Annotated in this window: 44 protein-coding genes and 1 tRNA gene (1 of these 45 cut by a window edge); 31 read left to right on the forward strand and 14 right to left on the reverse strand. The window is 57.0% G+C overall.

What is annotated here, in order from left to right; all coding sequences use genetic code 11:
• Positions 1-126: the final stretch of a helix-turn-helix domain-containing protein gene (locus JI62_RS02905; RefSeq protein WP_088698735.1), read on the forward strand. It extends 129 nt beyond the left edge of the window; the window shows 126 of its 255 coding nt (coding positions 130-255); the start codon falls outside the window, past its left edge; it ends in the stop codon at positions 124-126.
• Positions 127-304: 178 nt separating this feature from the next.
• Here JI62_RS02905 and JI62_RS02910 read toward each other — a convergent pair.
• Positions 305-381, reverse strand: a tRNA-Met gene (locus JI62_RS02910).
• Positions 382-652: 271 nt separating this feature from the next.
• Here JI62_RS02910 and phbB point away from each other — a divergent pair.
• The gene (phbB, locus tag JI62_RS02915; protein ID WP_088698736.1) at positions 653-1,399 is read left to right on the forward strand and encodes an acetoacetyl-CoA reductase; all 747 of its coding nucleotides are present in this window, start codon (positions 653-655) and stop codon (positions 1,397-1,399) included.
• 63 nt (positions 1,400-1,462) lie between these two features.
• Here the strand turns inward: phbB and JI62_RS02920 are convergent, their stop codons facing one another.
• Entirely contained in the window at positions 1,463-4,279 is a 2,817-nt protein-coding gene (locus JI62_RS02920; protein WP_088698737.1) for a DUF349 domain-containing protein, read from the reverse strand.
• A 226-nt stretch (positions 4,280-4,505) separates the two neighbouring features.
• Here JI62_RS02920 and minC point away from each other — a divergent pair, with 226 nt between their 5' ends.
• From minC to sbcB, 4 genes are all read left to right on the forward strand, one after another.
• Complete coding sequence (gene minC / locus JI62_RS02925) at positions 4,506-5,252, forward strand: septum site-determining protein MinC (protein ID WP_088698738.1); 747 nt, start codon at positions 4,506-4,508, stop codon at positions 5,250-5,252.
• 157 nt (positions 5,253-5,409) lie between these two features.
• Complete coding sequence (gene minD / locus JI62_RS02930; protein ID WP_088698739.1) at positions 5,410-6,228, forward strand: septum site-determining protein MinD; 819 nt, start codon at positions 5,410-5,412, stop codon at positions 6,226-6,228.
• The gene (gene minE, locus JI62_RS02935; RefSeq protein WP_007111776.1) at positions 6,225-6,476 is read left to right on the forward strand and encodes a cell division topological specificity factor MinE; all 252 of its coding nucleotides are present in this window, start codon (positions 6,225-6,227) and stop codon (positions 6,474-6,476) included. The genes minD and minE overlap by 4 nt, the downstream gene beginning before the upstream one ends.
• Positions 6,477-6,569: 93 nt before the next feature.
• On the forward strand, positions 6,570-8,063 hold the full coding sequence (gene sbcB, locus JI62_RS02940) for an exodeoxyribonuclease I (protein ID WP_088698740.1): 1,494 nt from the start codon (positions 6,570-6,572) through the stop codon (positions 8,061-8,063).
• A 22-nt stretch (positions 8,064-8,085) separates the two neighbouring features.
• Here sbcB and JI62_RS02945 read toward each other — a convergent pair whose 3' ends face one another.
• Both JI62_RS02945 and JI62_RS02950 read right to left on the reverse strand, forming a co-directional pair.
• Positions 8,086-10,944 carry an insulinase family protein gene (locus tag JI62_RS02945; protein WP_088698741.1) on the reverse strand — a complete coding sequence of 953 codons (2,859 nt, stop codon included), beginning with the start codon at positions 10,942-10,944 and terminating at the stop codon, positions 8,086-8,088.
• Positions 10,944-11,630: an SOS response-associated peptidase gene (locus tag JI62_RS02950; RefSeq protein ID WP_088698742.1), complete on the reverse strand. Its 687-nt coding sequence runs from the start codon at positions 11,628-11,630 to the stop codon at positions 10,944-10,946. The genes JI62_RS02945 and JI62_RS02950 overlap by 1 nt, the downstream gene beginning before the upstream one ends.
• A 191-nt stretch (positions 11,631-11,821) precedes the next feature.
• On the opposite strand from JI62_RS02950, the gene JI62_RS02955 reads away from it, so the two are divergent.
• Complete coding sequence (locus tag JI62_RS02955) at positions 11,822-12,436, forward strand: TetR/AcrR family transcriptional regulator (RefSeq protein WP_088698743.1); 615 nt, start codon at positions 11,822-11,824, stop codon at positions 12,434-12,436.
• Positions 12,433-13,098, forward strand: coding sequence for a 1-acyl-sn-glycerol-3-phosphate acyltransferase (locus JI62_RS02960; protein WP_088698744.1), 666 nt, complete (start codon positions 12,433-12,435; stop codon positions 13,096-13,098). Before JI62_RS02955 ends, JI62_RS02960 begins: the two co-directional genes overlap by 4 nt.
• Before the next feature lie 8 nt (positions 13,099-13,106).
• Here the strand turns inward: JI62_RS02960 and JI62_RS02965 are convergent, their stop codons facing one another.
• Both JI62_RS02965 and JI62_RS02970 read right to left on the reverse strand, forming a co-directional pair.
• The gene (locus tag JI62_RS02965) at positions 13,107-14,381 is read right to left on the reverse strand and encodes an HlyC/CorC family transporter (RefSeq protein WP_088698745.1); all 1,275 of its coding nucleotides are present in this window, start codon (positions 14,379-14,381) and stop codon (positions 13,107-13,109) included.
• 105 nt (positions 14,382-14,486) lie between these two features.
• Positions 14,487-15,284: a cytochrome C assembly family protein gene (locus JI62_RS02970; protein WP_088698746.1), complete on the reverse strand. Its 798-nt coding sequence runs from the start codon at positions 15,282-15,284 to the stop codon at positions 14,487-14,489.
• Positions 15,285-15,675: 391 nt separating this feature from the next.
• On the opposite strand from JI62_RS02970, the gene ffh reads away from it, so the two are divergent.
• The 11 genes from ffh (at position 15,676) to JI62_RS03025 (ending at position 26,680) form a co-directional block, all read left to right on the forward strand.
• Positions 15,676-17,088 (forward strand): signal recognition particle protein, encoded by a 1,413-nt coding sequence (ffh, locus tag JI62_RS02975; protein WP_088698747.1) that lies wholly within the window; start codon positions 15,676-15,678, stop codon positions 17,086-17,088.
• A 258-nt stretch (positions 17,089-17,346) separates the two neighbouring features.
• Complete coding sequence (gene rpsP, locus JI62_RS02980; protein WP_007111767.1) at positions 17,347-17,595, forward strand: 30S ribosomal protein S16; 249 nt, start codon at positions 17,347-17,349, stop codon at positions 17,593-17,595.
• A gap of 75 nt (positions 17,596-17,670) precedes the next feature.
• Positions 17,671-18,216: a ribosome maturation factor RimM gene (gene rimM, locus JI62_RS02985; protein ID WP_088698748.1), complete on the forward strand. Its 546-nt coding sequence runs from the start codon at positions 17,671-17,673 to the stop codon at positions 18,214-18,216.
• 101 nt (positions 18,217-18,317) lie between these two features.
• On the forward strand, positions 18,318-19,079 hold the full coding sequence (gene trmD / locus JI62_RS02990; RefSeq protein WP_088698773.1) for a tRNA (guanosine(37)-N1)-methyltransferase TrmD: 762 nt from the start codon (positions 18,318-18,320) through the stop codon (positions 19,077-19,079).
• Positions 19,080-19,239: 160 nt separating this feature from the next.
• Positions 19,240-19,596: a 50S ribosomal protein L19 gene (gene rplS, locus JI62_RS02995; RefSeq protein ID WP_088698749.1), complete on the forward strand. Its 357-nt coding sequence runs from the start codon at positions 19,240-19,242 to the stop codon at positions 19,594-19,596.
• A gap of 123 nt (positions 19,597-19,719) precedes the next feature.
• Positions 19,720-20,601, forward strand: a complete 882-nt coding sequence (gene xerD / locus JI62_RS03000) for a site-specific tyrosine recombinase XerD (RefSeq protein ID WP_088698750.1) — start codon at positions 19,720-19,722, stop codon at positions 20,599-20,601.
• Positions 20,576-21,379: a DsbC family protein gene (locus JI62_RS03005; RefSeq protein WP_088698751.1), complete on the forward strand. Its 804-nt coding sequence runs from the start codon at positions 20,576-20,578 to the stop codon at positions 21,377-21,379. Before xerD ends, JI62_RS03005 begins: the two co-directional genes overlap by 26 nt.
• A gap of 110 nt (positions 21,380-21,489) precedes the next feature.
• Entirely contained in the window at positions 21,490-22,806 is a 1,317-nt protein-coding gene (locus JI62_RS03010) for a homoserine dehydrogenase (RefSeq protein WP_088698752.1), read from the forward strand.
• A 6-nt stretch (positions 22,807-22,812) separates the two neighbouring features.
• Positions 22,813-24,201, forward strand: a complete 1,389-nt coding sequence (gene thrC / locus JI62_RS03015) for a threonine synthase (RefSeq protein WP_088698753.1) — start codon at positions 22,813-22,815, stop codon at positions 24,199-24,201.
• 7 nt (positions 24,202-24,208) lie between these two features.
• A complete protein-coding gene (locus tag JI62_RS03020; RefSeq protein ID WP_088698754.1) occupies positions 24,209-26,020 on the forward strand; it encodes a single-stranded-DNA-specific exonuclease RecJ in 1,812 nt (603 codons plus the stop codon).
• A gap of 30 nt (positions 26,021-26,050) precedes the next feature.
• A complete protein-coding gene (locus tag JI62_RS03025; protein ID WP_088698755.1) occupies positions 26,051-26,680 on the forward strand; it encodes a YitT family protein in 630 nt (209 codons plus the stop codon).
• A 74-nt stretch (positions 26,681-26,754) separates the two neighbouring features.
• On the opposite strand, the gene JI62_RS03030 is transcribed toward JI62_RS03025, so the two are convergent.
• Together JI62_RS03030 and JI62_RS03035 are read right to left on the reverse strand one after the other, a co-directional pair.
• Positions 26,755-29,262 carry a heavy metal translocating P-type ATPase gene (locus JI62_RS03030; protein WP_088698774.1) on the reverse strand — a complete coding sequence of 836 codons (2,508 nt, stop codon included), beginning with the start codon at positions 29,260-29,262 and terminating at the stop codon, positions 26,755-26,757.
• Between the two features lie 71 nt (positions 29,263-29,333).
• On the reverse strand, positions 29,334-29,762 hold the full coding sequence (locus tag JI62_RS03035; protein WP_088698756.1) for a MerR family transcriptional regulator: 429 nt from the start codon (positions 29,760-29,762) through the stop codon (positions 29,334-29,336).
• A gap of 264 nt (positions 29,763-30,026) precedes the next feature.
• Between JI62_RS03035 and JI62_RS03040 the strand changes: the two genes are divergently transcribed.
• Complete coding sequence (locus JI62_RS03040; RefSeq protein WP_088698757.1) at positions 30,027-31,358, forward strand: OmpP1/FadL family transporter; 1,332 nt, start codon at positions 30,027-30,029, stop codon at positions 31,356-31,358.
• Positions 31,359-31,454: 96 nt separating this feature from the next.
• Here the strand turns inward: JI62_RS03040 and JI62_RS03045 are convergent, their stop codons facing one another.
• From JI62_RS03045 to JI62_RS03060, 4 genes are all read right to left on the reverse strand, one after another.
• Positions 31,455-33,068 carry an ABC transporter ATP-binding protein gene (locus JI62_RS03045; RefSeq protein ID WP_088698758.1) on the reverse strand — a complete coding sequence of 538 codons (1,614 nt, stop codon included), beginning with the start codon at positions 33,066-33,068 and terminating at the stop codon, positions 31,455-31,457.
• A gap of 33 nt (positions 33,069-33,101) precedes the next feature.
• Positions 33,102-33,986, reverse strand: coding sequence for an ABC transporter permease subunit (locus JI62_RS03050; RefSeq protein ID WP_226250078.1), 885 nt, complete (start codon positions 33,984-33,986; stop codon positions 33,102-33,104).
• Positions 33,973-34,902: an oligopeptide ABC transporter permease OppB gene (oppB, locus tag JI62_RS03055; RefSeq protein WP_088698760.1), complete on the reverse strand. Its 930-nt coding sequence runs from the start codon at positions 34,900-34,902 to the stop codon at positions 33,973-33,975. The genes JI62_RS03050 and oppB overlap by 14 nt, the downstream gene beginning before the upstream one ends.
• 79 nt (positions 34,903-34,981) lie before the next feature.
• Positions 34,982-36,556 (reverse strand): peptide ABC transporter substrate-binding protein, encoded by a 1,575-nt coding sequence (locus JI62_RS03060; RefSeq protein WP_088698761.1) that lies wholly within the window; start codon positions 36,554-36,556, stop codon positions 34,982-34,984.
• 243 nt (positions 36,557-36,799) lie between these two features.
• On the opposite strand from JI62_RS03060, the gene prfB reads away from it, so the two are divergent.
• From prfB to rimI, 7 genes are all read left to right on the forward strand, one after another.
• Positions 36,800-37,898, forward strand: a protein-coding gene (gene prfB, locus JI62_RS03065; protein ID WP_138800386.1) for a peptide chain release factor 2 whose coding sequence is annotated in 2 segments (ribosomal slippage) — positions 36,800-36,874 and positions 36,876-37,898 — 1,098 coding nt in all. Because the reading frame shifts where the segments join, the coding sequence is not laid out codon by codon here.
• Positions 37,899-37,932: 34 nt separating this feature from the next.
• A complete protein-coding gene (gene lysS, locus JI62_RS03070; protein ID WP_039860384.1) occupies positions 37,933-39,444 on the forward strand; it encodes a lysine--tRNA ligase in 1,512 nt (503 codons plus the stop codon).
• Positions 39,445-39,528: 84 nt separating this feature from the next.
• Positions 39,529-39,915: a hypothetical protein gene (locus JI62_RS03075; protein WP_022520220.1), complete on the forward strand. Its 387-nt coding sequence runs from the start codon at positions 39,529-39,531 to the stop codon at positions 39,913-39,915.
• A gap of 178 nt (positions 39,916-40,093) precedes the next feature.
• Entirely contained in the window at positions 40,094-41,497 is a 1,404-nt protein-coding gene (locus tag JI62_RS03080; RefSeq protein ID WP_088698763.1) for an MFS transporter, read from the forward strand.
• A 43-nt stretch (positions 41,498-41,540) separates the two neighbouring features.
• A complete protein-coding gene (locus JI62_RS03085; protein ID WP_088698764.1) occupies positions 41,541-41,849 on the forward strand; it encodes a BolA family protein in 309 nt (102 codons plus the stop codon).
• Positions 41,846-42,742 carry a hypothetical protein gene (locus JI62_RS03090; protein ID WP_088698765.1) on the forward strand — a complete coding sequence of 299 codons (897 nt, stop codon included), beginning with the start codon at positions 41,846-41,848 and terminating at the stop codon, positions 42,740-42,742. The genes JI62_RS03085 and JI62_RS03090 overlap by 4 nt, the downstream gene beginning before the upstream one ends.
• Positions 42,732-43,175 carry a ribosomal protein S18-alanine N-acetyltransferase gene (gene rimI, locus JI62_RS03095; RefSeq protein WP_088698766.1) on the forward strand — a complete coding sequence of 148 codons (444 nt, stop codon included), beginning with the start codon at positions 42,732-42,734 and terminating at the stop codon, positions 43,173-43,175. Before JI62_RS03090 ends, rimI begins: the two co-directional genes overlap by 11 nt.
• Before the next feature lie 23 nt (positions 43,176-43,198).
• Here the strand turns inward: rimI and zapB are convergent, their stop codons facing one another.
• Complete coding sequence (gene zapB, locus JI62_RS03100; protein WP_088698767.1) at positions 43,199-43,393, reverse strand: cell division protein ZapB; 195 nt, start codon at positions 43,391-43,393, stop codon at positions 43,199-43,201.
• A 134-nt stretch (positions 43,394-43,527) separates the two neighbouring features.
• Positions 43,528-44,172, reverse strand: coding sequence for a 16S rRNA (guanine(966)-N(2))-methyltransferase RsmD (gene rsmD, locus JI62_RS03105; RefSeq protein ID WP_088698768.1), 645 nt, complete (start codon positions 44,170-44,172; stop codon positions 43,528-43,530).
• Between the two features lie 90 nt (positions 44,173-44,262).
• Here rsmD and ftsY point away from each other — a divergent pair, with 90 nt between their 5' ends.
• From ftsY to rpoH, 4 genes are all read left to right on the forward strand, one after another.
• Positions 44,263-45,498 (forward strand): signal recognition particle-docking protein FtsY, encoded by a 1,236-nt coding sequence (ftsY, locus tag JI62_RS03110; RefSeq protein ID WP_088698769.1) that lies wholly within the window; start codon positions 44,263-44,265, stop codon positions 45,496-45,498.
• Positions 45,495-46,163 carry a cell division ATP-binding protein FtsE gene (gene ftsE, locus JI62_RS03115; RefSeq protein ID WP_071695259.1) on the forward strand — a complete coding sequence of 223 codons (669 nt, stop codon included), beginning with the start codon at positions 45,495-45,497 and terminating at the stop codon, positions 46,161-46,163. The genes ftsY and ftsE overlap by 4 nt, the downstream gene beginning before the upstream one ends.
• Entirely contained in the window at positions 46,160-47,203 is a 1,044-nt protein-coding gene (gene ftsX / locus JI62_RS03120; RefSeq protein ID WP_088698770.1) for a permease-like cell division protein FtsX, read from the forward strand. The genes ftsE and ftsX overlap by 4 nt, the downstream gene beginning before the upstream one ends.
• A 196-nt stretch (positions 47,204-47,399) precedes the next feature.
• The gene (gene rpoH, locus JI62_RS03125) at positions 47,400-48,269 is read left to right on the forward strand and encodes an RNA polymerase sigma factor RpoH (RefSeq protein WP_088698771.1); all 870 of its coding nucleotides are present in this window, start codon (positions 47,400-47,402) and stop codon (positions 48,267-48,269) included.
• Positions 48,270-48,393: the final 124 nt, after the last annotated feature.

The raw sequence follows: 48,393 nt of genomic DNA on the forward strand, positions 1-48,393 counted from the left end.
GCAGGCCATAGCACAGTGACTGATAATCTCGACAAACTTTGCTACTACTTTGATTGTGAAATCGATCAGTTGGTGACCCATATCAAGGAAACAGAGGATGCTCCACTGCCATCTGATTCACGTTGAAGTAGTCGGGTAGACTCAGTTGCGTGTTAGGAGCCTGAAGGTCACCTTCATTTTGGAAGGCTAAGAGAAGAAATGAAGTTTAGGCACAGCGTGGGCACAATTTGGGCACAGAGGGATTTTCAACGATAGGCATAAAAAAAGGCAGACCAGTAAGTTCCTGATCTGCCTTTCAAAATATTGGTAGCGGGAACCGGATTTGAACCGATGACCTTCGGGTTATGAGCCCGACGAGCTACCAGACTGCTCCACCCCGCATCAACGTGTGGCGTATTCTACAGAAGTTTTAGATGAAGTCAATAGGGGGATTAACACGTTTGGCTTATAGCCGTTGATTATGACCTGCGGCAACATGGGGTAAGTGCAGCTATGCTTTATATAGTCATAATAAAAAGCTTACGTTGGTGCATTGTTCTAGCAAATTATGCACTAGGGTAATACAGGCGCAGTCGCGCTTATTCACAATGGCTTGCGACGTAACGTGCATGTTTTGAGATCCAAGCCATTTGTCATATCAGGGAGGTAGTCAATGGCCAATCAAGCCCCCGTCGCCTGGGTAACTGGTGGAACTGGTGGTATCGGTACGGCGATTTGTCGTTCGTTGGCAGATGCGGGATATCTGGTCGTGGCGGGTTATCGCAACCCCGACAAGGCCAAAACCTGGCTAGAAACGCAGCATGCCGACGGCTACAACAATATCGAATTGTCAGGTGTCGACCTTTCTGACCACAACGCCTGCCTGGAAGGTGCCCGCGAAATCCACGACAAGTATGGCCCGATTAGTGTGCTGGTGAACTGTGCGGGTATCACCCGTGACGGCACCATGAAAAAAATGTCCTACGAGCAGTGGTACGAAGTGCTCGACACCAACCTCAACAGCGTATTTAACACCTGCCGTAGCGTCATTGAGATGATGCTTGAGAGTGGCTATGGCCGGATTATCAATATTTCATCCATTAATGGCCGTAAAGGCCAGTTTGGTCAGGTCAACTACGCGGCGGCGAAAGCCGGCATGCATGGTTTGACCATGTCGTTGGCACAGGAAACAGCGACCAAAGGGATTACCGTCAATACCGTATCACCTGGCTATATCGCCACCGATATGATCATGAATATCCCAGAAAAAGTACGCGAGGCAATCCGGGAAACCATTCCAGTGAAGCGCTATGGCACGCCAGAGGAGATTGGCCGATTGGTCACCTTCTTAGCCGATAAGGAGTCAGGTTTTATCACCGGTGCAAACATCGACATCAACGGTGGTCAGTTCATGGGTTAGTGGTTAGCCCAAGAGGAGAGCGTAAACGGGAGGCCATAAGCCTCCCGTTTTCTTTTGCTAACGCTATGGCAGTGGTACTCGTGCCAGTCGGCTGAGCAGGTTATCCAACTCTTCTACTTCAGCCTCCCATAGCGTGGCTGGCATTGGCCCTAGCGCCAATAGTGCCACCAGGATGTCGATCACTTCTTGATCACGGCTGCGCTCTTGATTGAAGCCTTCATTCAAACGTTCTACCTGAATCGCCAGGCGCAGTGGCTCATCACTCTGCCGTACGCTACCCACGGCCAGCATCGAGAGGTGCACTCTTAGCCTCGCAAGGGAGTCGGCTATGCGGGCGTGCTCAGCGTCTGAGAGCGGTACTGCTACGCTATGGCGCTGTTGATTGCGTGCGTTATGTGACTGATTGAAAGCGCTAGGCAATGAAGTGTCGAGAACCGTTTGCGCGTCCACATCACTGGGAATCCCCTCGCTGAGATAGCGTTGGTCGGCGGCCAGGTGAGCGTTCACTAATGGCATAATCGCATGCCACTGTTGAACCGTGTCGGCGACCGCCAGACGGTTTAGGCGTTCTCGGCGTGCACGCACAATGCCACTCATCCGCCGCTGCATGCCTTCGCTGCGCCGATTGCGGGGCAGTGGCTCAAGCTGATTGGCCTGCTCGATAAAGCGCTCCAGTGTGGCCGACTCGCTCGCCTCAAGTGGCTGCCAACTATCCATTTCATCGATGAGCGTCTGCATCTCATCAAGCTGCTGTTGCTGGCGCGCTGCCTGCTCATTTTTATGTGCATCGCGTTGGGCAAAAAGTTGATCGCACTCGTGGCGAAAGGTTTTCCACAGCGTTTGCTCTTCGCCTTTGGGGGCCCGGCCTAGTGCCCGCCACTGCTGCTGCAGCTGTTTGGTGAGGTGGATGCGCTGGGCCAGCGGCTGGCTGTCGTCGCTACGCAGTGCGCTCACTTGGCTGATCAGTTCGCGTTTTTTTGAGGCGATCGTTTCAGCGCGCTGATCAATCAACGCCTGTAGCTGATGGCGAATAGTGCCAAAGCGCCGCCCAACGGCCTCTGAGCCCTCGCGAGGAACGGGGCTGTAGTGTCGCCACTGGTGGCGCGCTTTATCGCGAATTTGCCGGAGTACATCGGGGTCGGCATCTTCTGCTGGCTGAGCCAGCAGACTCTCTAGCTGGTCGCATAGCGCTTCCCGGGCTTTCAGGTTGTTCTCGCGCTCTTTACTGAGCTGATCCCGCCAAGGGGCAAGACGTTCATGGATACGATCCGAAGCGCTGCGGAAACGGGCAGACTGTTCGCGGTTGGCCGCTGCATCGCCCAGTGATTTCCACTCTTTGACCAACTGGCGATGGTGGCGGTCAAGCGCTTCTTCCGCCATGTAGAGATCGTTAGCCAATGCTTCGATGCTCGCGCATAGCTGCTCGCGCTTTGGCCCGGCGACAAAACCTCGCCAGTCGCGTAATTCCGCGAGCCGGGCGGCTAAGTGCTTTAAGCGTGTTTTGAGCGGTTGGGCGGCTGGGCTTTCCAGCGCTTCAATGCGCGGCTTTAGCCGCTGATGCAGACGGCTGGCGCTTTTAAAGGCGCCGCGCTCTAACAAGTGCTCAAAGGTGTCGAGTTCCGCGCCATGGGCCTCCAGGGTGGTGCTGTCCTCTGTCGGTTGCGAGGGGGCGGTGCTGTCAGCATTACACGCAGCCAGTGCGCGGCCGAGCAGCGCCGGGGGAGTTAAGGTGTCTGGCCACTGGCATTCGCTAATCAAGGTGGCCAGGGTCGCATGGTCACCACTGGCCAGAGCGGTTTCGATGGGTGCGCTTACCGCGCACCAGCGCTGCCATGCCTCTAAGCACTGGTCGTAGTGCTGAATCGCCAGCGTGTAGCGCTGACGCATAGCCTCGCTGGGCGGGTGGATATCGGAAAGCGCCTGCCAGCGTTGGCCGAGTAGCTGGCGCTGGGCGCGCAGGCTGTCGATATCCTGTACGGTCATGGCGGAAGCGTGGCGTAGGCCGTCGAGGGTCTCTTCGATGCCTTCAAGCAGCTGCTCACGGGTGTTTTCAGCTTCTTCGCGGCGCTCGTCGCTCTGCTGGCGAGCCTGCTCCTGGGTCTCGTGGTCGTGGAGCGTTTTGCGGCAATTGAGCACGGCTTGATGAAAGCGCTGCTCCTGTTCCACGCTGGGCGGCTGGGTCAGTTGCTCCCACTGCCGTTCAAGGTAGCGAAAACGGCCACCGTAAAGGGGCTCCCAGGGCGCGCGGGCATGCTGTTCTAGTTGATTCAAAAGCGTTTCGCGCTGCTGCTCTTCCGCTTCCAGCCACTGGGCGTCGCTGCGCAAGCGGTTGAGGCGTTCCCGTGCCAGACGAACCACCTGGCGGTCACGGCGTGCCTCTTTCAATAATCGCTTAAGCCCCTCCTCGTCCTCAATGCGCTCGGCGGCCTGGTGGCGAACGGCGGCCACACCGTTGTGGCAAGCTTGATGTATCAGGTCATTCTCATCACTCAGCTTGCTCAGGGCGATCAAGCGTAGATTAAGGTTGTCGCCCTGGAGGGCGACCGCACTCAATACCCGCGGCTCTTCAATCTGTTCAACCAGTGTCTGGCGCTGGTTCAGATCGGTATGGCCTTCACGCCCACTAAGCCGTTGGCAAACCGCATTGAACCAGGTTTCCTCCTGCTGATGGTGGGGGTATGCGTTTACCAGGCCTACGCAGTCATCCAGAGCCAGCAGCGCGGCAAGGCGAATCTGGCTATCGCTATCTTGAGTGAGCGACTGCAGCGCTTGACGCTGCTCCGCCTGCTCTGGGTTTAGTCGTTGGAGGGCCTGACGGCGCACCTCGGGGTCAGGGTGTTGCCACCGAGGTGCGAACAGGCGTCTTAACAGTCCGTGCATGGATCATCCTGCGAGTATGAAATGCGTAGCATGAAAAAAACGGCTCGGTGGTTGCAGTCACCGGCACAGTCGCTTAGCTTGGCCTTACTATGGTGTGATAAACGTCTATTTTCTAGGCCACACTGCTTCTAGATCACACTGTTTTTAGACTACAGTGTTTCTAGACGACGAAATGCGTGATAGTACGCTACCTTAATCTTATATGAACATGACGGGGAGTTCGGCCATGAGCCTTAACGTGGATAGTGCCGTAGTGGCCTTTACCTTCAAAGGCGGCATGCTGCCGATGACCGTCATGGAGCTAAGTAGTGCTGACCCAGAGCAAATCCGGCAGCAGTTGTCTGGTAAGTTTTCCCAGTCCCCTGCTTTCTTTCAGCATACACCGGTTGTGCTCAGCGTGGAAAAACTCGATGAACCACACTTAGCCCTTGAGCGCATTTGTGCCGTGTGCCGTGACCATAAGCTGTTGCCGGTCGCCGTGCGCGGTGGTACTGAGCCGGTTCGCCAATCGGCTTGGGCGCTGGGGTTGGGTTGGTTTCCGCCGGTAGCTGAAGGGCGAGCACGGGTGCTGGAAAGTGTCGGCAGCTCGCCGGTGCAAGAGGTCGCCCGTGAGGAGCCAGTGAGCGAGTCAGAAGCGCCAACGCTGGCCACGCGGCTCTATCGCGGTACTGTTCGCTCTGGCCAGCAAGTAAGCGCCTCTGATGGCGATTTAGTGGTTATCGGGGCGGTGAATGCCGGGGCGGAAGTGCTGGCTGCTGGCAGTATTCATGTCTACGGTGCACTGCGGGGCCGGGCACTGGCAGGCATTCATGGTAATACCCAGGCGGGCATTTATTGCCGCGAACTGGAGGCTGAGCTGCTTTCAGTGGCAGGCAACTACAAACGCTCTGAAGATATCGACGCTCAGCTTCTGGGGCAGCCCGCAGAAGTTCACTTTACAAAAGAACAGCTTGAAATTAAGCCATTGGGCTAAGGTATTAGTATGAGGCTGCGTTGGTGCTTCATGCCTAGCGACGCCGAAGACGCTATCCGTTACAGTATGGCATGTTGATGACATTGACGTTCCCGTTATGCGCAGAGCGCCAACTGACTCGCGCTCGCGACGAACGACTTCAAGAAGGAAGTGAATCTTGGCCAAGATAATTGTAGTGACCTCTGGTAAAGGAGGGGTCGGCAAAACCACCAGTGCGGCAGCCATCTCCACAGGACTTGCGCTGCGCGGTAAAAAAACGGTCGTCATCGATTTTGATGTGGGCCTGCGTAATCTCGACCTGATCATGGGTTGCGAACGGCGCGTGGTGTATGACTTAGTCAACGTGATTCAAGGCGAAGCAGGGCTTAATCAGGCGCTGATTCGCGACAAGCGCGTCGAGAATCTATTTATTTTGCCCGCTTCCCAAACTCGCGATAAAGATGCCCTGACCCAAGAGGGCGTTGCAGAGATTTTGGAGAAGTTGAAAGAAGATTTTGACTTCATTCTGTGTGATTCACCCGCCGGTATCGAACGCGGTGCGCAGTTGGCCATGTACTTCGCCGACGAGGCGATTGTGGTCACCAACCCTGAAGTATCGTCAGTGCGTGACTCTGACCGTATTTTGGGGCTACTAGCCTCGAAAACCCGGCGTGCAGAGCAGGGCGATGACCCTATTAAAGAGCACCTGCTGGTGACCCGCTATAATCCCGAACGGGTTACCTCCGGCGATATGCTGACGCTGGACGATATCCGCGAAATTTTGGCGATCAATTTACTGGGCTTGATTCCTGAGTCAGAGGCTGTGCTGCGTGCTTCCAACCAGGGCGTGCCCGTTACCCACGATATCTCCAGCGACGCGGGCCAAGCCTATAGCGATACGGTATCGCGCCTGCTCGGTGAAGACATGCCGCTGCGTTTCCATGAAATGCAACGCAAAGGCCTGCTAAGCCGTATGTTTGGGGGGGCGCGCCGATGAAATTACTGGAGTTCTTGAAGCGTGAGCGCAGGAAATCCGCCTCGGTCGCCAAAGAACGTTTGCAAATTATTGTCGCGCATCAGCGTAGTCAGCGCGGTCAGCCCGACTATATGCCGATGCTTGAGCGCGAACTGCTTGAGGTGATTCGTCGTTACGTCCATGTGGATGACGACGCCATTCAAATTTCTTTGGACAGCGAAGACAACTGCTCGGTGCTGGAGCTGAACGTGACGCTTCCCAAGAGCTGAGCCTTCGTCTACGTGCAAGAACTGAAGACGGGGCGAAAGGGGCGGCGGGTGTGCTAGGCTTGGGCTTTTAACTGCCCAGCGGAGTGATTGTTCATGGCGCCACCCAATGCTGCCCCTGCCAGTTTTCTATGGCATGACTATGAAACCTTCGGGGCGGATCCGCGTCGCGATCGGCCCGCTCAGTTCGCTGCCCTGCGCACTGATGCTGATATGAACGAGATCGGCGAGCCGATCGAACTCTACTGCAAGCCCGCCGATGATTACCTGCCTCATCCTGCTGCCTGTTTGATTACCGGCATTACACCGCAAAAAGCTCAACGCCATGGTCTGCCCGAAGCAGAATTCGCGGGCGAGATTCAACGCCATATGAGTGAGCCGGGCACCTGCGTGGTGGGTTACAATAGCCTGCGCTTTGATGACGAAGTCTCCCGCCATCTGTTTTACCGCAATTTGCTCGACCCCTATTCCCGTGAGTGGCAAAACGGCAATTCCCGCTGGGATTTGATCGATGTTGTGCGCGCTTTTTATGCGCTGCGTCCGGATGGCATTGAGTGGCCGCTGCGCGAAGACGGTGCACCCAGCTTCAAGCTAGAGCACTTAACCGCAGCAAATGGTATTGCCCATGAGGGAGCTCACGATGCGGTAGCCGATGTGCGCGCCACGATTGCCTTGGCGCGTTTACTTAAGGCGCGCAATGCCAAGCTGTTCGACTATCTACTCGGTCTGCGCGGTAAGCGCGCGGTGGCCAAGCAGCTTGACTTGCCCAACGCCAAGCCGCTGCTGCATATCTCCCGCCGTTATCCCGCCAGCCGGGGCTGTAGTGCGTTGGTGATGCCGCTGGCCGAACATCCGACAAACCCTAATGGGGTGATTGTTTACGATTTGAGCGTTGATCCCAGCGATATGTTGAGTATGTCGGCGGAGCAGATTCGTGAGCGGGTATTCGTCAGCCAGCAGGATTTGGCTGAAGGTGAAGCACGTATTCCGCTGAAGGTGATCCATATTAACCGTTGCCCGGTGGTGTTCCCCGCAACTGCTTTAAAAGACGTTGAGGGGCCGCAAAAGGGGGAGTATGGCATTATCGTTGCGCGCTTAGGCCTGGATGTGGCGGCTTGTCGGCAGCACTGGAAAACCCTGCGCGATGCCAGCGGTGTTGCCGCTAAGGTCGCCGAGGTGTTTAGCGCCGGTTACGACGACGCCCCGCAAGACCCTGATCTAATGCTCTATTCGGGCAGCTTCTTCTCCGCCGCTGACCGTCAACAGATGGAGCGGGTGCGGGAGATGGAACCGTGGGATCTGGTAGGACAGCGCTTTGCGTTCCAGGATCCGCGCCTGGAAGAGATGCTGTTTCGTTATCGCGCGCGCAGTTACCCCGACACGTTGGAAGGCGAGGAGCGCGAGCAGTGGGAGGCGTTTCGTTGGATGCGGATCAATGATCCGGCCCTGGCAGGCTTTACCCTCAAGGCGTTTGCGCGGGAAATCGCTCAATACAATCAGCAAACCCTTACTGACCGTGAGCGCCAGATTCTGGAAGAGCTGGTGATGTTCGTGGAAGCGATGATGCCGGCCCAGGCGTTTGATGCCTGAGCCGGTGGTTTAACAACGTTGCTTATTCACGCACTTTAGGCAGCGCTGAGCGTTCTTCCCGATAAGTGCTGACATCGCTGGGTTCGTCACCAGGGTTAAAGCGTATGTCCAGAGTGTGCTCGCGCAGCGATGGCCAGAGAGCTTTGATATCCTCAAGGCTAACGTTCAGCACTAGCTCAGCCAACTTATCACGGCGGTCAAAGCGAACGTCTTCAAGCGCCGTGGCCTGCCAGTAGCGGTTAGCCATGCCCGCTAGGCTGGTATCACGCTGGCGCAACTGATCGTGCACCGCTTGGCGATAAGGCGCTAAGTCAGCGTCGCTAAGCTGTTCAAGACGTTGGCTGGCCTTGTCAAGAAACGCATCCATTCGCTCAGCAATAGTGCTGCTCTCGACATCGGGGGATTGCACCATAAGGGCAATCCCTGGCGCTTCGAGCAGCGGCGAATAGCCAGCGTTCACGATGTAGCCGAGCTGCTGCTCGGTGCGCAGCTGTTGGTAGAACGGTGTCTCCAGCCACTGGGCGATCACCATGGCGGTGGCTTGCTCCGCTGGCGTCTGATCGCGACCCTGTAGATAACGCAGCACCAAAGACTCATCCCGTGAGCTGTGAGGATGCAGCACGCTGTGCTCCTCACTGGCCGCAAGTGGCGTTAAGTTCGCAATAGCATCGCGGGTTAGCCGTGGCTTGAGCTTGGCACGCATTAGCTGTGTCTGTTCACGGGCCAGGTCAGCATCCAGGTTGCCCACCGCCATGGCGTCGACGTACAGATCGGCTAGAAAGCGCTGGCGGAAATCTTCCAGGTGGCCGCGGTCAAAGCGCTCGCTGGCGGCAAGCAGCTCAGCGGTAGACCATTGTGGTGTGAGGAGGGCTTCGCCTAGGGTGCGGCTGGCTTGACCGGTGAGCGACGCCTGGGGCGCGTTGCGCCACTCTCGCTGCAGCTGGTAACGCACGCGCTCGAAAGCGCTGTCGGTAATTTCAGCGTGCGCTAATTGCTCAAGGGCTTGTTCAATCAGCGGGGTTTGGCCATCACGCCAGCCTGAGAACGATAGCGTCATGCCCCTGGCGTGGGGGTAAGCGCTAAACGATTGCCCAGCCAGCCACGCGGGGTAGAGGGATTCATTCAGGCTATCATTGAGCCAACTGGCGAGCAGCCGAGTGAGTACTGCTTCCTCAGCGGAGTAGCTGGCGGTGGGGCTTTGTAGGCTGACCCGCCACTCAACTTTGGGAGTGTTAAAGCGCTCATCCTGCATATGCCAGGCGGTAAACGATGGCGTATCGACCAGCAGGTTGGGGCGCTCATCCTGGCCCTCTAACAACGTTAAGTCACTGGCAATAAAGGGGTTGGGGCCAGGGAGAGCTAAACCGCCAAGCGCCTGACCCGGTTGATCAGGTGTTTGCTCTTTCCACTGGGCATTGAACCACGGTGAAACGGTGTCGCTTTCCACATCCGGCGCGGAGTAGAAGCGCAGCATGTTATCCGGTGTTAGCGCGTCAAGATAAGCCTGCTGGCGCTCTGCGTCGGGGCCATCCATACGGTAAGCCGCGTACTGCACATCCTCTACCGGATAGCGCGATAGGCTCATGGAGAGGCGCGTGGCTTCCTGCTGTGGGGCGCCGTGCTGCTGGAAGCGGAAGGCTTGCTCATTAAGGTCTGCCTGCTCCTGGTAACGCCATTCAGAGAGGCCGTCGTTACGCAGTTGCTCAATGGCGGCAAACAGGGTGGCTTCAATGTCGTCCAAGCGTTCGGCGCCTGCAGGCGTCAGGCTGATGGAGATAGTAAATAGCGCTTCGTTACCATCGCCGCGTCCTACTCCGGCGGAAAGCCCATCGGCCAGTCCCGCATCGCGCAGCACCGCTAACAGGCTGCCTTCGCCCTCATCGCCCAGTAGGTGGGCGATCACCTGGGTGGGTTTTGTGCGGTAGTCGTCGGTGGGGTCGGGCACCGGGAAGTAGAAATTCACCTGGCGGCGATCCTGCAGTGACTGACGCTCGATATAGCGGGGGAGCGTGTCTGAATCAACCAGCGGCGCGTCAATCGTCGGCACGCTTAAGTCGTTGTCGGGAATATCGGCAAAGCGTTCGGCTACCCACTCCTCAAGCGTCTCGAGCGGCTGAGGCGCTACAATGGCCAAGTTCATCACATTGGCATCGTAGTGCTGATGATAGAAGTCGATGACCCGCTCGCGTAGCGTCGCTTCACCTTCAGGCGGGCTGGCCAGTGTTTCCCGGCTACCCACGGCAAAACCGGTGGTGGGGTTGTCAGGGTTGAACAGTTGGTTAAGCACGTCATTTTCGCGCCGGGACTCATCACGAATACGCGCCATATACTCCGAGTGAACGATATTGCGCTCGCTCTCTAAGTGGTCGGCGTTAAACAGCGGTGAGAGGAAAAATTCGCTGAAACGGTCAAGGGCGCCCGGCAGCGCCGATGGCTCAATATCGAAGAAGTAGTTGGTATCCTGCTGCGCCGTAAAGGCGTTATGGGAACCCGCGTTATTGGAAATGTAACGTTGGTAGGCATCTGATTCTGGGTAGGGTTCGGTGCCTAAAAACAGCATATGCTCGAGGAAGTGCGCTAAGCCCTGGAGGTCGTCGGGATCTTGGGCGCTGCCGACACGCACATTCATCGAGGCCGCTGCCTTGTCAGCTTCCGGGTCGCTGACAAGCAACACATTGAGGCCATTTTCAAGGGTCAGCACGCGGTAGTCCCGACTGTCATAAGGGCTAATGATCGGGGTGGCGGTTTCGGCAATGACGTCGGCAACGGCGTCATCCCCTTCGGCGAAGGCAAGTGGCGTTATCGCGATGCTGGCGATAACGCCAATCACTGCGCACTGAGGAAAAAGACGCCAGCGGTTCAAGCAAGTGGATCGCAACATTACAGCTCCTGTGACACAGTCCAGCGCAGCATCGACCCATTGGGATGGGCGCAGGCCGGTGACTGGTAGGCGGGATTATTGACATGTTTAGATACCGGAAAAGCGCCCAACAGTTCCAACGGCGCGGGTGCTAACAGCGAATTAAGCGTTTCGGTATCGGTGTCGGGGTTGAGCCAGGCGGCTAGTGCATGGCTGGGAATGGTGACCGGCAAGCGGTCAGTTAACGGTGATAACAGCAGATTGGCGGGCACGGTGATCAGTGCCGCTGAATCGGTGAATGCCGTTAACGTGGTGTGGTAGCGGCACCATAGGGCGCCCAACAGCAGCGGCGCGCGGGATACCTGGGTGACTAAATAGGGCTGCTTGCTGCGCGGCTGGGTTTTCCATACATAGAAACCGCTCACCGGAATAACGCAGCGGCGCGCGCTAAAGGCATCGCGAAACATCGCCCGTGATTCAAGGGTTTCAGCCCGGGCGCAGTGGGGCGCGTGATCCAGCACCTCCAGCCAGGGTGGCGTCAGGCCCCAGAATAGCGACGAGAGCCGGTACTGCCCCTGCTCTAAGCGAATAGCAGAGATTGGCCGGCGAGGCGCTAGGTTGGGCGACTCAATCAGCGGTTCAGGAGTGGCTAGCGTTGGCAATAAGCGGGTCAGCGGTAAATTTTGCACATGCAATCGCCCCGTCATAGCTATCTCCTTAAGCAGAATCGTCGTGGAAGTGTACCTGGATGGCGGGGGACTTCGGGCAATAAAGCACGAAATGTAGCGTTTTAGTGTCGAAAACAGTGTTCGATGTAAGGTATCCTATCGTAACCCTTGCTCACGCTAAAGCGCAGTGAGGCTTCCTCCTTGTTTGCCGTTGACCTTAAGAGATCGCCATGGCCCGTCCTAGACAGCATGCGCCCGATGCCCTCCACGCGCAGGTCATGCACGCTTGTGATGAGTGGTTGGCTGAACAGCCAGTCCATGGTCTCTCACTGCGTGCTTTGGCTAGAGAGGTTGGCTGTGCCCCCAGCACCCTACTGAAGCTATATGGCAGCTTCAATAACTTATTGCAGCACGTCAATGTGGAAACTCTGGCACGCTTACAGCACACCATTACCAGCTTGGTCGATGATGACCCTGAGCCATGGCTGCGCTCGCTGGCGCGTGCCTACTGGCGGTTCGCCGAGCAGGATTGTTACCGCTGGCAACTGCTGTTCGATTACCCACTGGCCCAGGAGGGTGAGCTTGATCAGCGCCAAAGCGATTTGATCGAAGCGCTATTTACCCAAGTGGAGGCCTCGCTGAAAGCCTACCAGCCCGCGCTGGATGATCTCGAAGCCCGCCGTTTGGGGCGCACGCTGTGGGGTAGCGTTCACGGCTTGGTTCAGCTAGGGCTTAATGAGCGATTGGGCTATTGGCAGGGCCAGCAGTTGAAAGTGGATGAGCTGTTGGATCAACTGATGAGCACCATTCTGGCTGGCTTGCGCCATCGTGAGGCGGCTACGTGACCTGGGGGGTCAATGCGGGTCGCCAGGTGCTGCGCTGGCTGATTTTTGTCTCAATGCGCCTCTGCTACCGGCTGCAGGTGCATGGACGTGAGCATATCCCTAAGCAGGGCGCTGCGTTGGTGGTGTGTAACCACGTCAGTTTTATGGATGCCCTGGTGCTTGGTGGCGCTAGCCCCCGGCCGCTGCGTTTTGTTATGGATCAGCCGATCTTCGACTCACCCTGGCTTAAGTGGTGGTTTCAGTTGGTAGGCGCCATTCCCATTGAGTCTGAGCGGCGTAGCCCCGGAGCTCTAAGGCGCGCCCTGGATGACGTGAGCACAGCGCTGCGCCAGGGGCAGGTCGTGATGGTCTTTCCTGAAGGGCGACTGACCCCGGATGGTGAAATTCACGCCTTTCGGCGCGGTTTGGAAGCTATTCTCGCTAGGGATGATGTGCCGGTGATTCCCGCAGGGCTGGCAGGCTTATGGGGGTCGTGGACATCCCACCATAACGGCAAAGCACTCAAAAAGTGCCCAAGGCGCTTTCGGGCGCCGGTGAGCCTCCACTTTGGGCCTCCACTCAACCGCCTGGACGCCGATGATATAGCGCTGCGGCGGTTTCTAGAAGCGCGGGTCAGGGCTTTAAAAGCGGCGGCGGATCAGGAGCTATCCCGCCGCCGTTAGCTCGCTTGCTAGCGGCGAGCCGCACGCTGCTTTTGCCAGCAGCGCGCCGAGGTGATGAGGTTGTCGCGAATCTCCAAAATCTCCATGCGCATATTGCCAATTTGCAGACACGCAGGCCCTTCTGGAAAGGCTTCCAGATGCTCAAGGATTAGTCCGTTGAGCGTCTTGGGGCCATCGGTCGGCAACTGCCAGCCGAGCATCTTGTTAATCTCACGAATATTGGCGGTGCCTTCAATTACGTGGCTGCCGTCATCCTGCTGGTGAATCTCTTCATCCTCAGAGACATCGGTGGTGAACTCGCCCACGATCTCTTCCAGAATATCTTCCAGGGTGACCAAACCCTCTACGTCGCCGTACTCATCCACCACAATGCCGATACGCCGTTTCTGCTTCTGAAAGTTGAGCAGTTGGGTATGTAGCGGCGTGGATTCGGGAATGAAATAGGGTTCCCGTGCCTCCTGCACAATAGAGGCCTTGGTGACTTCGTCCCTGGAGAGAAAGCGTGCCGCGTTACGCAGATGCAGCATACCGATAATATTATTGATATCGCCTTTATAGACCGGTAGCCGGGTATGCTGGCTGGTACGAATCTGGGTCAAAATATCTTCGAGAGAGTCATCCAGGTCGATACCCAGCACCTCGTGGCGCGGCACCATAATGTCGTTCACGGTGACATTCTCAAGGTCAAGGATCGACAGCAGCATCGCCCGGTGGCGGTAGGGGATCAGCGTGCCCGCCTCGTGAACCACCGTGCGCAGCTCATCACGGGTGAGGCTGTCGCCGCCGTTATCAACGCTTTTAACGCCCACCAGCCGGAGCAGGCCGTTAGACATGACGTTGACCAGCCATACCAGCGGGTAAAGCAGCTTTAGCAGCGGTTCAAGGGCATAGGACGTAGGATAGGCGATCCGTTCGGGCTTGATCGCGGCGTAGGTTTTCGGCGTGACTTCGGCAAAAATCAGAATCGTGATAGTCAGTAGGGCAGTCGAGATTGCAGGCCCTGATACGTCGCCGAAGAAGTGAATGGCGATAATAGTCGCAATGGACGCCGCCAGGTTATTGACGAAGTTGTTGCCGATCAGGATAACGCCGATCAGGCGGTCTGGGCGGGTGAGCAGGCGCATAACCCGTTTGGCTCTGCGGTCACCGCTGTTGGCTTGATGGCTCAAGCGGTAGCGGTTAATCGACATCATGCCGGTTTCAGAGCTGGAGAAAAACGCAGAAAGCAGTATCAGTAAGGCTAGCAGGCCGAACAGTAACCCCAGGGGGAAGTCGTCGCTCAAGTCGAAAAGTCCTTTGTGGCGAATTAGGCTCGATTTGTAGAAGGTAGCGAGTAGTGTGTCAAGACAACCAAAGGCGTGGTTGCGCCCCCGTTAGCGGTTGAGTCGTTATCGATTGAGTACAACCTCAAGTACGAACTTACTGCCAAAGTAGGCCAGCACCAGCAGGCCGCAACCGCCCAGTGTCCAGCGCACGGCACGCATGCCGCGCCAGCCAAAGCGATAACGACCAACCAACAGGGTCGTGAAGATTACCCAGGCCAGTAGCGAGAGTACGGTTTTGTGCGCCAAATGCTGGGCAAAGAAGTTGTCGAGAAAAATAAGCCCGCTCGCGATGGAGAGCGTCAATAGAATAATGCCTGCCCACACCAGTTCAAAAAGTACCCGCTCCATGGTGGTGAGCGGCGGCAGCGACTGCACAATGCCGCGGATATGATGGTGACGCAGCGCCTGGTTCTGTAGGCCGACCAGCACCGCTTGGACGGCGGCAATTGCCAGCACGGCAAACGCCAGCGCTGAGCTTATCGCATGCAATAAAATGCCCGGTGTAAGCCCGGTATGACCACCTTGATTCGGCAGCCAAGTGGCGGCGAGTAGCGCAATGCCCGCCAGCGGGAAGAGTACAATCCCGGCGTTAAGCACAGGTTTAAACAGGCTGGCAACTAGCACGACGTTGACCGCGACCGCCATCAGCAATGTGGCGCTGGTGGTAAACCCGGGCAGCAGGCCAGGCGATTGGCCGACCAATTTGACCACCACAGGGATGTGCAACAGTAGGCCCAATACGGCGAGCAGGCGTACCATGCCCTGGCGGGGAGGCACTCGCCGGAACAGCGTCATGCCTTGCCAAATGGCAGCGGCAACATAAAGAACAAAAGCAATCGTGGCGAAAGGGAGCGCCTGCATGATGCTATCCGTGCGCCTTGCAGCGCGTTGCTGTGAATAAATAAACGAATTAAGTGTGATTACGATGAGAATCTATCCAACTACTATAACGAATCCAAGCGGCGTCGCCCAGCAGAGCAAACGTATGAAAATAGGTAAAGACTCGGAGTAAGTATGGATGAATGCCAGGGAAAGCTGTAAGCAAGGGTGTTTCGCCATGGCCGGAAAAATGTTCCCGACAGTTCCGGCATTTCCGCCATCCATGGCGGTCAGATGGCGACTTGTTCTGGACGGTTGCAGTAGGGTTGCTGGCACTCGCCCATGGAGACTCGAAGCGTGAGCGCGTATAATCTTTTTACTAAATAGTCCAGGGCGTGCGCGCCGACGGCAGTGACGGAGGCAGAGAGGCCCCATGTTCCAGAATCTAAGTGAGCGTCTTTCCCAGACGTTAAAGTCGATTAAGGGTCAGGCTCGCCTGACCGACGATAATATTAAAGATACTCTGCGCGAAGTACGCCGCGCACTGCTTGAGGCCGACGTAGCACTGCCGGTCATCAAGGCGTTTATTGAACGCGTGCGCGAGCGGGCGGTCGGCCAGGAAGTATCCAAAAGCCTGTCACCAGGCCAGCAGTTCGTCAAAATCGTCCAGCAGGAGCTGGAAGCAATTATGGGCGAAGCCAACGACGGCTTTGTGCTCAAGGGCTCTCCCGCCGTTGTATTGATGGCCGGCTTGCAGGGGGCGGGTAAAACCACCTCTGTGGCCAAGCTGGCACGCTACCTGCGCGAGCGCGAGAAGAAGAAAGTCTTGGTAGTGTCGGCCGACGTTTATCGCCCGGCAGCCATCGACCAGCTCGAAACCCTGGCCAAAGAGGTTGAGGTAGATTTCTTCCCCTCGCGCTCTGACCAGCAGCCGGTAGCGATTGCCGAAGCGGCCATCAAGCACGCCAAGATCCAGTTTCACGATGTAGTGCTGATCGATACCGCCGGTCGCCTGGCGATTGATGAAGCCATGATGGCGGAGATCCAGGCACTGCATAAAGCGGTCTCGCCTCAGGAAACGCTGTTTGTCGTCGACGCCATGACCGGTCAGGACGCCGCCAACACCGCCAAAGCGTTTAGCGAAGCGCTGCCGCTAACCGGTGTGATCCTGACCAAAGCGGACGGTGATGCCCGCGGCGGTGCGGCGCTATCAGTACGCCACATTACCGGCAAGCCGATCAAATTTATGGGCGTCGGTGAAAAAGTCGATGCTCTCGAGCCGTTCCACCCAGACCGTGTCGCCTCGCGAATCCTGGGGATGGGCGACATGCTGTCGCTGATCGAGGAAGCCGAACGCACTGTCGATAAATCCAAAGCCGAGAAGTTGGCTAAAAAGGTCAAGAAGGGTGACGGCTTTGACCTGGAAGATTTTCGCGACCAGCTCCAGCAGCTCAAAAAAATGGGCGGTATGGGCGGTCTGATGGGCAAGTTGCCGGGTATGGGGCAGATGGCCGAGATGGCCCAAGGCCCCGGGCCAGAGAAAGAGCTGGGTAAGCTGGAGGCGCTGATTAACTCCATGACCCCTAAAGAACGCCGCAAGCCCGACATCATTAATGGCTCGCGCAAACGCCGCATTGCTGCTGGTGCCGGCCTGCAAGTGCCTGACCTGAACCGTCTGCTCAAGCAGCATAAGCAGATGCAGAAGATGATGAAGAAAGCAGGGCAGAAAGGCGGCATGCAGAAAATGATGCGCGGTATGTCCGGCATGATGGGCGGTGGCGGCGGCCCGGGCGGCCCTGGTGGTATGGGTGGTATGGGCGGCCCCGGTGGATTGCCGCGGCGCTAAAACGCCAATGGTTAAAGCGCTGATGCGCTGGCTAAGGTTGACGGTCTATGAGTTTTCTGGCTATTAGGCTTTCCAAGCCGAGCGCATTTGCGTAGAATGCGGCCTCTTCATGCGTGGGTGTTGCGTAAAAGCGCGTCAATCGCGGTAGCAGCACCACTCAATGAAGGCCTTTATATAGCCTATAGCACGACGAGTGTTCCGATAGCGGTTAGCGCTAACAACGCACTCTCGTAACCTCAACCGAAGGATAGTTATCGTATGGTTACCATTCGTTTGGCCCGTGGTGGCGCCAAGAAGCGTCCCTTTTACCACCTGACCGTTACCGACTCGCGTAACGCTCGCGACGGTCGTTTCATCGAGCGTATCGGCTTCTTCAACCCGGTTGCCCGTGGTCAGGAAGAGCGTCTGCGCGTTGACCTAGACCGCGTTGTTCACTGGCAGAGCCAAGGCGCCCAGCTGTCTGGTCGTGTTGCTGAGCTGGTAAAAGAAGCACGCAAACAGGCCTAAGCCTGCTTTTGAGTCTTGTTGTTCAAGACTTGTTGCGTGAGAAAGAAAGTGAGTGCTGGGTAGCTGAGGTCGTCGATGACGCGTTTTGAAATAAGCCAAACTGACGACACGCATGTGGTGCTAGGCAAGCTGACTAGCCCTTATGGGGTGAAAGGTTGGCTCAAGGTGTACTCCTACACTAGCCCAATGGACAGCATTCTTGAGTACCCGGAATGGTGGGTGCGCCAAGGTGAAACCCTAAAGCGCATAAGCATTGTTCAGGGGCGTCGGCAGGGCAAGGGAATTGTAGTGCAACTTGAAGGGGTCGATGACCGTAGTGCGGCGGAAGCATTAGCCCAAACGGACATCCTGATGCCCAAAGAGGCGCTGCCTGAGCTTTCCGACGATGAGTATTATTGGCATGAGCTTGAAGGCATGGCTGTCTTCACTCAGGCTGGCGAACGGCTAGGACGGGTCAGCTACCTGTTTGAAACCGGCGCCAACGATGTCATGGTGGTTCGCGGCGATTCAGACTCAATCGACAAGCGTGAGCGCCTGCTGCCTTTTTTGCCAGATGACGTCATCATCGAAATCAGTTCCCAAGAGGGCCGCATGGTCGTCGATTGGGATCCTGAGTTTTGACCAAACGTATGAACAGTTTGAGCAGTGATGCATCGACCGACTCAACTGAGTTGGAGAGTGGCAACGCGCCGGAAACGGCGAGCGAAGCAGCAGCGCCTGCCATGTGGATCGGTGTCGTGTCGTTGTTTCCCGAGATGTTTGACGCGCTAACCCAACAGGGCGTGGTCGGCAGAGCAGTAGAGAAACAGCGTATTGCACTGGAATTTTGGAACCCGCGGGATTACGCCACTGACCGCCACCGCAGCGTTGATGACCGCCCCTATGGTGGTGGTCCAGGCATGTTGATGAAAGTCGACACCCTGCGCGCAGCGATCTTTGCGGCCCGGGAACGGGCGCAGAAAGCCACCGGCTTAGTGCCGACGGTGATCTACCTCTCGCCCCAGGGGCGTAAGCTGGATCAGCAGGGCGTTCAAGCACTGGCATCCGCCGGGCCTTTAGTGGTCGTGGCAGGGCGCTATGAAGGCATTGATGAACGCGTGGTGGAGAGTGACATCGATGAAGAGTGGTCGATTGGTGACTATGTGCTGAGCGGGGGTGAGCTGCCGGCGATGGTGCTGATCGATGCAGCGGCAAGGCTGATTCCCGGTGTACTGGGTCATCAGGATTCCGCTATCGAAGACTCGTTTAATGACGGTCTGTTAGACTGCCCGCACTATACCCGTCCAGAAGTCATCGACGGGCGCCAGGTGCCGGATGTGCTGTTAAGCGGTAATCATGCAGCCATCAAACGCTGGCGATTAAAGCAGTCATTAGGCCGGACATGGCAGCGTCGCCCCGACCTGTTGGAAGGGCGCACGTTAGATGTCGAACAGCGCAAGCTGTTGAACGAGTTTATCGAAGAACACGCTCTGTCTACTAAGTAGTGTGTTTCAGCTACCTAGATCAGAGCGGCGGTGCAGGGCGAAAAAGCGCACCTGTGTCACCCATAACGACTCCCGCGTAGCTCGTTTCGAGCGCCGGGATCACGGCTTCCGCCACCCATGATAGAGCGGTCAAGCCAACACGTTATTCAGGAGTATGATGATGAGCAGCAAAAGCAAAGTGATCCAGGCGATCGAATCTGAGCAAATGGGCAAGGAAATTCCTACCTTTGCCCCCGGCGACACTATTGTCGTTCAGGTAAAAGTAAAAGAAGGCACTCGCGAGCGTCTGCAGGCGTTTGAAGGTGTGGTCATTGGTAAACGTAACCGTGGCCTGAACTCCGCTTTCACCGTGCGTAAAATTTCTCACGGCGTTGGCGTTGAGCGTACCTTCCAGACCTACAGCCCGCTGGTTGACTCGATCGAAGTCAAGCGTCGCGGTGACGTGCGTCAAGCCAAGCTTTACTACCTGCGCGAGCGCAGCGGTCGTTCTGCACGTATCAAGGAAAAGCTGGCTTAAACGCCACTGTTCCTCGGGCGCACGCTGTTGGCGTTGCGCCCGGATACCAAGACCCCGTCACCGCTTTGCGGGGCGGGGTTTTGTTTATGCCGCTCAATAAAAGCGGCGGGAGGTGACTAACCTATGAGCGTTATCGATGCCTTTTTAGATGCTCTCTGGCTTGAGCAGGGCGCCAGCGATCATACGTTAGCCGCCTATCGGCGTGATTTAACCGCCTGGCACAGCCACCTGGAGAGCCACGGCGAAGCCCTCTTGGCGCCGCCGCCGGAGCGCCTCAGTGAATGGCTGGCCAGCCGCCGGGAGGAAGGCTATCAGTTGCGCAGCAATGCCCGGCTGCTGTCGACGCTGCGCAGCTTCTACCGCTGGGGGCGTTTAAATAATCAGGTGGAGAGCGATCCGCTCACCGATATCAAGTTACCCCGCGTCATCCCTGGTTTGCCGAACACCTTGGAAGAGGATGAGGTAGAGCGCCTGTTGATGGCGCCGGATACCGATACCCCGCTGGGCGTCCGCGATCGCGCCATGCTGGAGTTACTCTATGCCTGTGGTCTACGTGTCTCTGAACTGGTGGGGCTGACCGGCGATGCGGTTAATTTAAGCCAAAACGTGGTGCGGGTGCGCGGTAAAGGCGATAAAGACCGCCTGGTGCCCATGGGTGAAGAGGCGGCGGATTGGCTGGCGCACTATATGCAGAGCGCACGGCTGGCGCTAATGAGCGACCCGACCCGGCCAGCGCTGTTTCCTGGCCGGGGCGATAAAGCCATGACCCGGCAAACCTTTTGGCACCGGATTAAGGTGCATGCAATAACCGCCGGGATTACTCGACCACTGTCGCCACATACACTTCGCCATGCATTTGCGACCCATTTATTGAATCATGGGGCCAATTTGCGGGTCGTACAGCTGCTGCTGGGTCATAGCGACCTGTCGACGACCCAAATTTATACCCATGTAGCCCAGGCGCGCTTGGAAAGCCTACATGCAGAACATCACCCAAGAGGCTGAATTGATGATGCGTCAACGCCGTTTAGTAGTATCTCCTTTAGTAACGCCTGTCTCACTGCTGACGTGCCTGTTAACCGTCAGCCTGTTACCTTCCGCTGCCCAGGCGGACGAGGTGGCTGATCAACTTGCTGAATCGCTGAGTGTTAATGGACAGAAAATGCCGGTGGAAACGGTCACTGAGACCCCCATGGAGGGCGTCTATCATGTGCAACTGGAGAGTGGCGAAGCCTTCTACTCCAACGCTGACGGTAGCCACTTTCTGGTCGGTGACCTGTACGAAAATGGCGATGAAGGGTTGGTCAATTTGACCGAACAAGAGCAGAACCAAGAACGTGCCGATGCATTGGCAGCCGTACCTGACGATGAGCTGGTGATCTTCCGCGGTGCCGATGAACCGAAAGCCACTATAACGGTGTTTACTGACCCTACCTGCCCCTACTGCGCGCGGTTACACGACACCATTCCAGAGTTGAACGAACGCGGTATCGCGGTTCACTATATGGCGTTTCCCCGTGCGGGCATGGGCAGCCAAGCGGCCACCACGCTGCAGCAGGTGTGGTGCTCGGATAATCGCAGCGAAGCGATGACCCAAGCCAAAGAGGGTGAGGCGATTTCCAGTGCAGCAGACTGCGACAATCCCGTGGCGGGGCAGTATGATCTGGGTAAGGCACTGGGCGTACAGGGCACGCCGGCGATTATTTTGCCCGATGGGCAAATGGTGCCGGGGTTTGTGCCCCCCGAGCGGCTCTCTGCCATGTTAGGCTTGGATGACGCATAACGTCACCTCCAAAGATAAAGCAAAACGCTGAGACACGGTCTTTAAGATCGACTTCAACACCGTAATTAAGGCCAGCACCACCAGGTGCACAACACGAAAGGGGAAGTATTTTGAAACCGGTAAGAGTAGGTATTTGTGGTCTAGGTACTGTCGGTGGCGGCACCTTTAACGTATTGACTCGCAACGCTGATGATATTGCGCGTCGTGCTGGCCGCCCTATTGTGATTGAGCAGGTTGCTCACCGCAGTATTCATCCTGACTGCGATATTACCGGCATCAATGCCACCTCCGATGTGTTTGAAGTGGCGACCAATCCCAATGTGGATGTCCTGGTGGAGCTCATAGGCGGTTACGATATCGCCCGCGAGCTGGTGCTCACCGCCATTGAAAACGGTAAGCACGTGGTCACCGCCAACAAGGCGCTGATTGCAGTGCACGGCAACGAAATCTTCAAGGCCGCTCACGAAAAGGGCGTTATTGTGGCGTTTGAGGCCGCGGTGGCCGGCGGTATCCCCGTCATTAAATCGCTGCGCGAAGGCCTGGGTGCCAACCGCATCGAGTGGGTGGCGGGCATTATCAACGGCACCGGCAACTATATCCTTACCCATATGCGCGATGAAGGCCGCGCCTTTGAAGACGTGCTTGCGGAAGCCCAGGCGCTAGGCTATGCCGAATCTGATCCCACCTTTGACGTGGAAGGTATCGATGCCGCGCACAAGCTGACGATTTTGGCCTCGATTGCCTACGGCGTGCCGCTGCAGTTCGAGAAAGCCTTCACCGAAGGTATCTCGCGGATTACTGCGGAAGACGTCGAGCAAGCCGACAATCTAGGCTATGTGATCAAGCACCTGGGTATTTCCAAGCGTACCGATCAAGGCCTGGAGCTGCGGGTTCACCCCACGCTGATTCCTAAAGAGCGTCTGCTGGCCAATGTTCATGGCGTAAAAAATGCTATTGCGGTCATGGGCGACGCGGTAGGGCCGACGCTCTACTACGGCGCTGGCGCCGGCGCCGAGCCGACTGCATCAGCGGTGGTGGCCGATTTACTCGACGTGGCGCGGGATATCTCCACCGAGCACCGCTACCGGGTTCCCTATCTGGCGTTTAGCGGCATCGACGAAGATGTCAGCCAACTTCCTATTATGCCGATGGAAGACATCATCACGGCTTACTACCTGCGCCTGTTGGCGGTGGATCGCCCCGGCGTATTGGCGCGGGTGGCCACGATCCTATCTGAGCAGGGTATCTCGATTGAGGCACTGATTCAGAAAGAGGCCACCGAAGGCGAGCTGGTGCCGATCATTCTGCTCACACACCGCACCAAAGAGAAGCAGATGAACGAAGCGATTCGTGAAATCGAATCCATGGCCGATATTGCGGGCCCCGTCACGCGTATTCGCGTGGAAAGCTTGAGTGAAGGGGAGTAAGCCTAAATGCGCTATATCAGTACGCGTGGGCAGGCGCCCGCGCTCTCCTTTGAAGAAGTGGTGCTCACCGGGATGGCCAGCGATGGCGGCCTCTATGTGCCGGAAACACTGCCTGAATTCTCCCGCGAAGAGCTGGCCGACATGGCCGGGCTCTCCTACGCGGAAATCGCCTTTCGGGTGATGAAGCCGTTTGTGAACGGTGAGATCGACGATGCGACCTTCCGCAACATCGTGACCGAGGCCTACGCGACCTTTAATCACGACGCCGTGCTGCCGCTCAAACAGCTGGATGCCAATCACTTCCTGCTTGAGCAGTTTCATGGCCCGACGCTGGCGTTTAAAGACGTAGCGTTACAGCTGCTCGGGCGCCTGCTCGATCACTTCCTGAAAAAGCGCGGCGAGCGTGCGGTGATCATGGGCGCGACCTCTGGTGATACCGGTTCGGCGGCGATTGAGGGCTGTCGCCACTGCGACAACCTGGATATCTTTATTCTGCACCCGCACAACCGGGTCTCGGAAGTACAGCGCAGGCAAATGACCTCGGTGCTGGCCAATAACGTCTTTAATATTGCCATTGAAGGCAATTTCGACGATGCCCAAGCGATGGTCAAGGCCAGCTTTGCCGACCAGTCGTTTCTCAACGGTACGCGGTTGGTCGCAGTGAACTCGATCAACTGGGCGCGCATTATGGCGCAGATCGTTTACTACATCGCTTCAGGCGTTGCCCTGGGTGCGCCGCACCGTGAAGTGAGCTTCTGCGTGCCGTCGGCTAACTTCGGCAACGTGTTTGCCGGCTATATGGCCTACAAAATGGGTCTGCCGGTGAAGCAGTTCATCATCGCCACCAACGCCAACGATATTCTGCACCGCACGCTGGCCGCCAACGACTTCTCCAAAAAAGAGCTGGCGGCTACTTTAGCGCCCTCCATGGATATCGTAGTGTCGTCTAACTTTGAACGTCTGCTGTTTGACGCCTACGACCGCGATGGCTTGGCCGTGGCGGCGCTGCTTGAGCGCTTCCAGCAGGAACCCACGGCGCTGGCCGATGCGCCGCTGGCCAAGCTACGCGAGAAGTTCTCCAGCTACAGTGTAGATGACGCGACGATTCTGGAAGTGATCCGCGATGCCCATAAACGCACCGGTGAAATGCTCGACCCGCACACCGCCACCGGCTATCGTGCCGCCGAGCGTGCCCGTGCTGACCAGTCAACGCCGATGATTACTCTCGCCACTGCACACCCGGCCAAATTTGCCGAAGCGGTAGTAAAAGCGGGCTTCCTGGGCGTGCCACTACCACCGCATATGGAAGACCTGATTGAGCGCGAAGAGCGCTACACAGTGCTCCCTGCGGAACTTGCCGCCGTGCAGCAGTTCGTTGCGGAAAACCGGCGTTAACGAATTAATGGCCTCAGTGACTGATTTACCCCATAGCACGCTGTCGTCTAGCAAGAGCGAGCCGCGCTTAGAGCCTCGTCCAGTGGATGAGGCGCTTTATGCCCGTGCCCAAGCGGAAGGCCTAAGCGAACTGCAGGCACGGCTACTGGCCTCCCGTTTGCCCGGCTACAGCGGCGAGCTGTTGCCGTTAATCTCTCCTAGCCTACGTTATCTGGCCCATCCGGAGAAACTGGCCGACGGTCGCCGCGCCGCTGAGCGTATCGCTCAGGCGGTGGCAGAGGGCGAGGCGATCGGCATTCTTACCGACTACGATGTGGACGGTATTACCTCCCATGTGGTGATCCGGCGCACGCTGGTGGAGCTGTTTGGGGTGCCGGAAGGCAAGCTGCATAGTCTGATCGGCCATCGTATTCACGACGGCTACGGGATTAGCCTACCGCTGGTAGAGCGCACCCTTGCGCAAAAGCCGTTTCCCACTCTGGTGATTACCGCCGATTGCGGCAGCTCCGATGAGCCGCGTATCGCGCGTTTAAAAGCGGCGGGTATCGACGTTGTGGTCAGCGACCACCACGCTCTGCCCGTAGAGGGGCCGCCAAGCTCGGCATATGCCTGCGTTAACCCTACCCGTGATGACTGTGAGTATCCTGATAAAACCATCGCCGGTTGTATGGTGGCGTGGCTATTGATATCGCTTGCGCGCGGTGTGCTGATCGAGTGGGGGGCACTGCCGGATTCGACACCTAAACTGTCACCCTGGCTCTCTTACGTGGCGCTAGGCACGGTAGCGGATTGTGTCTCCTTAGGCGGCAGTCCCGCCAATCGCGCAGTGGTCAATCAAGGGTTAAAACTGATCAATCGTATGGATGCGGCGTGTTGGCGCGCCATGGCCACGCGCTTAGGCGCCGACAGCGTGCCGTTTAACGCCGAGACGTTAGCGTTTCAGATGGGGCCGCGTATCAATGCCCGCTCGCGGCTGGACGACCCCTACGCGGCGCTGCACTTTATGCTGGCCGAGAACGATGGGGTCGCCAATCGCCAGCTCGACGTGCTGGATCAGGATAACCAGTCCCGCAAAGCGATTGAGGCCGATATGGCCACCGAGGCGCGCACTCTTGCCACGGCAGCCCTGGACGCCGATGAGCCCGCCGTGGTGGTGCTGCTGGAAGACGGCCACCCCGGCGTACAGGGGATCGTCGCCTCGCGGTTGGTGCAGGCCTACGGGCGACCGGCGGTAGTGTTAACACAAGCATCGGCACCGGGCATGCTAACCGGCTCCGGCCGCTCTATCGATGGGCTACATCTGCGCGATGCCCTACAGCGCGCTTTTGAGCTTGCTCCCCAGGCGTTACCACGCTTTGGCGGCCATAGTGGCGCGGCAGGGGTGGGCGTGCCACGTGATCAGCTTGATGCCTTTAAAACGGCTTTCTTGCAGGCAGTGGGCGAGCAGTTAGAGGGACGAACGCTCTATCCGCGCCTATGGACGGATGGTGAGCTCTCCACGACGCAGCTTTCGCTGACCACCTTGCAGGAGATCGAAACCCTTGGCCCCTACGGGCGTGAATTCGACCCACCGCTGTTTGAGGGGCGTTTTATCGTTGAAGCGCTGCGCCCGGTGGGCGCCGACGGCGCACACCTGATGCTGGAGCTTTCCACTGGCCCTGTGACCTGCAAAGCGATTTGGTTTCGCGCCCTAACGCCGGGGGAACTGCCTGGGTTTAACGTTGGCGATACGCTGCACTGTGCTTACAAGCTTAACCGCAACCGCTGGCGTGGCCGGGAGACGCTGCAGTTAATGGTCGAGCACGCCAGCGCCATTTAAACCTCATAACTGTTCAAGTAAGGACGCCCCATGCGCGTAGAAGATTTATCCCAGGATCTGCATCGCCCCTACGAAGATGTGATGGCGATGCTGCTGGGCACCTTCTTTGTCGCCCTGGGGGTGACCTTTTATACCCATGCGGTGTTGCTAACAGGGAGTACGGCGGGCTTAGCGCTGCTGTTGAGCTATATGACCAGCAGCATTACCGGCTGGGGTTTTGGGGTGTACTTTTTTGCCATTAACCTACCGTTTTACTACCTGGCGGTGAAACGGATGGGCTGGAGTTTTACCCTGCGCACCTTCGCCGCCATCGGCTTGGTATCGCTGTTTTCAGAGTTAACTCAAGGCTGGGTGCAGTTTGCCAAGGTGCCCTCACTCTACGCCGCCTTGATGGGCGGCGCGCTGATGGGCATTGGTATGCTGATGCTGTTTCGCCACCGTACCAGCCTGGGCGGTATCAATATCCTCGCGCTCTATCTGCAGGATAAACACGGCCTGCGTGCAGGCTACGTTCAACTCGCCATCGACGGCGTCATCCTGCTGATTGCCCTGACCCAACTGCCGTTGGATCGCGTGGGCTACTCGGTACTGGGCGCGCTGACACTCAACCTAATCATCGCCCTGAACCATAAGCCAGGGCGATATATTGGGGTGAGCTAAAAACGTTTAGCCAAGCCAGAACCACCACACGATTAGTGCTATAAGCCCCAGGCCTGCCAAGTTGATCAATAAGCTCATGAGGATTCCTCCTGGCTAGCTTTCCATAGCCGCAAGCGGTTGGCGTTACTCACCACGGTGATGGAGGAGAGCGACATGGCCGCTCCGGCAATCATTGGTGAAAGCAGCGTGCCTGTTATTGGGTAGAGCACCCCTGCGGCAATAGGTATGCACAGCACGTTATAGCCAAAGGCGCCCACCAGGTTCTGTTTGATGTTGCGCAGGGTGGCGCGGCTGATCTCAATGGCGGATGCTACCCCGTGCAACGACCCGCGCATTAGCGTGATACCCGCGCTCTCAATGGCCACATCGGTGCCCTGGCCAATGGCAAAGCCCACGTTCGCCCTGGCCAGCGCCGGGGCATCGTTGATGCCATCGCCCACCATGCCAACGATTTCACCTGCCTGCTGACGGCGCTCAATCTCGGCGTGCTTGTCCTCAGGCAACAGGCCTGCGCGAAACTCATCAATGCCCACTTCCTGGGCAATGGCCCTGGCGGTGTGCTCGTTATCACCGGTTAACATAACGATGGTTAAGCCGTCTTTTTGCAGGCGCTTGATCGCGGCCACGGTATCGTGACGCAGCGGGTCGCTGATGCCAAACAGGGCGGCCAATTTACCATCTACCGCCAAGTACACCAGCGTGCGCGCCTGTGCCTCAAGCGCTTGGGCCTGCGCTTCACCCGCCGTGAGATCAACGCCTGCCTCTTTAAGCAGCCGCGCATTGCCCAGCAGCAGCGCTTTACTGTCGGCGGTTTTAGCTTTCACTCCGCCGCCAGTCACGCTGTCGAAATCATGAATCTCGGCAGGGTTGACGTTGTGTTCATCCGCGTAGCTCATTAGCGCTGCCGCCAGCGGGTGCTCTGAGCCCCGCTCCAGCGCGTGCACCAACCCCAGAGCAGTGGATTGCTCCACGCCAAACATCTGCGCATCGGTAACGCTGGGCTTGCCCTGGGTGAGGGTGCCGGTCTTATCGACCACCAGCGTGGTCAGCTTGCTGGCGGTTTGCAGCGCCTCGCCGCTGCGCACCAGCACCCCATGTTCTGCCGCTTTACCGACGCCGATCATGGTCGAGATTGGGGTTGCCAAGCCCAGGGCGCAGGGGCAGGCAATAATCAGCACGGTGGTCGCCGTGACCAGCATATAAATCACTTCCGGCGCAGGCCCAAAGTTGAACCACACCAGGGCCGTCAATATGGCAATAACCATGACGGAAGGGACAAAAACACTGGAGACCTGGTCGGCCAGCTCGCCAATCGGTGGGCGCGAGTTCTGGGCACTCGCTACCTGTTCGGTAATTTGTCCCAAGCGCGTATCGCTGCCCACCCGGGGGGCGCGATAGATCAGCCCGCCACGGCCATTCACAGTGCCCGCACTGACTTCATCCCCCGCGCCCTTGGCAACGGGTAACGGCTCGCCGGTAAGCATTGATTCATCAATATGGCTCTGGCCCTCAATGACGTCGCCATCTACCGGCAAGCGCTCGCCGGGGCGCACCCGTATTTGGTCGCCAGTGCGCACGGCATCAATCTCGATCTCCTGCTCATGGCCGTCGCGGATTACCCGCGCCGTGCGGCTCTGTAGGTCAAGGAGTCGCTTTAGTGCATCGCTGGTGCGGCCCCGGGCGCGCAGCTCCATGGCATTGCCAAGCAGAATCAGCCCGATCACCATGGCCGAAGCCTCAAAATAGATGCCCTGGGCGACCTCGGGAAGCCAGGGTGCAAACATTACCACCGCCATGGAGTAAAGCCATGCGGTGCCGGTGCCCAGCGCCACCAGGGTATCCATATTGGCTTGGTGGTGTTTGAACTGCTTCCAGGCGTTGACGAAAAAGTGTCGCCCCGGGAAGGCCATAATGCCTAGCGTAAGCAGGCCAATCCCCAGCCAGTAGAGACGTCCCAGCCCCATCGGATGGGGATGGAAAAAGAGCATGCTGAGCATCAGCGGAATGGCCAGTGCCAGCGAAAGGGCGCTGCCGCGCAGCCGTTTCTGGTAAGTCTTGGCATCCTGCTCGGCACGAGTACGTTCTGCTTCCCGCATATCCACAATGGGTTCGGCACCGTAGCCGGCTGACTCAACCGCGGCGATTAACGCTTGGGCCGTTGCACTGCCAAACACCTGGGCGGAGTGGGTGCCAAAATTGACGCTGGCGGTGTCGACTCCCTCAGTTCTCTCTAGTGCTTTCTGCACACTCTTAACGCAGCTGGCGCAAGTCATACCGCTAATTGCCAGACGCTGCTTTGTGCCTTGCCCTGCTTGGTAATGGGCTTGAGCGCTTGCGGTTTTTTCAGCTTCAGCGGATGACACTGTTTCTGGCTGCTTATCGGCCGCGTCCGGAGCTGTCTCATCCAGAGCTGCTTCGGCTGGCGGATAGCCTGCCTCGGTCAAGCGTTGATCAAGCTCGGCGTCGGTTAGCGATGAGACAACCTCAAGGCGTTTTTCGCTAGGCGTGCCGATCACGTCGGCACTTGGGTCACCGCTTTGCACTGCCTCGCGCATGCGCTTGACGCAGCCCTGGCAATTCATACCAGGAATGATCCGGGTGGTGACTCCATTGGCAGGGCTTTCACTTGAGGCGGCTTCGGTAAAGGCGTCGCTCATGGGGTCTCCTTGATAGGCGTGGCGTCAGGAAAGCTCTCAATCAAGCGGCACACGCTGTGGCCGTCGGGGGATCCGTCGGGCATTTTCTGCCAGCTCTCCATGGCCTGTTCCATGCGCTCGGCCAGTGCTTCCAGTTCGGCAATGCGTGCGCGGATTTGCGGCAGGCGGATGGCGAGTAAGTCGCGTACCAAAGGGCAGGGGGAGTCGCCTTGGTCGGCGTGAGTTAGGATGTCGCGAATTTCTGCCACGCTAAAACCGAGTTTGCGCGCCCGCTGAATAAAACGCAGCCGCTCTAAATCGGTATCTGAAAATAGCTGATAGCCATTATCTGGGTGGCGCTGTGGGGCAAGTAACCGCTCACGAGCGTAGTGACGCACGGTCTCAGCGGTAACGCCGCCCCGTTTGGCAAGCTCATTAACTTTCATGGCCTGTTCTCCCGACCGGTTAAATAGTGTCTCTTGAGTGTAGAACCTATGGGTTACCCATAGGTCAAGGCCAGCTTTGCTCCATACGCTGAAATGACTAAAACACTGATTTAAAACGGTCGTGCGACTAATGTATAAGCCAAAAATAAAATAAAACGAGCGTTTGCCCTTGAACCTTTGGCTCAGTTGCGAGAAAACAGTCATGTAACAATAACTAGGGTGGATTGTCGGTATCCACTGGATCATCGGGAAGAGAGGCCTACTATGAAAAATAACTTTAATAAGCTCGCCCTGGCCGCTGCCATTACAGCCGCTGCCTTCGCCAGTCAAGCTCACGCGGGCGGGTATCAAATCAACGAGCAGAGCGTGAGTGGGCAGGGCTATGGTCACGCCGGGCGAAGCTCTAACATTCATGATGCAACCATTGTGTACGGCAACCCGGCGGGTATGTCGTTTTTAGACCGTGCGCAAGTCACGGTGGGGGCAACCTACCTAAACGTAAATACAGATATTTCTAATGTCCAAGCGAGCCGCTTCATTGATTCGGGCGTAGCCACTGGCGGTGCGCCAAATGGCAATCAAATTCCGGTAGGCAGTATTCCTGGAGGGAACGATGGCGATATGGTGCCAGGAACCCCCATCCCCTTTGCTTTCTATGCGCAGCCAGTGACTGATCAGCTCGCGTTCGGCTTCGGTGTGTATGCACCCTTTGGCTCTAAAACCGACTACGAAGATGATTTCCAGGGCCGCTATTTTGGCGACTATACCGAAGTCAAAGTGGTCAGTGCGCAACCAACGGTCTCTTATCGCTTTAACGATCAATGGTCTGTTGGTGCAGGCATCACATACAACCAGGTGGAAGGGGAGCTGCGTCGCCAGCTACCCTCTGAGGCTACGTTTAACCCCGCTAATGACATCGACTCGCGAGTGGATGGTGACGATGAAGCATGGGGGTATAACCTTGGCGTTATCTATCGCCCAATGCCTGAAACCACGCTGGGTCTGACTTATCGCTCGAAGGTGGATTACACACTGGAAGGGAATTTTAGTGCTACCGACCCGCTTGGTAATGTCGTTCGCTCGGATAGTGCGAACCTGGATTTAACCACCCCTGAGACGGTTAACTTCTCGGTGACGCAACAAATGAGTGACCGACTGAAGCTGATGTTTGGGGCGTCCTGGGTGCGTTGGAGCCAATTTGATCAAATTTTGGTTACCGGTAGCCAAGGCGATACGATTACCCAAGAGGTTCAGAACTATTCAAACGCTTGGGCGTTTGCCACTGGCGGCGAGTATCAGTTAACGAAGACATTGGCGCTTCGTGCTGGGGTTACGTTAGACATGACGCCGACCAATGATGAAGATCGCAGCGTACGTATCCCTTCCGATGATCGGCGCATTTTCTCAATCGGGGCTGGATGGAGCCCCACGCCTGACCTGACTGTCGACGTGGCGTACTCCTATCTGACGGAGCGCGGCACCTTTGTTGAACAGGATCGTAACGACCTGCTTCAAGGTGTAGGCGGTGCCTCCTACTCAGCCGACTACAAAAACGAAGCCCACGGTTTTGGTGCTCAGTTAACCTACCGCTTTTAAGCTTTAGAGAGCCAAACGCCAATGAAACCCGGCCCGCGCCGGGTTTTTTATTGAGCGGCATAACGCTCTCAAGCGTTAAAATGAAAGCTTAAGAACTTAGGCTGCAGGGTTTTCCAGGAAAGCGGCGCGCATCAATTCACTGGTGTAGGTTTGGCGTGGGGTGTTAAACAGCGATTGGGTATCGTTTTGCTCAATGATTTCGCCTTGGCGCATGACGATCACCTCGTCTGCCAACGCCCGCACCACGGCAAGGTCGTGGCTAATAAACAGGTAGGTCAGTTGGTGACGCTGTTGTAAGTCGCGTAATAGCTCGATGATGGTCATTTGAACCGAGCGGTCTAGCGCAGATGTTGGCTCGTCAAGCAACAGAAACTCGGGCTTGACGACCAGTGCTCGGGCAATCGCAATTCTTTGCCGCTGCCCGCCTGAAAATTCATGCGGGTAGCGATGCCGATGGGCAGGATCCAACGCGACTTCTTCGAGAGACTGGATGACCTGTGTATCGCGTTCAGCTCTGGTCAGCAAGGGTTGATGGACGCGCAGCCCTTCGCCAATAATCTCGCCCACCGTCATGCGTGGGGAAAGTGAACCAAAGGGGTCTTGGAAGACAACTTGCATACGTGCCCGTATCGGGCGCATCCCCGCACGGTCAAGTTGAGCAACGTCGATATCATCGAAACGTATCTTACCGTGACTTTTCACCAGACGAAGTAGTGCACGGCCCAGGGTGGTTTTGCCAGAACCTGATTCGCCCACAATGCCTAAGGTTTGGCCTTTGCGTAGCGTCAGGTTGATGTTTTTCACCGCTTCAAAATAGCGGTTAGGGCCAAAGAGCTGCTTTTTAATCGCAAAACGCACGCTGAGGTTGCTGGCTGTGAGCAAAACGGGGGCCGTGTCGGGAACGGGCGCCTTTTGGCCGCTAGGATTGGCAGCGATTAGCATCTGCGTATAAGGGTGCTGCGGTGACTGGAACAGGGTGTTGGTTGCCCCCGATTCGACGATTTCACCGTGCTGCATAACGCATACGCGATCGGCTAAGTGACGAACAACCCCCAGGTCGTGGGTGATAAACAAAATAGCCATGCCGTAGCGGGCCTGGAGATCTTTCAGAAGCGCGAGTATCTGAGCTTGCACGGTCACATCAAGGGCCGTGGTTGGTTCATCGGCAATCAGCAGTTTAGGCTCGCAAGCCAGCGCCATAGCAATCATCACCCGTTGACGCTGGCCACCGGAAAGTTCGTGAGGGTAGCTGTCGACTCGGCGTTCAGGCTCAGGAATACCCACTTGCTCAAGCAGTTCTAGCACGCGCAGATGTGAGTCGCGACCACGTAATTTTGTGTGCTTATGCAATACTTCACGGATCTGCTTACCAACGCGGTGCAGTGGGTTGAGCGAGGTCATTGGCTCTTGAAAGATCATGGATATTTCATTGCCACGGATGGCCCGCAGGCGCTGACGGCTAACCGTTAGCAAGTCTTCATCACCTGCGCCGCCATGCCAGCGAATGCTGCCCGTGGAGTGGGCTAGCTCGGGCAGTAGCCCTATCGTGGCAGTCGAGGTGATCGACTTTCCAGAGCCCGACTCTCCCACTAGCGCCATTGTCTCGCCTTGGTTAAGCGTAAAGCTAACGTTGTTAACTGCGGTAACGGTGCCGATGGGGAGGTCGAAGTCTACGCGCAGGTGATCAAACTCCAGCAGTGGTTGTGGCATATAGCCTCCTTGCCTTTATTAACGCGTCTTTTGTTAACGTGTTTTGGGATCAAGGGCGTCGCGCAGACCGTCCCCCAGAAAGTTTAAGCACAGCAGGGTAGTCGCGAGAAATGCTGAGGGAACAATCAGCATCCAAGGAGCCGTTTCCATCATGTCTTTTCCTTCACTGATCAGAACCCCCCAACTGGTTAAGGGTTCTTGAACGCCAAGCCCCAGAAAGGACAAAAAACTTTCCAGCAAAATCACTTTAGGTACGGTGAGAGTGACGTAGATGATCACCGGGCCAAGGGCATTGGGAATCAGGTGGCGTGTGACAATCTTAAAACTGCTTACGCCAAGCGCATGGGCGGCCTCTACGAATTCACGGCGCTTTAATGCCAGTACTTGCCCGCGCACGATACGCGACATATCAAGCCATTCGACGGCACCAATGGCGGCGTAGATGAGCAGGATATTGCGTCCGAAAACCACCATCAGCAAGATGACCATAAACATAAACGGTAGTGAGTACATAATGTCGACAAAGCGCATCATCAGGTTGTCGATCCGTCCACCGAAATAGCCAGCAATGGCGCCATACAATACACCGATCACCAGGGAAACGAGGGTGGCGACGATGGCAACAGAGAGCGAGATTTGCCCGCCGTGGAAGACTCGCGTCAAGAGGTCACGCCCATTGGCATCGGTGCCGGCCAAGTGACCACTTTCCATGTTGGGCGGTGCTAAAAAGGCATTCCAATCCACTTCATCGAGTGCCCAGGGTGTTAGCCAGGGGCCGACGAGGCAAACGAGGGTAATCAGCGCGATGAGTACGAGGCTGGCCAAAGCCGCTTTGTTTTGGCGTAGCCGTCGCCAAGCTTCGCCGCCCAGGCTATGGCCAGCGATCGGCGGGGACGATACGGTATTAGTCATTGTCATAACGAATCTGCGGATCCAGTGCCGAGTAGAGTAAATCGACCAAAAGGTTGAGTAGCACGATCAGGGCGCTATAAAACACCACCGTGCCCATTACCAGGGTGTAGTCACGATTAAGCGCAGCTTGGACAAAATAGCGGCCAATCCCGGGGATGCCGAAAATTTGTTCAATCACGACTGACCCAGTGATAATGCCGGCAATGGCAGGGCCCAAGTAGGAAATAACCGGTAGCATTGAAGGGCGCAGGGCGTGGCGCAGAATCACTTCACTCTCGTTGAGTCCTTTGGCCCGCGCGGTGCGGATGAAGTGGCTGCCTAACACTTCAATCATGCTGGCTCGCGTCATGCGGGCAATATAGGCAATCTGTTGAAGGGAGAGGGCGACAATAGGAAGCACCATATTTCGCCAATGCCCATCGTTCCAGCCGCCGACCGGTAGCCAGGCCAAAAAAACACCGAACACCAGCGCCAATAGCGGGGCAACCACAAAGTTGGGAATGGCCACCCCAGCAAGCGCTGTGCCCATCACCATATAGTCAATCGTGGAGTTGCGTTTAAGTGCCGCAATAACCCCCATGGGAATACCGACCAGAAGCGCGAGGCTGATTGCCCATAGGCCGAGTTCCAGGCTGACAGGGAAGCCTTGAGCGACAAGCTCGGTAACCGAAAAATCCTTGTATTTGAATGAGGGGCCAAGGTCGCCTTGAAGCAGGTTTCCCATGTAGGTGATATATTGCTCCCAGACGGGTTTGTCCAGGCCGTACGAAGCCATGAGATTGGCCTCTATCTCAGGCGGTAGTTGTCGTTCACCGTCGAAGGGGCCGCCGGGGGCCAAGTGCATTAAAAAGAACGACAGGGTAATCACAATCCATAGCGTCGGGATCGCCTGAAGTAAGCGTCTTAAGGTGTAGTTGAGCATTATCGGGCCTCGCTCCTCAGGCCAAAGGCCTGAGGGGGGTAGCGGTAGTCAGTTGTGATAAAAAACGAACTACAGGGAATCAATCGTCGAAGTGAACCCAGCGTGAGCGATGGATATCTTCAATATTGGTTTCCCAGCCGGAAATGTCGGGGCTAACAAGATTGCGCGAGACGTAGTAGTAGATCGGTAGCGTAGCGCTGTTTTCCAGGGCGAGGGTCTCTGCTTCGGCCATGATGTCGGCTCGCTTATCCAGATCCTGAGTATTCGCGGCTTCGCTCATCAGAGCATCAAACTCCGGCGAGCTGTAGGCACCGTAATTATTAGATACGTTACTCTCCAACAGGCTCAGAAAGTTTTGGGCGTCGTTGTAGTCACCGATCCAGCCGGCTCTGGCAACATCGAAGTCGCCTTGACGAATATCCGCGTAGTGAACGGCTACCTCCGAATTATACAGCTCTACCTCAACGCCCAGGGGTTTCCACATGGCTGCAATGGCGATGGCGACTTTGCGATGATCCTCGCTGGTGTTATAGCGCAGCATGAGTTCCAGCGGATTATCAGGGCCATAGCCTGCTTCCTGGAGCAACTCTCGGGCGCGCTCCAAGCGCTCATCCTGGGATAGTTCGGCGAAGCTGGCGGTGGGCGCTTCATAGTGACTGACATTGGGCGGAACGAAACTGTACGCAGGCACTTCGCCAGTGCCAAGTATTTGATCGGTAATGACTTCGCGTCGAACGGCCAAACTAAGCGCTTCACGGACACGCGGGTCAGTGGTCGCATGGCCATCACGAGCATTGAAAACGTAGTAATAAATGCCGAGGTAGGGGGCTACCTGAACGGCTTCAGGCAGGTTATCCATCAGCCAGTCATACTGCTGGGTGGGAAACTCCCGAGCGATATCAATCTCTCCTGCCCGGAAACGGTTGAGCGCTGTGTTGCGCTCTTCAATAGGGAAGTAAACGATTTCGTCCAGTGCTACCTGATCAGCATCGTGAAAATTGGGGTTGCGGGTGGCTGTGATACGCGTTTGCGACTGCCAATCTTTTAGCTGAAAAGCACCATTGGAGACCATATTGCCGGGTCTGGACCACTCATTGCCATGTGCTTCCACCGTGTGACGTGGCAGCGGATAGGCGGTGTAGTGGGAGAGCTGATCTAAAAAATAAGGTGTTGAACGCTCTAGGGTGATTTGCAGTGTCGACGCGTCGATGGCTTGCACGCCGAGGGTGCTTGTATCGGCCTCACCTGCATAGACAGCTTCAGCATTTTTAATTGGATATAGCAGATAGGCGTAATTTGCAGCGGTGGCTGGTGATAAAATGCGCTGAAAGGCGAACACAAAATCATCAGCAGTGACAGGTTCACCGTCCGACCATTTTGCATCGTCTCTCAGTGTGAAAGTGTATACCGTACCGTCATCGGAGATTTCCCAGGATTCTGCAACGCCGGGAATACGCGACCCATCGGCTGCTTCAGTGACAAGGCCTTCAAAAAGGTCGCCCACCACATCGTTTTCCCAGACGCCGCTAATTTTGTGCGGATCTAGAGAGGCGGGCTCACCCAGAATGGCTAAACGCAGTGTATCTGCGTGGAGCGGTGTGGCGCAGCTTAGGGCCAACGCCATTGAGCCCATGAGAGTGCGAGTTTTTAGCATTCTGATCCCTCCAATATTATTTTAATACGATTGTTTGACTGTTTGAGTACTAGTTAAGTACTAGCATCGGGGAAAAGTAGGCGTCTATAAGAAATTAAACATGTGGCTATGCGCAATTTCGATACTACGGGCGTTATGTGCGACAAGCCTGCATGGTTGTTGGCAGCCAATTTCGCTACACTATGCGCTTTTCTGATCGATACACCTCTGTACGATCCGAGTTGACCAAGCTAGGGCGATCCCATGTTGGAAACCAATCCGATTCACAACCAGCTTAAGGACCTGTCTGAGCGGACAGACGTTCTTAGGGGGTATCTTTGACTATGCCGAGAAGAAAGATCGGCTAGAAGAGGTCACCCGCGAACTGGAAGACCCCAATGTCTGGAACGATCCAGACTACGCGCAGAAGTTAGGCAAAGAGCGCGCCTCCCTCGAAGCCATAGTGGCCACCATTGATGAACTTGAGCAGGGCCTTGGCGATAGCCGGGATCTGCTGGAGCTTGCCGAAATGGAAGAGGATGAAGGCACCGTCGAAGAAGTGTGCAAAGAGCTGGACAGCATGCAGGCGGCGTTAGAAAAGCTGGAATTTCGGCGCATGTTCTCCGGTGAAATGGATCAGAACAACGCCTACCTGGAAATTCAGTCCGGCTCTGGTGGCACCGAAGCCCAGGATTGGGCCAATATTTTACTGCGCATGTACCTACGCTGGGCGGAGAGCCACGGCTTCAAAGCCGATATCACCGAAATCTCCGCTGGCGAAGTGGCGGGGATTAAGTCGGCCACGGTACATATCCAGGGCGATTACGCTTTCGGTTGGCTGCGTACTGAAACCGGCGTGCACCGCCTAGTGCGTAAAAGCCCGTTTGATTCCGGTGGCCGTCGGCATACCTCCTTTGCCTCGGTGTTTCTGTCCCCGGAAATTGACGACAGTTTCGAGGTGGAGATTAATCCCTCGGACTTGCGCGTCGATACCTACCGCTCCAGCGGCGCGGGCGGTCAGCACGTTAACACCACCGATTCGGCCGTGCGGATTACCCACGAGCCGACCGGTATCGTCGTGGCCTGTCAGGGGCAACGCAGCCAGCACGCCAACCGCGATTTTGCCATGAAGCAGTTGAAAGCGCGGCTGTGGGAACACGAGATGCAGAAGCGCAACGCCGCCAAGCAGGAGGCCGAGGACTCCAAGGCTGACATCGGTTGGGGCAGCCAGATTCGCTCTTACGTGCTGGATGATCAGCGCATCAAGGATTTGCGCACCAGCGTGCAGTCCAGTAACTGCGATAAAGTGCTCGACGGGGATATTGATCAATTTATCGTCGCCAGCTTGAAGCAAGGTTTGTAATCTTTTTAGCGTTTGAACATGAACAGGGTGCCCCATGGCTAACCAAGACGCGTCTCCTGCAGACAACGAAAACCACCTGATCGCCGAGCGCCGTGCCAAGCTGACTGCTCGCCGTGAGCGCGCCGCTGAGCAGGGAAAGAGTGCGTTTCCCAATGACTTTCGCCGCGACAGCTTAACCGTCGAGCTGCAAAATGCCTTCGGCGATAAAGACAAGGCCGAGCTTGAAGCGCTGGATCACCACGCCGCTGTGGCTGGTCGTGTGATGCGTCAACGTGGCCCCTTCATCGTCATTCAGGATGTAGCCGGGCAGATCCAGCTCTACGTCGATAAAAAGGGCCTGCCCGCCGACGTACTGGAAGACGTTAAAAGCTGGGACATCGGTGACATCGTCGCTGCCCACGGGCCGGTGCATAAATCTGGCAAGGGCGACCTGTACGTGATGATGAAAGAGGCGCAACTGCTCACCAAGAGCCTGCGCCCGCTGCCGGATAAGTTTCACGGCCTCACCGATATGGAAGCCCGCTATCGCCAGCGCTATGTGGATCTGATCATGAACCCGCAGTCGCGCAAGGTGTTTGAAACCCGCGCAGCGGTGATCAGCTCCATGCGCCGCTTCTTTGAAGCGCGCGGTTTTATGGAAGTAGAGACGCCGATGCTCCAGCCGATCCCCGGCGGCGCGGCGGCACGGCCGTTCATTACCCACCACAATGCGCTGGATATCGACATGTATCTGCGTATTGCGCCAGAGCTTTACCTCAAGCGTCTGGTGGTGGGCGGTTTTGAAAAAGTGTTCGAGATTAACCGCAACTTCCGCAACGAAGGGTTATCAACGCGCCACAACCCAGAATTCACCATGGTGGAGTTCTACTGGGCCTATGCGGATTACCGCGACCTGCTCGATATGACCGAAGCGATGCTGCGCACAGCCGCTGAAGAAGTGCTCGGTAACGCAGTGATTGAGTATCAGGGGGCAAGCTACGATTTCGGCAAACCTTTTGCCCGCTTAACGCTGCGTCAGGCGATTCTTGATCACGGTGACGGCATTGCCGACAGCGACTTGGATTCGTTGGAGGCGGCGCGGGCAACCGCTGAAAAGCTCGGCATCAAGGTCAAGGAGAGCTGGGGGCTGGGTAAGGTGCAAACGGAGATATTTGAAGAGGTTGCCGAGCACAAGCTCGACCAGCCGACCTTTATCACCGAATACCCGGCGGAAGTGAGTCCGCTGGCGCGGCGTAATGACGCTAATCCCTTCGTCACCGACCGCTTTGAGTTCTTTGTAGGCGGGCGCGAAATCGCCAACGGCTTCTCGGAGCTTAACGACGCCGAAGATCAGGCGGAGCGCTTCCGTGCCCAGTCCGCGGAAAAAGATGCCGGTGACCTGGAAGCGATGTACTACGATGCAGATTACGTGCGTGCGTTGGAGTACGGCATGCCGCCCACCGCGGGCGAAGGCATCGGTATCGACCGCTTGGTGATGCTGTTCACCGACAGCGCCTCGATTCGCGATGTACTGCTGTTCCCGGCGATGCGCCCTGAAGTGGACTAACACGCTACGATAACGGATGAAAAGTTGGTAAGGGCGCGTTATAGCGCCCATAATGGTCAACGTTTCGACGGCGAGGAGAATCCCATGAAACTGCTTAACCGCTCCGCACTGAGCGTCAGGCCGACCCAGCCCTTTGTGGACTGGATCAACGCGCTGGAACCCACCATGGGAGACGACGACCTGACCCTGGACGACGTCGAACGTGAAAGTACCATTTACCTGATTCCAGAGATGGATACCCCGGAAGCGCTGGAAACTTTTGTGCGCGACCGCTACGTAGAAATTCTCGAAACTGAGCTGCGTGCTTGGGAAGAGGACGAACGGCAGTGGCCGGATAAACTCGACTGGGCATTGTTCCAGGAATTTGTGCGCGTCGAGCACAGCTACCTGGCGATCGACCTGGATGACGAAACGGCGTTAGAGATTTCTGAAGTGGATGATGCGCTGCTGCTCGACAGCGAGCAGGATTAGCGTGCTAATATTTTAAGCAAGCTAAGTTCTGCCTGCGCGGCTGCCCGGTAATAACGGGATAGCTAACAGCTTGATAGCGCACTTCGAAACCGGCTTAGGCCGGTTTCATTGTGTTGGTTCGTTGGTTTTAGACGCTTGGCGGTTTCGTTTAGCAACTCTCCTTTCTAGGAACTCTTGCATGCGACTGTTTGAAACCCGTCCCGGTGACGATGGCCTGCCAGGGCCTGAACGTGCTCTTGCCGTACTGGCGCTGGTGACCGGCACTTTAATGGCGGTGGTCGATACCACCATGATTAACCTGGCGCTACCCACCATTGCCGCCGATTTGAATGTATCGGCATCCCGGGCAGTATGGATCACCAACCTGTTTCAGGTCGTATGTGCGGCTTTTTTGCTGGTGTTTGCGGGCGTTAGTGAATTGATCACACGCCGCAGGCTCTACCTGTTTGGGCTGGCCACCTTTGTCGCTGCTGCGCTGGGGGCGGCGCTGTCGCGTAACCTGGAAACACTGCTGGTGTTTCGTGCCTTTCAGGGGTTGGGTGCCGCCGCCACGCTATCGATTGGCCCATCGCTCTATCGGGCGATTTTTCCCTCGCGCCTCTTGGGCAGCGCCCTTGGCTTGAGTGCCTTGGTGGTGGCCGGTGGCTACGCAGCAGGGCCCACGCTAAGCGGGGTAATCCTCTCCTTTGCCGACTGGCCCTGGCTGTTTGCGCTAAATGTGCCGCTGGGTCTTTGCTCGCTATGGCTCGCCAAGCGTGCGCTGCCCCGAGAAGCGCCACGCAAAGGCAGTTTTGATGTGGCTGGGGCGCTGCTCTCAATCGTTATGCTGGCCAGCTTCTTTATTGCCATGGATGCCGTGAGCCACGCCGCGCCGCTTTGGCAAAGCGGTGGCTGGGTGCTGTTGGCGGTACTGGCCTGCGCTGGGTTTATTGCGCGTCAGCGTCGCGCACCGTATCCACTGCTGCCGCTCAGCGTGTTTGCCGAGCTGCGCTTTACACTGGCGGTTTCTGCCTCTGGGCTTGCCTTTATAGGCCAGGGCCTTACGTTTGTAGCCCTGTCGTTTTTCTACCAGGAGCAGATGGGGTTTTCGCCACTGGAAACCGCTTGGCTGTTTACGCCTTGGCCACTGGCTATTATGTTCGTTGGTCCTGTCGCGGGTCGCTTAGCCGACCGTATTAATCCCAGTATTCTCTCCAGCGCGGGGCTTGGCCTACTTATCATTGGTCTGATTGCGCTGGCGCTGGTCGATGAGTCGACCGGCGTGGCGGGAAGTCTATGGCGCACTGCGCTATGCGGTATTGGTTTTGGCCTGTTCCAGCCGCCCAATAACCGCGAAATGATGGGCAGCCTGCCACCGGAGCGCAGTTCCAACGTCTCGGGCGTCATGAGCACCACGCGAACCGTCGGGCAGTCGTTTGGCGTGGCCCTAGTCGGTGCTGCGTTGGCGCTAGGCTGGCCGGTACAAGTAACGCTCTGGCTGGGGGCGGCGACCACGCTGCTGGCGCTCTTGGCCAGCGTGGCGCGTATGCCGCTGGCAAGACGTGCGTTACACGCTCGACGGGCATCGTCTGCGGGCCAGTAAGCGCGTACAATAAAACGGTTTATGATCTCTCAAGGAGAACCTTATGACGCTGCAGACACAGATTGAGCAGAAGTTAACGGCACTCGCGCCGGACGTGCTGCAGGTTGAAAACGAAAGCCACATGCATAATGTGCCAGCGAACTCTGAAACCCACTTCAAAGTGACGCTAGTGAGTGACTCCTTCGACGGCATAATGCCGGTGAAGCGTCACCAGCAAATTTATGCGCTGTTGGCTGATGAGCTTTCAGGACCGGTGCACGCCTTAGCACTGCACCTTTATACCCCCAGCGAGTGGCAGGCGCGGAGCGGTGAGCGTCCGGATTCACCCAACTGCCGCGGCGGCGGGCAGTGAACCAGGAAGTTACTCGGCGCCACTACCTGGACGCCATGGGCATTACCGCCTGGGCCGCTAAATACCAGTTGCCTAATGCGCTGCCCACCGAGGCCTGTGAGTGGGAAGATTCGACGCCTGCTCCTACGCCGCCTCGGGAGCGCCTACAGGCATTGCTGGACGACGCCCCTGCGCCTAAACGTCAAACGTCCAAACCTCAACCGCCCGAGCTTCAATCTTCCGACCCCCTGGCCTCAGGCGAAGCCATTGCCTCACCCTCGGCGGTGCGGGCACTGCTGGATCAAGACAAGCAGCGTGCTGACAAGCCGGGCCAACATAAGCCGGCGATTGCCAACCCGGATGCGGCGGGGCCCCGCGCGGAGGCAGCGCCAGCTAAACCCCTTAAGTTCGAGCTCTCCTGTGTGTGCCTTGAGGGGCGCTGGTTGGTGCTGAAAGCAGGGAGTATGTCTCCCCTTGAGCAGCAGCTACTGGCTAACCTGCTCCAGGCGGCGGGCATTCAGCGTGGGGCGTTTCCGGAAATCAGTCACTTCAACTGGCCGCAAATGGCCAACGCCTTTGCGGTGGAGGATCCCCTGGACGAAGCCCGCGAGGGCTTGGCGGCGTTTATCGCAGGAAGCGCGAGCCGACAGGGGTGGCGGTTAGAGCGATTACTCTGGTGGGGTGAGTTGGAAGCCAAGCCTGATGCTGAACCGGGGGCTGAACAAGCGCCGCTAGAGCGCATACTGAACGTAACTGAAGGCCACAGCCAAACGCTTTCGCTGCCCTTATGGCAGGGCCCCTCACTTGGGTCGCTTCTCGACGATAGCCATAGCAAGCGTGACCTCTGGCCAGCGCTTCAGACGCTAGGTCAGCTATGGGCGGCTGGCGCTAAGCAGACTGCTGATGATCACTGAACTCAACGTTGAGCACCTGGCCCTTCTGATTGCGCTTGAGCAGCGGGCACAGAGCGGCACCTCCGAGACGCAAATGCTGGAGTCCCTGGGCAGTCAGGACACCTGTGTATTGGGCTGGTGGCAGAATGAGCAACTGTTAGGGTACGCCATTGTGGCACGACTGCCGTTTGAAGCGGAGCTGCAGGCGATCGGGGTTTCACCGGAGTATCGCCGAAGCGGCGCTGGTCAGGCGTTGATGGAGGCCGTGCTGGCGATAGCAAAAGGCTGGCTCAGTGAGCGACTGCTGCTCGAAGTGCGGATGGGTAATCTTAGCGCTATACGGCTCTATCGGCGCTGTGGGTTTAGCAAAGATGGTTGCCGACGGGGCTACTACCCAGCGGCAACAGGGGCCGCCGGGCGTGAGGATGCGCTGCTGATGTCTCTGGTACTTTAGGCAGCAACGTATCTATCAGGCGCTTAGGAGGTGCTGGAGGTGTCGAGGCTGTCGAATTTGCTGAGCAGGCTGTTGAGGCGACGCTCCCACTCTTCACGCTCCTCTTTCAGCTTGGCGTTTTCGCCGCGCAGCTCTTCATTTTCCAGCTTCATCATCTCCAGTGCGTCAACGGTATCGGTGACTTTCTGTTCAAGCTGATTAAATAGCTCCAGACTCATTTATCTCTCCCTAGCGTAAAAACAAAAACCCAAAATAGGTCATAAAAAGCCACCCAAAAAAACAAGCGCAGCGCTTGTCAGTAGGGACGAATGAGGCGAGCGTAACGCCACCGTCGCTTGGCGGCAAGCGCTGTTTACGGTGCTTGGCGTTGATAAAGCCTTGCCGTGCTTTCGCCCGCCTGGGTTTCGCGGTGCAATAACCAGTTGGCGGGCACATTGGGTGCCAGCACTGTCTCGGTTTCCAGGTAAATCATTGCCTCATTATCCAGCCAGCCGCTATTTTCCAATGTCGAGCAGCAGGGCGCGGCCAATTGCTGATGGAAAGGTGGGTCGAGAAAGACCAGCGTATAGGGTTTGGTGGGGCGAGCCAGATAAGCCTGAACATCGTTAACATGCACCGCGCTTGCGGTAATATTGAGCGATGTCAGATTGGTCGACAGCTGCGCCGCTACCCGCGGGTCGCGCTCGACAAAATCGACCCAAGCGGCGCCGCGGGACAGAGCTTCGATGCCCAGTGCACCGGTACCTGCGAATAGGTCGAGTACCTGCTGGCCGTAAAGCTGCTGCCCGAGCCAGTTGAACAGCGTTTCACGCACGCGGTCTGGGGTAGGACGCAAGCCGGGGCTATCCAATACCGGTAACTGTCGGCGGCGGAACTCTCCGCCAATAATGCGTAACTTACCCAGTGGCTTACCAGTGGGTTTGCCGGGTTGTTGACCACCCCGCTGCGCAGATGTGCGGCGGGATGCAGAGGATCGAGGGGGGCGTTGTCGTGTCATGCAGCGGATTGTAGCGGGCTGTTTATCCAAAGTCTTGGGTTACGGTGTTAGCATAACCCTAATGTTCACTATTTATGTCGGGTAACACTCATGTTTGGTTTTTTTAAGCGTAAGAATAAGCACGATTCGCAGCAGGCGCCTCAAGACCCGCAGCAGGCGCATCAAGAGGAAGAGCAGCAGCAACAAAATCAACCCGATGAGGTGAACACGGCGACGTCTGACGCTGTAACTGAAGCGGTTGAAGAGACTTCAAAAGCGCCGGAAACTTTGCCAGAGCCAGAGCCAGAGCCAGAGCCAGAGCCAGAGCCAGAGCCAGAGCCAGAGCCAGAGTTGACGCCCGCGCCCGCCTTGCAAGAGAAACCGGTGGCCACCAAAAGTGACCAGAAAGGCTGGTTTGCGCGTATAAAGTCAGGCCTGGGGAAAACCCGTGCCAATTTAACCGACGGCATCGCCGACCTGTTTTTAGGTAAAAAACAGATCGATGACGAACTGCTGGAAGATCTCGAAACGCAGCTGTTAATGGCCGACGTGGGCATTGACGCGACGACCGAGATTATTGGTCGCCTGGAAGCGCGCGTCTCGCGCAAAGAGTTGAACAACCCCGAAGCGCTCTACCGTGGCCTGCAAGAAGAGTTGTCCACCATGCTGGCGCCGGTCGCTAAGCCGCTTGTGCTTGAGAAGGCGGGCAAGGGGCCGTTTGTCATTTTAGTGGTAGGCGTTAACGGCGTGGGTAAAACCACCACCATCGGTAAGCTTACCCAGCGTTTTCAGCGCGAAGGCAAAAGCGTTATGTTGGCGGCCGGTGACACTTTTCGTGCCGCCGCCGTTGAACAGCTCAAAGTCTGGGGCGAGCGCAACAAGGTGCCAGTGATCGCCCAGCACACCGGCGCGGACAGTGCCTCGGTGATTTATGACGCGGTAGCCGCCGCTACCGCGCGCGGTGTCGATGTGTTGATCGCCGATACCGCCGGTCGACTGCATAACAAAAGTCACCTGATGGAAGAGCTGAAAAAGGTTCATCGAGTGATGCAGAAGCTAGATGACACCGCCCCCCATGAAGTAATGCTGGTGCTGGATGCGGGCACCGGGCAAAACGCGATCTCCCAGGCCAGCACCTTTAATGATGCCGTGCCGGTCAGCGGAATCACGCTAACCAAGTTGGATGGCACCGCCAAAGGCGGGATTATTTTCGCGCTGGCCAAACAGCTGGAAACGCCGATTCGCTTTATTGGCGTGGGGGAGGGTATCGACGATCTGCGCCCATTCGAGGCCAATGATTTTGTCCAAGCGCTGTTTGACCGCCAAGAGGACGATGCCAGCGCATGATCGCTTTTGAGCATGTGGGAAAACGCTACGGCGGGCGCTTTGAGGCGCTGGCGCATCTTAACTTTCGCGTTGCCCGGGGCGAGATGGTGTTTCTTACCGGCCACTCCGGTGCCGGTAAAAGCTCGCTACTACGCCTAGTGATGCGTCTAGAGAAACCTAGCCGTGGGCGCGTTGTCGTCGCGGGGCACGACATTGCCCAGCTGCATGCCAGCCAAGTCCCGTTCTATCGGCGCCAAATTGGCGTGGTCTTTCAGGATCATCAGTTGCTCTTTGATCGCAGCATTTTTCACAATGTCTCTCTACCGCTGGAGATTCAAGGGGTTGAGCCTCGGGAAGCCGCCCGCCGAGTACGTGCCGCGTTAGATAAAGTGGGGCTGCTGCATCGTGAAAAGGCGTTGCCCATAGAGCTCTCCGGCGGCGAGCAGCAGCGGGTGGGTATTGCCCGGGCGGTGGTCAATAAGCCCGCGCTGCTACTGGCCGATGAGCCCACGGGCAATCTGGATCCTCAGCTCTCGGCGGATATTATGGCGCTGTTTGAGGACTTTAATCGGATTGGTACCACGGTGATGATCGCCAGCCACGATCTGGCCCTGATTGCCCGACTGCGTCACCGCATCCTGCGCTTAAGCGACGGCAGGCTGGTAGCCGATGAGGGGGCGGTATGAAGTCATCCGCGACACCCAAGCGTCGTCAGGGAGCAGCACTGAAAACGCCGCGCAAATCCGCTGTTAAACCAGCGGTCGATAAAGCGCCCCAGCGGGGCGCCAGGTCACAGCAAACGCGCTTTTCCAGCCGTCTGCGGGCATGGGGTCGCCACCACCGCAGCATGGCGTGGGATAGCTTTCAGCGCTTGATACGCTACCCGTTGGGTAACCTCCTGACCATGCTGGCGATTGCTATTGCGCTGGTGCTGCCTGCGGCGCTGTGGCTAACCCTGGACAGTGCTCGGTTGCTGGATGCTGAGCTTGATGAGAGCGCCACCCTAACGGTCTACCTCGAGTTGAGTGCCGATGATGCCCAGTCGCTGCGTATCGAAGAGGCGGTCAACGCGGAACCGGACGTGCTCGAAACCCAACTGATCAGCGCCGAGCAGGGGATGGCTGAGTTCCAGCAGTCGCTGGGGCTCGATGATGCCTTGGCAGGGCTGGAGAGTAACCCGCTGCCTATCAGCATGGTGGTGCGCCCGGAAAGCGTTGACCCGGTTGCCATGCAGCAGCTGGCCGCCCGCCTTGAAGCGCTCGCTGGGGTGGATGAGGTGCGCCTTGATCTGGCCTGGGTGGAGCGGCTGAGAAACCTCGCCGAGCTAGGCCGGCGTGTGGCGCTGGCACTGGGGGCGCTGTTTGGTTTAGGCGTGCTGCTGGTGGTGGGGAATACTATTCGCCTCTCGGTGGAGAGTCGCCGCCGGGAAATTGAAGTCGTGATGCTGATTGGCGCCACGCATGCCTTTGTTAGGCGGCCCTTCCTATACAGCGGTGCCTGGTACGGCTTGGGCGGTGGGCTGCTAGCGCTGGGGTTGTTAGGTCTGGGTAATCACTGGCTTTCCCTGCCCGTATCCGCGCTGGCGGCCAGTTACGGGGCGAGTTTTTCTTTACCCCAACTCGACGTGACAGGCTCTACAATTCTGCTATCTTGCAGTACACTACTAGGCTGGTTGGGTGCTTGGTTGGCGGTGACTCGCCATCTCTCCAGCATTCGGCCTAGATAATTAATGCGTTTTATGCAGCTAAGCGATACTGCTGGCAATGCTTAACCTGCGAACTTTATGCTTGCGTTAAGGTCTCAGTACCGCAGACATTCGTATGACTGAATGTGTATTACTGAATTAGTATCACGGTTTTGTAATAGGTTATTGATAACGTGCTACGTCAACCACGATGGGTTACAGGGGAGACCACCTGCACATGAGCACTAGTCTTCTACCGGTGGGGCAGCTTTCGCCCGGCGGCGATCTGGGCGGCTATATCCGCGCGGTCAATGGAATTTCGGTATTAACGGCCGATGAAGAGCGCGAACTCGCTTACCGCCTCTATGATGAAGGCGATCTGGAAGCCGCTCGTCGTTTGGTACTGTCGCATTTGCGCTTTGTGGTGCATATCGCGCGTAGCTATTCGGGCTATGGGTTGCCCCAAGCGGATCTGATTCAAGAGGGCAACGTTGGCTTGATGAAAGCCGTCAAACGCTTCGATCCGAACCAGGGCGTTCGTCTGGTTTCGTTTGCCGTGCACTGGATTAAAGCGGAAATTCACGAATTTGTGCTGCGTAACTGGCGAATCGTTAAAATCGCCACGACCAAAGCCCAACGTAAGCTGTTCTTTAACCTTCGCGGTGCGAAGAAGCGCTTGGCATGGTTGAATAACGACGAAGTCGATGCCATCGCCAAAGATCTCGACGTTAAGCCTGAAGTCGTCCGCGATATGGAAGGGCGCTTGTCGTCTTACGATGCAGGCTATGATGCTCCGGCAGGCGATGATGAAGAGAGCACTTATCAAGCGCCGGTGCACTTCTTGGACGATGCTGCTTCCGACCCTGCTACACAGCTGGAGGACAGCAACTTCGAGGAGGACTCGACGCGCCGTTTACAGCTTGCCCTGGAAGGCCTCGATGAGCGCTCGCGGGATATCCTCCAGCGCCGCTGGCTGGCCGATAGCAAAGAGACGCTGCATGACTTGGCCGATGTTTACGGCGTCAGCGCGGAGCGTATCCGCCAGCTTGAAAAAAATGCTATGAAAAAGCTGCGTCAGAAAATGGGCGAAGAGATGATGGTCGCCTAAGATCATTACTTACTGCTTGATTTTTTGGCTTTTCAGTAGCAAAAAACCGGCCCCTTTAATGAACTGACCCCATAAACTTGGACAGTGAAAAACTAAGCGGCCAAGGCCTGATTTCGGTACTGCA

The sequence above is a fragment of the Halomonas campaniensis genome (assembly GCF_002211105.1).
GTDB lineage: Bacteria > Pseudomonadota > Gammaproteobacteria > Pseudomonadales > Halomonadaceae > Vreelandella > Vreelandella campaniensis_A.

Bases quoted from the DNA above. Each gene is read 5' to 3' on its own strand.
- phbB (WP_088698736.1), top strand. From the start codon at position 653: ATGGCCAATCAAGCCCCCGTCGCCTGGGTAACTGGTGGAACTGGTGGT.
- JI62_RS02920 (WP_088698737.1), bottom strand. From the start codon at position 4,279: ATGCACGGACTGTTAAGACGCCTGTTCGCACCTCGGTGGCAACACCCT.
- minC (WP_088698738.1), top strand. From the start codon at position 4,506: ATGAGCCTTAACGTGGATAGTGCCGTAGTGGCCTTTACCTTCAAAGGC.
- minE (WP_007111776.1), top strand. From the start codon at position 6,225: ATGAAATTACTGGAGTTCTTGAAGCGTGAGCGCAGGAAATCCGCCTCG.
- sbcB (WP_088698740.1), top strand. From the start codon at position 6,570: ATGGCGCCACCCAATGCTGCCCCTGCCAGTTTTCTATGGCATGACTAT.
- JI62_RS02945 (WP_088698741.1), bottom strand. From the start codon at position 10,944: ATGTTGCGATCCACTTGCTTGAACCGCTGGCGTCTTTTTCCTCAGTGC.
- JI62_RS02950 (WP_088698742.1), bottom strand. From the start codon at position 11,630: ATGACGGGGCGATTGCATGTGCAAAATTTACCGCTGACCCGCTTATTG.
- JI62_RS02955 (WP_088698743.1), top strand. From the start codon at position 11,822: ATGGCCCGTCCTAGACAGCATGCGCCCGATGCCCTCCACGCGCAGGTC.
- JI62_RS02970 (WP_088698746.1), bottom strand. From the start codon at position 15,284: ATGCAGGCGCTCCCTTTCGCCACGATTGCTTTTGTTCTTTATGTTGCC.
- ffh (WP_088698747.1), top strand. From the start codon at position 15,676: ATGTTCCAGAATCTAAGTGAGCGTCTTTCCCAGACGTTAAAGTCGATT.
- rpsP (WP_007111767.1), top strand. From the start codon at position 17,347: ATGGTTACCATTCGTTTGGCCCGTGGTGGCGCCAAGAAGCGTCCCTTT.
- rimM (WP_088698748.1), top strand. From the start codon at position 17,671: ATGACGCGTTTTGAAATAAGCCAAACTGACGACACGCATGTGGTGCTA.
- trmD (WP_088698773.1), top strand. From the start codon at position 18,318: ATGTGGATCGGTGTCGTGTCGTTGTTTCCCGAGATGTTTGACGCGCTA.
- rplS (WP_088698749.1), top strand. From the start codon at position 19,240: ATGAGCAGCAAAAGCAAAGTGATCCAGGCGATCGAATCTGAGCAAATG.
- xerD (WP_088698750.1), top strand. From the start codon at position 19,720: ATGAGCGTTATCGATGCCTTTTTAGATGCTCTCTGGCTTGAGCAGGGC.
- JI62_RS03005 (WP_088698751.1), top strand. From the start codon at position 20,576: ATGCAGAACATCACCCAAGAGGCTGAATTGATGATGCGTCAACGCCGT.
- thrC (WP_088698753.1), top strand. From the start codon at position 22,813: ATGCGCTATATCAGTACGCGTGGGCAGGCGCCCGCGCTCTCCTTTGAA.
- JI62_RS03020 (WP_088698754.1), top strand. From the start codon at position 24,209: ATGGCCTCAGTGACTGATTTACCCCATAGCACGCTGTCGTCTAGCAAG.
- JI62_RS03025 (WP_088698755.1), top strand. From the start codon at position 26,051: ATGCGCGTAGAAGATTTATCCCAGGATCTGCATCGCCCCTACGAAGAT.
- JI62_RS03030 (WP_088698774.1), bottom strand. From the start codon at position 29,262: ATGAATTGCCAGGGCTGCGTCAAGCGCATGCGCGAGGCAGTGCAAAGC.
- JI62_RS03035 (WP_088698756.1), bottom strand. From the start codon at position 29,762: ATGAAAGTTAATGAGCTTGCCAAACGGGGCGGCGTTACCGCTGAGACC.
- JI62_RS03040 (WP_088698757.1), top strand. From the start codon at position 30,027: ATGAAAAATAACTTTAATAAGCTCGCCCTGGCCGCTGCCATTACAGCC.
- JI62_RS03045 (WP_088698758.1), bottom strand. From the start codon at position 33,068: ATGCCACAACCACTGCTGGAGTTTGATCACCTGCGCGTAGACTTCGAC.
- JI62_RS03050 (WP_226250078.1), bottom strand. From the start codon at position 33,986: ATGACAATGACTAATACCGTATCGTCCCCGCCGATCGCTGGCCATAGC.
- oppB (WP_088698760.1), bottom strand. From the start codon at position 34,902: ATGCTCAACTACACCTTAAGACGCTTACTTCAGGCGATCCCGACGCTA.
- JI62_RS03060 (WP_088698761.1), bottom strand. From the start codon at position 36,556: ATGCTAAAAACTCGCACTCTCATGGGCTCAATGGCGTTGGCCCTAAGC.
- lysS (WP_039860384.1), top strand. From the start codon at position 37,933: ATGGCTAACCAAGACGCGTCTCCTGCAGACAACGAAAACCACCTGATC.
- JI62_RS03075 (WP_022520220.1), top strand. From the start codon at position 39,529: ATGAAACTGCTTAACCGCTCCGCACTGAGCGTCAGGCCGACCCAGCCC.
- JI62_RS03080 (WP_088698763.1), top strand. From the start codon at position 40,094: ATGCGACTGTTTGAAACCCGTCCCGGTGACGATGGCCTGCCAGGGCCT.
- JI62_RS03085 (WP_088698764.1), top strand. From the start codon at position 41,541: ATGACGCTGCAGACACAGATTGAGCAGAAGTTAACGGCACTCGCGCCG.
- rimI (WP_088698766.1), top strand. From the start codon at position 42,732: ATGATCACTGAACTCAACGTTGAGCACCTGGCCCTTCTGATTGCGCTT.
- zapB (WP_088698767.1), bottom strand. From the start codon at position 43,393: ATGAGTCTGGAGCTATTTAATCAGCTTGAACAGAAAGTCACCGATACC.
- rsmD (WP_088698768.1), bottom strand. From the start codon at position 44,172: ATGACACGACAACGCCCCCCTCGATCCTCTGCATCCCGCCGCACATCT.
- ftsY (WP_088698769.1), top strand. From the start codon at position 44,263: ATGTTTGGTTTTTTTAAGCGTAAGAATAAGCACGATTCGCAGCAGGCG.
- ftsE (WP_071695259.1), top strand. From the start codon at position 45,495: ATGATCGCTTTTGAGCATGTGGGAAAACGCTACGGCGGGCGCTTTGAG.
- ftsX (WP_088698770.1), top strand. From the start codon at position 46,160: ATGAAGTCATCCGCGACACCCAAGCGTCGTCAGGGAGCAGCACTGAAA.
- rpoH (WP_088698771.1), top strand. From the start codon at position 47,400: ATGAGCACTAGTCTTCTACCGGTGGGGCAGCTTTCGCCCGGCGGCGAT.